At 67.4% G+C, this 54,368-nt stretch carries 60 protein-coding genes and 1 pseudogene (2 of these 61 only partly in view); 45 read left to right on the forward strand and 16 right to left on the reverse strand.

Going from position 1 to position 54,368, the window contains the following annotated elements:
- From ACSFA0_RS15850 to ACSFA0_RS15935, 18 genes and pseudogenes are all read left to right on the forward strand, one after another.
- A protein-coding gene (locus tag ACSFA0_RS15850; RefSeq protein WP_435451229.1) for a DUF3683 domain-containing protein crosses the window boundary here: on the forward strand, window positions 1–722 show its 3' portion. The gene continues 3,157 nt to the left of window position 1, outside the view; the window shows 722 of its 3,879 coding nt (coding positions 3,158–3,879); its start codon lies beyond the left edge, outside the window; its stop codon occupies window positions 720–722.
- A complete protein-coding gene (locus ACSFA0_RS15855) occupies window positions 719–1,159 on the forward strand; it encodes an HIT family protein (RefSeq protein WP_435451230.1) in 441 nt (146 codons plus the stop codon). The genes ACSFA0_RS15850 and ACSFA0_RS15855 overlap by 4 nt, the downstream gene beginning before the upstream one ends.
- Complete coding sequence (locus tag ACSFA0_RS15860) at window positions 1,159–1,581, forward strand: gamma-butyrobetaine hydroxylase family protein (protein WP_435451231.1); 423 nt, start codon at window positions 1,159–1,161, stop codon at window positions 1,579–1,581. Before ACSFA0_RS15855 ends, ACSFA0_RS15860 begins: the two co-directional genes overlap by 1 nt.
- A gap of 81 nt (window positions 1,582–1,662) precedes the next feature.
- Complete coding sequence (ubiE, locus tag ACSFA0_RS15865; protein ID WP_435451232.1) at window positions 1,663–2,394, forward strand: bifunctional demethylmenaquinone methyltransferase/2-methoxy-6-polyprenyl-1,4-benzoquinol methylase UbiE; 732 nt, start codon at window positions 1,663–1,665, stop codon at window positions 2,392–2,394.
- Window positions 2,395–2,428: 34 nt separating this feature from the next.
- Entirely contained in the window at window positions 2,429–3,457 is a 1,029-nt protein-coding gene (locus tag ACSFA0_RS15870; protein WP_435451233.1) for a Tim44 domain-containing protein, read from the forward strand.
- Window positions 3,458–3,509: 52 nt separating this feature from the next.
- On the forward strand, window positions 3,510–4,067 hold the full coding sequence (locus ACSFA0_RS15875; protein WP_435451234.1) for a hypothetical protein: 558 nt from the start codon (window positions 3,510–3,512) through the stop codon (window positions 4,065–4,067).
- Window positions 4,064–5,629, forward strand: coding sequence for a ubiquinone biosynthesis regulatory protein kinase UbiB (ubiB, locus tag ACSFA0_RS15880; protein WP_435451235.1), 1,566 nt, complete (start codon window positions 4,064–4,066; stop codon window positions 5,627–5,629). The genes ACSFA0_RS15875 and ubiB overlap by 4 nt, the downstream gene beginning before the upstream one ends.
- 45 nt (window positions 5,630–5,674) lie before the next feature.
- Window positions 5,675–7,123: a high affinity choline transporter 1 gene (locus tag ACSFA0_RS15885; RefSeq protein ID WP_435451236.1), complete on the forward strand. Its 1,449-nt coding sequence runs from the start codon at window positions 5,675–5,677 to the stop codon at window positions 7,121–7,123.
- Between the two features lie 85 nt (window positions 7,124–7,208).
- On the forward strand, window positions 7,209–7,544 hold the full coding sequence (locus ACSFA0_RS15890; protein ID WP_435451237.1) for an FmdB family zinc ribbon protein: 336 nt from the start codon (window positions 7,209–7,211) through the stop codon (window positions 7,542–7,544).
- 9 nt (window positions 7,545–7,553) lie between these two features.
- Window positions 7,554–8,177 (forward strand): DUF502 domain-containing protein, encoded by a 624-nt coding sequence (locus tag ACSFA0_RS15895; protein ID WP_435451238.1) that lies wholly within the window; start codon window positions 7,554–7,556, stop codon window positions 8,175–8,177.
- Window positions 8,178–8,206: 29 nt separating this feature from the next.
- Window positions 8,207–10,012 carry an aspartate--tRNA ligase gene (aspS, locus tag ACSFA0_RS15900; RefSeq protein ID WP_435451239.1) on the forward strand — a complete coding sequence of 602 codons (1,806 nt, stop codon included), beginning with the start codon at window positions 8,207–8,209 and terminating at the stop codon, window positions 10,010–10,012.
- Between the two features lie 7 nt (window positions 10,013–10,019).
- Window positions 10,020–10,493: a dihydroneopterin triphosphate diphosphatase gene (gene nudB, locus ACSFA0_RS15905; RefSeq protein WP_435451240.1), complete on the forward strand. Its 474-nt coding sequence runs from the start codon at window positions 10,020–10,022 to the stop codon at window positions 10,491–10,493.
- Entirely contained in the window at window positions 10,490–11,248 is a 759-nt protein-coding gene (locus ACSFA0_RS15910; protein WP_435451241.1) for an endonuclease/exonuclease/phosphatase family protein, read from the forward strand. Before nudB ends, ACSFA0_RS15910 begins: the two co-directional genes overlap by 4 nt.
- Before the next feature lie 64 nt (window positions 11,249–11,312).
- Complete coding sequence (gene folE, locus ACSFA0_RS15915) at window positions 11,313–12,044, forward strand: GTP cyclohydrolase I (RefSeq protein WP_435451242.1); 732 nt, start codon at window positions 11,313–11,315, stop codon at window positions 12,042–12,044.
- A 5-nt stretch (window positions 12,045–12,049) separates the two neighbouring features.
- Window positions 12,050–12,472, forward strand: a complete 423-nt coding sequence (locus ACSFA0_RS15920) for a BLUF domain-containing protein (protein WP_435451243.1) — start codon at window positions 12,050–12,052, stop codon at window positions 12,470–12,472.
- Window positions 12,473–12,518: 46 nt separating this feature from the next.
- A pseudogene (locus ACSFA0_RS15925) lies at window positions 12,519–13,348 on the forward strand (DUF429 domain-containing protein).
- Between the two features lie 130 nt (window positions 13,349–13,478).
- Complete coding sequence (locus ACSFA0_RS15930) at window positions 13,479–13,676, forward strand: CsbD family protein (RefSeq protein ID WP_435451244.1); 198 nt, start codon at window positions 13,479–13,481, stop codon at window positions 13,674–13,676.
- 134 nt (window positions 13,677–13,810) lie between these two features.
- Window positions 13,811–14,191: a BON domain-containing protein gene (locus ACSFA0_RS15935; protein WP_435451245.1), complete on the forward strand. Its 381-nt coding sequence runs from the start codon at window positions 13,811–13,813 to the stop codon at window positions 14,189–14,191.
- A 70-nt stretch (window positions 14,192–14,261) separates the two neighbouring features.
- Here the strand turns inward: ACSFA0_RS15935 and ACSFA0_RS15940 are convergent, their stop codons facing one another.
- From ACSFA0_RS15940 to ACSFA0_RS15950, 3 genes are all read right to left on the reverse strand, one after another.
- A complete protein-coding gene (locus ACSFA0_RS15940) occupies window positions 14,262–14,834 on the reverse strand; it encodes a ferritin-like domain-containing protein (RefSeq protein ID WP_435451246.1) in 573 nt (190 codons plus the stop codon).
- Window positions 14,835–14,959: 125 nt separating this feature from the next.
- Window positions 14,960–15,334, reverse strand: a complete 375-nt coding sequence (locus tag ACSFA0_RS15945; protein WP_435451247.1) for a hypothetical protein — start codon at window positions 15,332–15,334, stop codon at window positions 14,960–14,962.
- A gap of 160 nt (window positions 15,335–15,494) precedes the next feature.
- Window positions 15,495–16,862 carry a CHASE3 domain-containing protein gene (locus ACSFA0_RS15950; protein ID WP_435451248.1) on the reverse strand — a complete coding sequence of 456 codons (1,368 nt, stop codon included), beginning with the start codon at window positions 16,860–16,862 and terminating at the stop codon, window positions 15,495–15,497.
- A gap of 107 nt (window positions 16,863–16,969) precedes the next feature.
- Between ACSFA0_RS15950 and ACSFA0_RS15955 the strand changes: the two genes are divergently transcribed.
- Window positions 16,970–17,602, forward strand: coding sequence for a response regulator (locus tag ACSFA0_RS15955; protein ID WP_262075092.1), 633 nt, complete (start codon window positions 16,970–16,972; stop codon window positions 17,600–17,602).
- 29 nt (window positions 17,603–17,631) lie between these two features.
- Here the strand turns inward: ACSFA0_RS15955 and ACSFA0_RS15960 are convergent, their stop codons facing one another.
- On the reverse strand, window positions 17,632–18,030 hold the full coding sequence (locus ACSFA0_RS15960; protein ID WP_435451910.1) for a response regulator: 399 nt from the start codon (window positions 18,028–18,030) through the stop codon (window positions 17,632–17,634).
- A gap of 315 nt (window positions 18,031–18,345) precedes the next feature.
- Here ACSFA0_RS15960 and ACSFA0_RS15965 point away from each other — a divergent pair, with 315 nt between their 5' ends.
- Window positions 18,346–20,352 carry an AsmA family protein gene (locus tag ACSFA0_RS15965; RefSeq protein WP_435451249.1) on the forward strand — a complete coding sequence of 669 codons (2,007 nt, stop codon included), beginning with the start codon at window positions 18,346–18,348 and terminating at the stop codon, window positions 20,350–20,352.
- 22 nt (window positions 20,353–20,374) lie between these two features.
- Here ACSFA0_RS15965 and ACSFA0_RS15970 read toward each other — a convergent pair whose 3' ends face one another.
- The 3 genes from ACSFA0_RS15970 to gpmA form a co-directional block, all read right to left on the reverse strand.
- Window positions 20,375–21,136: a HesA/MoeB/ThiF family protein gene (locus tag ACSFA0_RS15970; protein ID WP_435451250.1), complete on the reverse strand. Its 762-nt coding sequence runs from the start codon at window positions 21,134–21,136 to the stop codon at window positions 20,375–20,377.
- Between the two features lie 13 nt (window positions 21,137–21,149).
- The gene (locus tag ACSFA0_RS15975) at window positions 21,150–22,592 is read right to left on the reverse strand and encodes a S41 family peptidase (RefSeq protein WP_435451251.1); all 1,443 of its coding nucleotides are present in this window, start codon (window positions 22,590–22,592) and stop codon (window positions 21,150–21,152) included.
- A 76-nt stretch (window positions 22,593–22,668) separates the two neighbouring features.
- Window positions 22,669–23,412 carry a 2,3-diphosphoglycerate-dependent phosphoglycerate mutase gene (gpmA, locus tag ACSFA0_RS15980; RefSeq protein ID WP_435451252.1) on the reverse strand — a complete coding sequence of 248 codons (744 nt, stop codon included), beginning with the start codon at window positions 23,410–23,412 and terminating at the stop codon, window positions 22,669–22,671.
- Window positions 23,413–23,507: 95 nt separating this feature from the next.
- Between gpmA and ACSFA0_RS15985 the strand changes: the two genes are divergently transcribed.
- From ACSFA0_RS15985 to ACSFA0_RS16000, 4 genes are all read left to right on the forward strand, one after another.
- Window positions 23,508–23,915 (forward strand): rhodanese-like domain-containing protein, encoded by a 408-nt coding sequence (locus tag ACSFA0_RS15985; RefSeq protein WP_435451253.1) that lies wholly within the window; start codon window positions 23,508–23,510, stop codon window positions 23,913–23,915.
- Window positions 23,916–23,948: 33 nt separating this feature from the next.
- A complete protein-coding gene (grxC, locus tag ACSFA0_RS15990; RefSeq protein WP_435451254.1) occupies window positions 23,949–24,209 on the forward strand; it encodes a glutaredoxin 3 in 261 nt (86 codons plus the stop codon).
- Between the two features lie 113 nt (window positions 24,210–24,322).
- Window positions 24,323–24,778 (forward strand): protein-export chaperone SecB, encoded by a 456-nt coding sequence (gene secB / locus ACSFA0_RS15995; protein ID WP_435451255.1) that lies wholly within the window; start codon window positions 24,323–24,325, stop codon window positions 24,776–24,778.
- A gap of 21 nt (window positions 24,779–24,799) precedes the next feature.
- The gene (locus ACSFA0_RS16000; protein WP_435451256.1) at window positions 24,800–25,798 is read left to right on the forward strand and encodes an NAD(P)H-dependent glycerol-3-phosphate dehydrogenase; all 999 of its coding nucleotides are present in this window, start codon (window positions 24,800–24,802) and stop codon (window positions 25,796–25,798) included.
- 15 nt (window positions 25,799–25,813) lie between these two features.
- On the opposite strand, the gene ACSFA0_RS16005 is transcribed toward ACSFA0_RS16000, so the two are convergent.
- The gene (locus ACSFA0_RS16005) at window positions 25,814–26,611 is read right to left on the reverse strand and encodes a segregation and condensation protein A (RefSeq protein WP_435451911.1); all 798 of its coding nucleotides are present in this window, start codon (window positions 26,609–26,611) and stop codon (window positions 25,814–25,816) included.
- A gap of 48 nt (window positions 26,612–26,659) precedes the next feature.
- Window positions 26,660–26,866 carry a DUF3460 family protein gene (locus ACSFA0_RS16010; RefSeq protein ID WP_435451257.1) on the reverse strand — a complete coding sequence of 69 codons (207 nt, stop codon included), beginning with the start codon at window positions 26,864–26,866 and terminating at the stop codon, window positions 26,660–26,662.
- Window positions 26,867–26,904: 38 nt separating this feature from the next.
- Between ACSFA0_RS16010 and ACSFA0_RS16015 the strand changes: the two genes are divergently transcribed.
- On the forward strand, window positions 26,905–27,405 hold the full coding sequence (locus tag ACSFA0_RS16015) for an outer membrane protein assembly factor BamE (RefSeq protein WP_435451258.1): 501 nt from the start codon (window positions 26,905–26,907) through the stop codon (window positions 27,403–27,405).
- Window positions 27,406–27,423: 18 nt separating this feature from the next.
- Here ACSFA0_RS16015 and metG read toward each other — a convergent pair whose 3' ends face one another.
- On the reverse strand, window positions 27,424–29,556 hold the full coding sequence (metG, locus tag ACSFA0_RS16020; RefSeq protein WP_435451259.1) for a methionine--tRNA ligase: 2,133 nt from the start codon (window positions 29,554–29,556) through the stop codon (window positions 27,424–27,426).
- Window positions 29,557–29,826: 270 nt separating this feature from the next.
- Between metG and ACSFA0_RS16025 the strand changes: the two genes are divergently transcribed.
- The 7 genes from ACSFA0_RS16025 (at window position 29,827) to fdhD (ending at window position 36,556) form a co-directional block, all read left to right on the forward strand.
- A complete protein-coding gene (locus ACSFA0_RS16025) occupies window positions 29,827–30,099 on the forward strand; it encodes a DUF2798 domain-containing protein (protein WP_435451260.1) in 273 nt (90 codons plus the stop codon).
- A 37-nt stretch (window positions 30,100–30,136) separates the two neighbouring features.
- Window positions 30,137–31,174 (forward strand): isocitrate/isopropylmalate dehydrogenase family protein, encoded by a 1,038-nt coding sequence (locus tag ACSFA0_RS16030; RefSeq protein WP_435451261.1) that lies wholly within the window; start codon window positions 30,137–30,139, stop codon window positions 31,172–31,174.
- Window positions 31,175–31,852: a YceH family protein gene (locus ACSFA0_RS16035; protein ID WP_435451262.1), complete on the forward strand. Its 678-nt coding sequence runs from the start codon at window positions 31,175–31,177 to the stop codon at window positions 31,850–31,852.
- Window positions 31,853–31,929: 77 nt separating this feature from the next.
- Complete coding sequence (gene apbC, locus ACSFA0_RS16040) at window positions 31,930–33,021, forward strand: iron-sulfur cluster carrier protein ApbC (protein ID WP_435451263.1); 1,092 nt, start codon at window positions 31,930–31,932, stop codon at window positions 33,019–33,021.
- A gap of 17 nt (window positions 33,022–33,038) precedes the next feature.
- On the forward strand, window positions 33,039–35,393 hold the full coding sequence (locus ACSFA0_RS16045) for an FdhF/YdeP family oxidoreductase (RefSeq protein ID WP_435451264.1): 2,355 nt from the start codon (window positions 33,039–33,041) through the stop codon (window positions 35,391–35,393).
- A gap of 9 nt (window positions 35,394–35,402) precedes the next feature.
- Entirely contained in the window at window positions 35,403–35,696 is a 294-nt protein-coding gene (locus ACSFA0_RS16050) for a hypothetical protein (protein ID WP_435451265.1), read from the forward strand.
- Window positions 35,693–36,556 carry a formate dehydrogenase accessory sulfurtransferase FdhD gene (gene fdhD, locus ACSFA0_RS16055; protein ID WP_435451266.1) on the forward strand — a complete coding sequence of 288 codons (864 nt, stop codon included), beginning with the start codon at window positions 35,693–35,695 and terminating at the stop codon, window positions 36,554–36,556. The genes ACSFA0_RS16050 and fdhD overlap by 4 nt, the downstream gene beginning before the upstream one ends.
- 3 nt (window positions 36,557–36,559) lie before the next feature.
- Here the strand turns inward: fdhD and ACSFA0_RS16060 are convergent, their stop codons facing one another.
- Window positions 36,560–36,958: an FHA domain-containing protein gene (locus ACSFA0_RS16060; protein WP_435451267.1), complete on the reverse strand. Its 399-nt coding sequence runs from the start codon at window positions 36,956–36,958 to the stop codon at window positions 36,560–36,562.
- Between the two features lie 207 nt (window positions 36,959–37,165).
- On the opposite strand from ACSFA0_RS16060, the gene ACSFA0_RS16065 reads away from it, so the two are divergent.
- From ACSFA0_RS16065 to ACSFA0_RS16120, 12 genes are all read left to right on the forward strand, one after another.
- Window positions 37,166–37,753, forward strand: coding sequence for a DUF3305 domain-containing protein (locus tag ACSFA0_RS16065; protein WP_435451268.1), 588 nt, complete (start codon window positions 37,166–37,168; stop codon window positions 37,751–37,753).
- Window positions 37,746–38,411: a DUF3306 domain-containing protein gene (locus ACSFA0_RS16070; RefSeq protein ID WP_435451269.1), complete on the forward strand. Its 666-nt coding sequence runs from the start codon at window positions 37,746–37,748 to the stop codon at window positions 38,409–38,411. Before ACSFA0_RS16065 ends, ACSFA0_RS16070 begins: the two co-directional genes overlap by 8 nt.
- Entirely contained in the window at window positions 38,335–40,452 is a 2,118-nt protein-coding gene (locus ACSFA0_RS16075) for a 4Fe-4S dicluster domain-containing protein (protein WP_435451270.1), read from the forward strand. Before ACSFA0_RS16070 ends, ACSFA0_RS16075 begins: the two co-directional genes overlap by 77 nt.
- Window positions 40,449–41,072 carry a TorD/DmsD family molecular chaperone gene (locus ACSFA0_RS16080; protein ID WP_435451271.1) on the forward strand — a complete coding sequence of 208 codons (624 nt, stop codon included), beginning with the start codon at window positions 40,449–40,451 and terminating at the stop codon, window positions 41,070–41,072. Before ACSFA0_RS16075 ends, ACSFA0_RS16080 begins: the two co-directional genes overlap by 4 nt.
- A 101-nt stretch (window positions 41,073–41,173) precedes the next feature.
- Complete coding sequence (locus ACSFA0_RS16085; RefSeq protein ID WP_435451272.1) at window positions 41,174–41,404, forward strand: formate dehydrogenase; 231 nt, start codon at window positions 41,174–41,176, stop codon at window positions 41,402–41,404.
- A gap of 13 nt (window positions 41,405–41,417) precedes the next feature.
- Window positions 41,418–44,411 carry a formate dehydrogenase subunit alpha gene (locus ACSFA0_RS16090; RefSeq protein ID WP_435451273.1) on the forward strand — a complete coding sequence of 998 codons (2,994 nt, stop codon included), beginning with the start codon at window positions 41,418–41,420 and terminating at the stop codon, window positions 44,409–44,411.
- 9 nt (window positions 44,412–44,420) lie between these two features.
- Window positions 44,421–45,041 (forward strand): formate dehydrogenase FDH3 subunit beta, encoded by a 621-nt coding sequence (fdh3B, locus tag ACSFA0_RS16095; protein WP_262075124.1) that lies wholly within the window; start codon window positions 44,421–44,423, stop codon window positions 45,039–45,041.
- Entirely contained in the window at window positions 45,038–45,286 is a 249-nt protein-coding gene (locus ACSFA0_RS16100; RefSeq protein WP_435451274.1) for a hypothetical protein, read from the forward strand. Before fdh3B ends, ACSFA0_RS16100 begins: the two co-directional genes overlap by 4 nt.
- Before the next feature lie 10 nt (window positions 45,287–45,296).
- Window positions 45,297–46,544 carry a formate dehydrogenase subunit gamma gene (locus ACSFA0_RS16105; protein WP_435451275.1) on the forward strand — a complete coding sequence of 416 codons (1,248 nt, stop codon included), beginning with the start codon at window positions 45,297–45,299 and terminating at the stop codon, window positions 46,542–46,544.
- Window positions 46,541–46,951, forward strand: a complete 411-nt coding sequence (locus ACSFA0_RS16110) for a hypothetical protein (protein ID WP_435451276.1) — start codon at window positions 46,541–46,543, stop codon at window positions 46,949–46,951. Before ACSFA0_RS16105 ends, ACSFA0_RS16110 begins: the two co-directional genes overlap by 4 nt.
- 78 nt (window positions 46,952–47,029) lie before the next feature.
- Complete coding sequence (locus ACSFA0_RS16115) at window positions 47,030–48,040, forward strand: aldo/keto reductase (RefSeq protein ID WP_435451277.1); 1,011 nt, start codon at window positions 47,030–47,032, stop codon at window positions 48,038–48,040.
- A gap of 490 nt (window positions 48,041–48,530) precedes the next feature.
- Window positions 48,531–49,469 (forward strand): universal stress protein, encoded by a 939-nt coding sequence (locus ACSFA0_RS16120; protein ID WP_435451278.1) that lies wholly within the window; start codon window positions 48,531–48,533, stop codon window positions 49,467–49,469.
- Between the two features lie 36 nt (window positions 49,470–49,505).
- Here ACSFA0_RS16120 and mnmH read toward each other — a convergent pair whose 3' ends face one another.
- From mnmH to ACSFA0_RS16145, 5 genes are read right to left on the reverse strand one after another with little or no spacing between them, the layout of a single operon-like run.
- Window positions 49,506–50,582, reverse strand: a complete 1,077-nt coding sequence (gene mnmH / locus ACSFA0_RS16125) for a tRNA 2-selenouridine(34) synthase MnmH (RefSeq protein WP_435451279.1) — start codon at window positions 50,580–50,582, stop codon at window positions 49,506–49,508.
- The gene (phnE, locus tag ACSFA0_RS16130; RefSeq protein ID WP_435451280.1) at window positions 50,575–51,381 is read right to left on the reverse strand and encodes a phosphonate ABC transporter, permease protein PhnE; all 807 of its coding nucleotides are present in this window, start codon (window positions 51,379–51,381) and stop codon (window positions 50,575–50,577) included. The genes mnmH and phnE overlap by 8 nt, the downstream gene beginning before the upstream one ends.
- Window positions 51,378–52,208, reverse strand: a complete 831-nt coding sequence (locus ACSFA0_RS16135) for a PhnE/PtxC family ABC transporter permease (protein ID WP_435451281.1) — start codon at window positions 52,206–52,208, stop codon at window positions 51,378–51,380. The genes phnE and ACSFA0_RS16135 overlap by 4 nt, the downstream gene beginning before the upstream one ends.
- Complete coding sequence (locus ACSFA0_RS16140; protein ID WP_435451282.1) at window positions 52,205–53,026, reverse strand: phosphonate ABC transporter ATP-binding protein; 822 nt, start codon at window positions 53,024–53,026, stop codon at window positions 52,205–52,207. Before ACSFA0_RS16140 ends, ACSFA0_RS16135 begins: the two co-directional genes overlap by 4 nt.
- Before the next feature lie 7 nt (window positions 53,027–53,033).
- On the reverse strand, window positions 53,034–53,891 hold the full coding sequence (locus ACSFA0_RS16145) for a putative selenate ABC transporter substrate-binding protein (RefSeq protein WP_435451283.1): 858 nt from the start codon (window positions 53,889–53,891) through the stop codon (window positions 53,034–53,036).
- Between the two features lie 96 nt (window positions 53,892–53,987).
- Here ACSFA0_RS16145 and selD point away from each other — a divergent pair, with 96 nt between their 5' ends.
- A protein-coding gene (selD, locus tag ACSFA0_RS16150) for a selenide, water dikinase SelD (protein ID WP_435451284.1) crosses the window boundary here: on the forward strand, window positions 53,988–54,368 show its 5' end (the start). The gene runs 687 nt beyond the window's last position; only the first 381 of its 1,068 coding nucleotides appear in the window; the start codon lies at window positions 53,988–53,990; its stop codon lies off the right edge, out of view.

Here is a 54,368-nt window from a genome sequence, read left to right on the forward strand (position 1 = left end):
ACGCCGGCGTGCAGACGGTGCTGCCGCCAGGTTATCTCTGCTGCGGCTACCCGCAGCGCGGCAGCGGCCAGTTCGACAAGGCCGAGAAGATGATCACGGACAACCGCGTGCTCTTCCACCGCGTCGCGAACACGCTGAACTACCTCGACATCAAGACCGTGGTGGTGAGCTGCGGTACCTGCTACGACCAGCTGCAGGGCTACCAGTTCGACAAGATCTTCCCCGGCTGCCGGATCATCGACATCCACGAGTACCTGCTCGAGAAGGGCATCACGCTGGGCGATGCCGGTGGTGGCGGCTACCTGTACCACGACCCGTGCCACAGCCCGATGAAGCTGCAGGACCCGATGAAGACAGTGAAGGCGCTGGTCGGCGACAACGTGCTCAAGAACGACCGCTGCTGCGGCGAATCCGGCACGCTGGGCGTGACGCGGCCCGACATCTCGACGCAGATTCGCTTCCGCAAGGAAGAGGAACTGAAAAAGGGCGAAGCCCAGCTGCGCGACAGCGGCAAGGTCGAGGCGAAGGGCAACGTGAAGATCCTCACCAGCTGCCCGAGCTGCCTGCAGGGCCTCTCCCGCTACGGCAACGACCTGAACAACGGCCTGCTCGAAGCCGACTACATCGTGGTCGAGATGGCCAACCAGATCCTCGGCGACCAGTGGCTGCCCGATTACGTGGCCGCGGCGAACAACGGCGGGATCGAGCGGGTGCTGGTTTGACCCGCGTGTCGGGCTGTGTGCTGTGCGAAGGCGCTGGCGGGCGCCTGGTGTGCGAGGCGTCCGAGTTCCGCGTGATCCATGCGGACGAGGCGGGCTTTCCCGGCTTCTACCGCGTCATCTGGCGCGACCATGCGGCGGAGTTCTCCGACCTGTCGGCGGCCGACCGCGCGACGTGCATGGAGGCCGTCACCACGGTCGAGCAATGCCTGCGCGACCATCTGGCCCCCGCCAAGATCAATCTCGCCGCGCTCGGCAACATGGTGCCGCACCTGCACTGGCACGTGATCGCGCGGTACGAATGGGACACGCATTTCCCCGCGCCGGTCTGGGCCGCTGCACAGCGAGACCGCGACGCCGACAGGGAGGCCGCGGTGCGGGCGCGACTGCCAGCCGCCGAGGCTGCGATGATCGCGGCACTCAGCAAAAGGACATCCTGATGGCAGGTCTGCAAGCCGGCGCTCCGACGCCGCAATCGATCACCGTGCACAACAAGTCGAAGGTGCTGGAAGTCGGCTTCTCCGACGGCGCGAGCTTCCGCATCCCCTTCGAGCTGATGCGCATCTATTCGCCGTCCGCCGAAGTGCAGGGCCACGGCCCAGGCCAGGAAATTCTGCAGACCGGCAAGCGCAACGTTGGCCTGCTCGAACTCGAATCGGTCGGCAACTACGCCGTGAAGCCGGTCTTCACCGATGGCCACGAGAGCGGCATCTTCTCGTGGAACCTGCTCTACGAACTCGGCCAGAAGCAGGACGAACTCTGGGCTGAGTACGAGCGCCGCCTAGTCGCTGCCGGCGTCGACCGCGACGCGCCCATGATGCCGGCCGCCCCCGCAGGCGGCCATGCCTGCGGCAGTCATTGATCGTGCCCAACGCCAAAGCCCGGCGTCCGAGCGGGGTCGTCTGCTTGATCCCGGCGCCAACGACCTAACATCTGAGAAACCATGAGCACCACCCACTTCGGATTCGAGAACGTCGACGAGAGCGAGAAGGCGCGCCGCGTGCGCGGTGTCTTCGACTCGGTCGCGACGCGCTACGACCTCATGAACGACCTCATGTCCATGGGCTTGCACCGCGCCTGGAAGGCCTACACCGTGATGGTCGCGAACGTGGGCGAAGGCTCGCGCGTGCTCGACATCGCCGGCGGCACCGGCGACCTGGCGCTGGCCTTCGCGAAGAAGGTGGGCGCCAGCGGGCAGGTCGTGCACACCGACATCAACGAAGCCATGCTGCGTACCGGTCGCGACCGCTTGCTCGACGCCGGCGTGTCGCTCCCGACGATGGTGTGCGACGCCGAGAAGCTGCCGTTCCCCGACAACCACTTCGACGTCGTCACCGTGGCCTTTGGGCTGCGCAACATGACGCACAAGGATGTGGCGCTCAAGGAAATGAACCGCGTGCTCAAGCCCCACGGCAAGCTGCTGGTGCTGGAGTTCTCGAAGGTCGCCAAGCCGCTGCAAAAGGCCTACGACCTGTATTCCTTCAAGGTGCTGCCGCGGCTGGGCAAGGCGGTGGCGGGCGACGACGCGAGCTACCGCTACCTGGCGGAGTCCATCCGGATGCACCCCGCGCAGGAAGAGCTCAAGACCCTCATGAAAGAGGGTGGTTTCGGTCATGTGGACTATCACAACATGACGGGCGGCGTGGTCGCCCTGCATGTTGGAATCAAGTGTTGAATTCGCGAAGTTCCTTCGCGCATGAGGAGATGAAATGAAGAAGTTGGGATCCCTTTTGATGGTGTGCGTGCTGACCCTGGCGAGCGTGCACGCCGAAGCCGCCCGCATCGGCGGCGGCAAGTCCTTCGGTCGCCAGTCGGGCAACGTGACCCAGCGGCAAGCCACGCCACCGGCCAATCAGGCCACGCCGGGCGCGCCTGCGCAGAATGCCAACCCGGCCGCACGCCCCGGCACGCCGGCCGCCGCTGCCGCACCGAAGCGGCCATGGGGCGCGATGCTCGGCGGCCTGGCCGCCGGCCTCGGTCTGGCCTGGCTCGCGAACTCGCTGGGCCTGGGTGCCGCCTTCGGCAACATCCTGCTGATCGCGCTGGTGGTCATGGCCGGTCTGATCGCCTGGCGCATCTTCGCCGCGCGCCGCAACAATGCGCCGCGCAGCAGCAACCAGGGCGGCTTCGCCTTCCAGGGCGCGGGTGCTTCGCCGTCCGACGCCGCCACGCCGGCGCAGTACAGTCCGGCCAAGGTCGGCAACGATGCCTCGGCGCGCCCCTGGGAAAGCAACACGGCCGCCTTCGACGCAGCGCCCGAGCGCAGCAGCGGCTCCTCCATGGCCGGCGCCGCGGGTGCTGCCGGCGGCAGCATGATCGGTTCGGCACTGAGCGGCGCGCAGTCCTGGGGCATCCCCGCAGGCTTCGACGTCGACGGTTTTCTGGCGGCAGCGAAGCGCAACTTCGTCACCCTGCAAGACGCCTGGGACCGGTCCGATATCACGCTGCTGCGTTCGATGATGACCGACTCGATGGTCGGCGAGATCCGTTCGCAACTGGCCGAGCGTGAGACCCACACCGGCGGTCAGCCGAACAAGACCGAGGTCGTGATGCTCGACGCGCAACTGCTCGGGATCGAGGAGACGCCCGACGCCTACATGGCCAGCGTCGAGTTCTCCGGGATGATCCGCGAGGACGCATCCTCCGGCCCGAGCCCTTTCCGCGAGGTTTGGAACATGACCAAGCCGATCGACGGTCGTGGCGGCTGGGTGGTCGCAGGCGTTCAGGCGCTGCAGTAAAAGCGGCGCTGTCCGGCGGCAACAAGCCGTCGGCGCCATCGATAATGGGGACATGGCCACACCATCGTCCCCTTTTTCTTTTCTCGACGGCTTGTTCGAGCGCATCGGCAGCCGAATCCAGCCGCCCGCCTGGGCAGTCCACGAGATCCAGCATCGCGCGGTTCTGTTCCTGAACCACGTGCTGCAGCAGGAGCCCGAAGCCCAGCAGCGGCTGGTGCGCCAGAAGGGCCGGGTGGTGCAGTTCGAATGGCGCTTCGTCACCATGCGGCTGGTCGCGACACCCGCGGGGCTGCTCGACCTCGCACCCGAGGGCGCGATTCCCGAACTCACGCTGATCGTGGCTGATGCGTCGCCGCTGGACATCGCGCGCAGCACCTTGCGCGGCGACAAGCCGACCGTGCGCATCGTCGGTGACGTGCAGCTGGCGGCCGAGGTCAATTGGCTGGTCGACCATGTGCGCTGGGACGTCGAGGACGACCTGGCCCGCCTGATCGGCGACGTGCCTGCTCATACGGTGGCCGGCGTTGCGCGCAAGGTCGCCGGCGCGGTGCGTCAGTTCGCATCCGGCAAGCCGGGACAACCGGGCTCCCGCGGCGCGAGCGCCGAATGAGTCGCCTGTACCGCGGCGTCTTCATCGTCTGGGTCGCGCTGCGCTACGGCCTGGACGAGCTCGTGCTCACGAGCTTCCAGAAGCCTTGGCTGCGCATCGTGGCCCGCATCGTCTCGATCGGACGCAACCTCGATGCGCCGCGCGGCCAGCGGCTGCGTGAGGCGCTGGAGCGGCTCGGCCCCATCTTCGTGAAGTTCGGTCAGGTGCTGTCGACGCGGCGCGACCTGCTGCCGCCCGACATCGCCGACGAGCTGGCCTGGCTGCAAGACCGCGTGCCGCCGTTTCCCTCCGCCATCGCGATTGCGACCATCGAACGTGCCTTCCGCCGACCGCTCGCGGACATCTTCGTGCAGTTCGACGAGACGCCAGTGGCCAGCGCGTCGATCGCGCAGGTGCACTTCGCGACCATCCGAGACCGCCAGGGCATCGTGCGCGATGTGGCCGTCAAGGTGCTGCGTCCCGGCATGCGCAGCATCATGGAGAAAGACCTGGCGCTGATGGCCATGATGGCGCGCTGGGTCGACAGCCTATCGGCCGACGGCAAGCGCCTGAAGCCCCGTGAGGTGGTGGCCGAATTCGACAAGTACCTGCACGACGAGCTCGACCTGGTGCGCGAGGCCGCCAACGCCGCGCAGCTGCGCCGCAACATGGAAAAGCTCGAGCTGGTGATGATCCCTGAGATGTTCTGGGACTTCTGCCACCCCGAGGTGATGGTGATGGAGCGCATGCATGGCGTGCCGATCGCCCAGCTCGACCGCCTGCGCGCTGCCGGCGTCGACATCCCGAAGCTGGCGCGCGACGGCGTCACCATCTTCTTCACCCAGGTGTTCCGCGACGGCTTCTTCCACGCCGACATGCACCCTGGGAACATCCAGGTCAGCCTGGCCCCGGCGACCTTCGGGCGCTACATCTCGCTGGACTTCGGCATCGTGGGCACGCTCACCGAGAGCGACAAGGAATACCTGGCGCAGAATTTCGTCGCCTTCTTCCGGCGCGACTACAAGCGCGTGGCCGAGCTGCACCTGGAGAGCGGCTGGGTGCCCGAAGGCACGCGCATCGACGAGCTCGAAGCAGCCATCCGCACGGTTTGCGAGCCGTACTTCGATCGGCCGCTGAAGGAAATCTCGCTGGGCATGGTGCTGATGCGCCTGTTCCAGACCTCGCGCCGCTTTCATGTCGAGATCCAGCCGCAGCTGGTGCTGCTGCAGAAGACGCTGCTCAACATCGAGGGGCTCGGCCGCCAGCTCGACCCCGAGCTCGACCTCTGGGCCACGGCCAAGCCTTTCCTCGAAAAGTGGATGGTCGACCAGATCGGCCCGAAGCGGCTGTTTGCGCAGTTGCGCGCCGAGGCGCCGCGCTACGCCAAACTGCTGCCGCAGTTCCCGCGCCTGCTGCATGAATTCCTGGACAACCGGCCCGCCGACCACCGGCGCGAACTGCTGGAACTTCTCGCCGCGCAGAAGCGCACCAACCGTCTGCTGCAGATCGTGATCGCGGTTGGCATAGGTTTTGTATTGGGTTTGATCGTGATGCAGGCCGTGGTCCGCATCCGTCTGTTCTGAGCCCCCACCGTCCGCTGCCGGATTGATCAACGAGGAGAGCCCGTCGTGTTGTTGACCCTGGTCATCGTCTATCTGCTTGTCACGATCGCCATCGGCCTGTACGCCGCAAAGCGCGTCAAGAACACCACCGACTTCGCGATCGCCGGGCGGCACCTGCCGCTCTTCATGATCGTCACGACCACCTTCGCCACCTGGTTCGGCTCCGAAACGGTGCTGGGCATTCCGGCGAAGTTCATCGAGGGCGGGTTGGGCAGCGTGGTCGAAGACCCCTTCGGCGCCGGCACCTGCCTGATCCTGGTGGGCCTGTTCTTCGCGGGCAAGCTCTACCGCATGACGCTGCTGACCATCAGCGACTATTACCGGGAGCGTTACGGCCGCGTGGTCGAGGTGGCCTGCTCGCTCATCATCATGCTGAGCTACCTGGGCTGGGTCTCGGCGCAGGTCACGGCGCTGGGCTTGGTGTTCAACGTGCTCTCGGGCGGCGCCATCGGTGTGTCGCTGGGCATGGTGATCGGTGTGGTGTCGATCCTGGCGTACACGCTGTTCGGCGGCATGTGGTCGGTCGCGGTCACCGACTTCATCCAGATGATCATCCTGGTCGTCGGCCTGGCCGTGATCGCCGTCTTCGCAGGCCAGATGGCTGGCGGTGCCGACAAGGTGGTGGCCTTCGCCGTCAGCAAGGACCTCTTCAGGTTCTGGCCCGAGCCCAACTACAAGGACATGGTGTTCTTCTTCGCCGCGGCCATCACCATGATGCTGGGCTCGATTCCCCAGCAGGACGTGTTCCAGCGCGTCATGTCCGCCAACAGCGTGAAGGCGGCCACGCGCGGGCCGGTGATCGGGGGCATCGCGTACATCCTGTTTGCCTTCGTCCCGATGTTCCTGGTCGCGAGCGCTCTGTTGATCATGCCGGAGCAGACCGCCGCGCTGCTCAAGGACGACCCGCAGAAGGTGCTCCCGACGCTGGTGCTCGAGAAGATGCCCTTCGTGATGCAGGTGCTGTTCTTCGGCGCGTTGCTCTCGGCCATCAAGTCGACCGCCTCGGCCACGCTGCTGGCGCCGAGCGTGACCTTCACCGAGAACATCTGGCGCCAGTTCCGGCCCGCCGGCACCGACCGTGAGAACCTGCTGACCATGCGTATCACGGTGCTGGTGTTCAGCGCGGCGGTGCTGGCCTATGCGATCCGCATGCAGGGCACGCCGATCTACGAGCTGGTGTCGGGCGCCTACCAGGTGCCGCTGGTCGGCGCCTTCGTGCCGCTGGTGTGCGGCCTGTACTGGAAGCGCGCCACGACGCAGGGCGCGATGGCGGCGGTGGTGGGGGGTATCGGCACCTGGCTGCTGTTCCTCGCCATGCCCTGGGGCGAAGCATTCCCGGCGCAGCTGGCCGGGGTGCTCGCCGCTTTCGTGGGCATGGGGGTCGGTTCGCTGGCGCCGCAGTGGGTGGCCAACACCCACACGCCGCACCGACCGCTGGCCGTCGACCCGGCCTGAAGGGTGGGGCGCCTGCAGGGCGCGACCCTATAATCGTGGGCTTTGCGAGCGGCCGCTGCGCCGCCTATTTTCCGCTCCACATCCCATGCCCATCTACGCCTACAAGTGCAGCGCCTGCGGCTTTGCCAAAGACGCGTTGCAGAAAATGTCCGACGCCCCTCTCACGGTGTGCCCGGCATGCGGGGCAAGCACTTTCCAAAAGCAGGTCACGGCCGCCGGTTTCCAGCTCAAGGGCTCGGGCTGGTACGTGACCGACTTCCGCGAGGGCGGCGGCAAGACCGCTGCCGCCCCGGCCGCGGATGCAGCCACCCCGGCCAAGCCGGCGGCGGACGGTGCGGCTGCGCCGGCGCCGGCGCCCGCTGCGGCCGCCCCGAGTCCTGCGCCGGCGCCCGCACCGGCGCCGACGACCAAGAACGACTGAGGCCGCGTCATGCACGCGCTGCGCAAATGGCTGTTGTCGGGCCTGCTGGTCATCGTGCCGCTGGTCATCACGCTGGGCGTGCTCAACTGGATCATCGGCACGCTCGACCAGACGCTCTGGCTGCTACCCGAGCACTGGCAGGTCTGGCTGACCGAGCACCGCGTGCGCGGCCTGGGTGTGCTGTTCACCCTCGCCATCCTGCTGGTAGTCGGTGCGGTCGCCAGCAACTTCGTCGGCAAGCGCCTGCTGGGCTGGGGCGACGCGGTGGTGCGGCGCATTCCGGTGGTGCGCTCGATCTATTCGAGCGTGAAGCAGGTGTCCGACACGCTGTTCTCGGAAAACGGCAACGCCTTCCGCACGGCGGTGCTGGTTCAGTGGCCGCGTGAAGGTGTCTGGACCATCGCATTCGTCACCGGCACGCCCGGCGCCGACGTGGTCGAACACCTGGGCGGCGGCGACTATCTCGGTGTCTACGTGCCGACCACGCCGAATCCCACCGGCGGCTACTTCGTGATGCTCAAGCGCAGCGACTGCATCGAACTCAAGATGAGCGTGGACGATGCGCTCAAGTACATCGTCTCGATGGGTGTGGTCGTCCCTGGCGGCCCTGCCACCCTCGCAACCTCCAAATAACGCGCCGTTCCCGGCGCCGGAATCGACTTATGGCCATGCGTTCTCACTATTGCGGTCTCGTGACCGAAGCCCTGATGGGCGAAACCGTCACCCTGTGCGGCTGGGTCAACCGGCGACGCGACCATGGCGGCGTGATCTTCATCGACGTGCGCGACCGCGAAGGCTACGTGCAGGTGGTGTGCGACCCTGACCGCGCCGCGACCTTCGCCGTCGCTGAAGGCGTGCGCAACGAGTTCTGCGTGCAGATCAAGGGCCTGGTGCGTGCGCGCCCCGAAGGCACGACCAACGACAGCCTCAAGAGCGGCAAGATCGAAGTGCTCTGCCACGAGCTGAAGGTGCTGAACCCCTCGGTCACGCCGCCTTTCCTGCTCGACGACGACAACCTGTCGGAAACCACCCGCCTCACGCACCGCGTGCTCGACCTGCGCCGCCCGGCGATGCAGCGCAACATGATGCTGCGCTACAAGGTCACGATGGAGACGCGCAAGTTCCTCGATGCCAACGGCTTCATCGACATCGAGACGCCGATGCTCGGCAAGTCGACGCCCGAAGGCGCGCGCGACTACCTGGTGCCCAGCCGTGTGCACGACGGCAGCTTCTTCGCGCTGCCGCAGTCGCCGCAGCTCTTCAAGCAGCTGCTGATGGTGGCCGGCTACGACCGCTACTACCAGATCGTCAAGTGCTTCCGCGACGAGGACCTGCGCGCCGACCGCCAGCCCGAGTTCACCCAGATCGACATCGAGACGTCCTTCCTCGCCGAGGAAGAGATCCGCGAGATGTTCGAAGGCATGGTGCGCACCATGTTCCGCAACGCCGCGGGCATCGACCTGCCGGTGTTCCCGACCATGACGTACGGCGACGCGATGTTCAAGTACGGTTCGGACAAGCCCGATCTGCGCGTGAAGCTCGAGTTCACCGAACTCACCGAGCTGATGAAGCGTGTCGAGTTCAAGGTGTTCTCGAACGCCGCGACCATGAAGGACGGCCGGGTGGTGGCCCTGCGCGTGCCGGGCGGCGGCGCCGAGGGCGGCATGTCGCGCGGCGAGATCGACGCCTACCAAGAGTTCGTCAAGATCTACGGTGCCAAGGGTCTGGCCTACATCAAGGTCAACGACGCGGCCGCCGGCCGCGACGGTCTGCAGAGCCCGATCGTCAAGAACCTCGACGACGCGACGCTGGCCGAGATCATCGCGCGCACCGGTGCGCGCAACGGCGACATCCTGTTCTTCGGCGCCGACAAGGAAAAGGTCGTCAACGACGCCATCGGCGCGCTGCGCGTGAAGATCGGCCACAGCGCCTTCGGCAAGAAGGCCGGCCTGTTCGAAGACCGCTGGGCACCGCTCTGGGTGGTGGACTTCCCGATGTTCGAGTTCGACGAGGAAGGCCAGCGTTGGTCGGCGGTGCACCATCCGTTCACCGCACCGAAGGACGGCCATGAAGACCTCATGGACACCGCGCCCGAGAAGTGCATCGCCAAGGCCTACGACATGGTGCTCAACGGCATCGAGATGGGCGGCGGATCGGTGCGTATCCACCGCGAGGAAGTGCAGAGCAAGGTGTTCCGCGCGCTCAAGATCAGCGCCGAGGACGCCCAGCTCAAGTTCGGCTTCCTGCTCGACGCGCTGCAGTACGGCGCGCCGCCGCACGGCGGTATCGCCATCGGCCTGGACCGCCTCGTGATGCTCATGACCGGTGCCGAGTCGATCCGCGACGTGATCGCCTTCCCCAAGACCCAGCGCGCGCAGGACCTGCTCACGATGGCGCCGAGCCCGGTCGACGAGAAGCAGCTGCGCGAACTGCACATCAAGCTGCGCAACACACCCCAGGCCGTCTGATGCAGCCATGACGACCAGCCCCCGGCCCTGGAAAATCCCGGAGTCGGTGTTGGTCGTGATCCACACGCCGGCCCTCGACGTGCTGCTGATCCGCCGCGCCGACGCCGAAGATTTCTGGCAGTCGGTGACGGGCAGCAAGGACACGGCCGACGAACCGATCGCCTGGACCGCTGCGCGCGAGGTGGCCGAGGAAACCGGCATCGACTGCAGGCCCGGCACCGCGCTGGCATCGCAGCTGCACGACTGGCAGTTGCATAACGTCTACGACATCTACCCGCGCTGGCGCGCGCGTTACGCGCCCGGCGTCACACGCAACACCGAGCATCTGTTCGGGCTGTGCGTGCCCGAACGCATCGTGCCGGTGCTGTCGCCGCGCGAGCACACGGCCTGGCAATGGCTGCCTTACCGCGACGCGGCGGACGCCTGCTTTTCCCCTTCCAATGCGGAAGCCATCCTGCTGCTGCCACAATTTGTCCGATGAACGCGACCGCGAACACCTTTCGGGTGGCGACCTACAACATCCACAAAGGCGTGCAGGGCATCGGGCCGGCCAGCCGGCTGGAGATCCACAACCTCGGCCACGCCATCGAGGGCCTCGACGCCGACATCGTCTGCTTGCAGGAAGTGCGCAAGATGAACCGGCAGGGCGCCTTGCGCTTCGCCCGGTGGCCCGACATGCCGCAGGCCGACTTCCTGGCACCCGAGGGCTACACCGCCGTTTACGAAACCAACGCCATCACCCGCCATGGCGAGCACGGCAATGCGCTGCTCACGCGCTGGCCGGTGGTGCGCACCACGCACCGGGACATCTCCGACCACCGCTTCGAGCAGCGCGGCCTGCTGCATGTGCAGATCGAGGTCGACGGCCGGATGGTGCATGCGATCGTGCTGCACCTGGGTCTGATCAAGGGCAGCCGGGTGCGGCAGATCGCGCAGTTGAAGGACTTCATCGACCGCGAGATACCGCCGGAAGACGCGCTGATCGTCGCCGGTGACTTCAACGACTGGGGCGCGCGCATGCGCTATGCGATGAATGCCATGGGCCTGCGCGACTCCAGCGACCTGCGCGGTCCGCCCACGCTGACCTATCCGTCGCGCCTGCCGGTCACGCAGCTCGATTTCATCTACGCACGTCAGTTGGCGCCTGCCGCTTGCACGGTCCCGCGCGGCCCGATCTGGGCACGGATGTCGGACCACCTGCCGCTGCTGACGGATTTCGCGCTCCCTCACTCATAGCGCCTCACGGCGCCAGAGTGCCCTGGGTGGCATGTGTTTCGGCCTTCGCTGGTACGATTCCCGGATGCTCAGGAAGACCGACGCCCCCCCGCCCTCCGACACCCCGGCCGATGACGAGGGTACGCCCGTGTCCGTCAAGATCCGCGAGCGCCTGAAGGCTGCGCGCAAGCGCTTCAACGCCAACGACAACATCGCGGAGTTTCTGCAGCCGGGCGAGCTCGATGCATTGCTCGACGAGGTCGAAGTCAAGATGAAGGCTGTGCTCGACAGCCTGGTCATCGACGTCGAGAACGACCACAACACCGACAACACGGCCCGCCGTGTCGCGAAGATGTATCTCAACGAGGTCTTTCGCGGTCGGTATGTACCCCCACCCTCGCTGACCGAATTCCCGAACGCGGAGCATCTGAACGAGCTGATGATCGTCGGCCCGATCACCGTGCGCAGCGCGTGCTCGCACCACTTCTGCCCGATCATCGGCAAGCTGTGGATCGGCGTGATGCCCAACGAGCACACCAACGTGATCGGCCTGTCGAAGTACGCCCGCCTCGCCGAATGGATCATGGGCCGCCCGCAGATCCAGGAAGAGGCGGTGGTGCAACTGGCCGACCTGATCCAGCAGAAGACACAGCCCGACGGCCTGGCGCTGGTCATGGAGGCCGAGCACTTCTGCATGGCCTGGCGTGGTGTGAAGGAAATGGACAGCAAGATGATCAATTCCGTCATGCGCGGCGTGTTCCTGAAAGACCCGAACCTCCGCCGCGAATTTCTTTCCCTCCTGCCGCGCAACCGCTGAACGCCATGCTCGTACGCCTCCTCTATGCCAGCCGCGCCGTCGACACCAGCAGTCCTGCGATCGATGCGATCCTGGCCCAATCGCGGGCGCACAACACGGCCTGCGGCATCACCGGCATCCTCTGTTACGGCGCGGGCATTTTCCTGCAGGCCATCGAGGGTGGGCGCAATGCGGTGAGCGAGCTCTACGGCCACATCCAGCAGGATGTTCGTCACAAGGATGTGGTGCTGCTGCATTACGAAGAGATCGACGAGCGCCGCTTCGGCGGCTGGACGATGGGGCAGGTGCAACTCACCAAAATCCACGCCGCGATCCTGCTGCGCTATTCCGAACGCCCCGAGCTCGACCCCTATGCGGTGTCCGGCAAGGTGTCGCTGGCGCTGCTCGAAGAGCTGATGGCCACCGCGGCCATCGTCGGGCGCAACTGAGCCGCGCCGCACCAGTGGCTGGCGCTGCGGCCCGCAGAGCGACCGCATGACCCCACCGCTGCTGGGCTGTGATTTCTCCAGCGCACCCACTGCGCGCAAGCCGATCGTCGTGGCCCTTGGCCACGAGCGCGGCGGACGTGTGACGCTGTCGCAACTGCTGCCCTTCACGACACTCGATGGCTGGGGCCAATGGCTGGTCGACACGCCCGCTTGGGTCGGCGGCTTCGATTTGCCCTTCGGCCTTCCGCGTGAATTGGTGCTTCAACTAGGCTGGCCGACGACTTGGCCCGAACTGATGGCGCACTACACGGCGATGAGCCGTGCGGACATCCGCACCGCCTTCGTCGCCTTCTGCGCTGCTCGCCCAGTCGGCGGGAAGTTCGCGCACCGTCACACCGACGGTCCGGCCGGCTCCAGCCCCTCGATGAAATGGGTGAACCCGCCCGTCGCCTTCATGCTGCACACGGGTGTGCCTCGCCTGCTCGCGGCCGGCGCCGTGTGCCGGGCTTGCATGCCGGTACGGGCGATGGCGCCAAGGTGGCGCTGGAGGCCTATCCTGGCCTGCTCGCGCGCGAACTCATCGGCCGACGCAGTTACAAGAGCGACACCAGCGCACGCCAGGACACGCCCCGCTGGGTCGCGCGTGCCGACCTGCTGTCGGCGCTGGAACGCGGCCAGACCCGGCTCGGGCTGCGCTTGTCGCTCACGCACGCGCAGCGCGACCAGTTGCTGGCGGACGCCCGAGGCGATTCGCTCGACGCGGTCCTTTGCCTGGTGCAGGCAGCGTGGAGCCAGGCACGGCGCGACAGCGCCGGCCCCGGCTACGGCCTGCCCGCCGACATGGACCCGCTCGAAGGCTGGATCGCGACGGCGTAGGGGGACATCGGCCTCTGCCCCCGTCCTACAGCGCCATGCGGTGCCCGCGCCCCTGTTCCATGCGTGCGCGGTCCTAGATTCGTATGAGACGGTTCGGTCGAACCGTTGCAACCCAAGCAAGGAGTTCGCAATGAACAAGGATCAAGTCGAAGGTCGTGTGGATCAAGCCAAGGGCAAGATGAAGGAAGTGGCCGGCCGTGTGACAGGCAACGAGTCGCTCGAGGCCAAGGGCGAAGCGGAGCAGGTGGGCGGCAAGGTGCAGAGCACCTACGGCGATGCGAAAGAAAAGACGAAGGACGCCCTGAAGTCGGGCGCCGACAAGCTGTGATCATGGGCGTCGGAGCAGGTGTGCCCAGAAACGCACGTCGATGGGCTTCTGCCTCGGCCCTTGCGCTCGCGATCGGTTTGGTGGGCTGTGGTGACCAGGGCGACGGTCGGACAGCTGGGCAGCAAGTCGACGCGATGGTCGCCAAGACCCAGGATGCTGCAGGGCGTGTGGCCGACAAGGCCGAAGTCCTCGCGGATCAGGCGCGCGACAAGGTCGCTGCGTCCGAACCCGCGCTGCGCGAGGGTGCTGCGAACGTGAAGGACGCGGCGCGCGAGACAGGCGCCGCGGTGGCCGGTACGGTCGACGACGTGTCGATCACGGCCAGCGTGTCGAGCAGTCTCGCGAAGGACCCCGCACTGAGTGCGACCCGTATCGACGTCGATACCAAGAATGGTGTCGTGACGTTGCAGGGGCCAGCGCCGAGCGCGGTGGCCAAGTCGCGTGCTGGCGACATCGCGAAGGCCGTCCAGGGCGTCTCGCGTGTCGACAACCGGCTGAGCGTTGCTGCCATGTAACTGGCGAGTTCCGTCTTATCCAGAGAAAACCCGGCATCGCCGGGTTTTTCTTTGTGACTGTCGGGAAGGCTCAGCGGCTGAGCCAATCCTTCAATTCGTCCGCATGCTCCTCTTCATCGGCCAGGATGTCCTCGAGCATGCGTCGGGTCGTCGGGTCCTTGTCGCCGATGAGCTCGATCATCTGGCGGTAAGTCTCGACCGCAACACGCTCGGCCACCAGATTTGCCTTGACCATGGCCTGCAGGTCTTCCGACTCGTCGTAGCTGGCGTGGCTGCGTTGGAGCAGCGTGGCAGGAGAGAAGTCAGGGTCGCCGCCCAGCTGGACGATGCGCTCGGCGATACGGTCTGCGTGGGCCGACTCCTCGTTCGCATGCACCAGAAACTCGTCGGCGATGGCCGGCGAGGACACGCCGCTGGCGGTGAAGTAGTGGCGCTTGTAACGCAGCACGCACACCAGTTCGGTGGCCAGTGCGTCGTTCAATAGTCTGACGACGTCATCGCGCCACGGACCATAGCTCGGTGTCACGGCACCGTCGTCGAGACTCTTGCGTGCGGCATCGATCGCCGCTTCGTCGAGCGTGAGTCGGCCGGTCGATTCGGAATTGCCGCCGGTCGACGCGGCGGCTGAAGCTGTTGCATTCATCGTGGCTCCTTTGAATAGGGACTGTTCTTCGGTTCGTAAAACGACACCGGACGCCAAAGCGTCCGGATGGAAAGGCACGGGTTCTCATTCGGCCCGCGTCGAGCGGAGGAAAACCCGGGTTAGGCTCAGTAGTCGTCGCGCGGGCTGCGGCGGCTGGCCAGCACGATCAGCGCGGTGATGGCGGCGCCTGCGGCCGCCGCGATAAGGACCGAGCGCATCGGTTGGTCCGCGATGTATTTCCCGGTCACGTCGGCGGCCTGCTCGAGACGACGCTGCGCGCGGGCGCTCGTGGTCGAGGCGGCGTCCAGCCCGCGCTGAACGGCCTGCTGGACGCGGGCGGCGATTTGCTCGACGGTGGGTTCGGCTTCACGGCGGAGGTCGCGAACCTTCTCGCCTGCGGCGTTCACGGCGTTTTGCGCATAGGCGCGGGTCGATTCGATGGCGTCATTGGCCGTCTTGTTAGCTTCGTCGGCGAGCTGCGATGCTGTCTTCATGTTCATTGGAAGTTCCTTTCTGAGGATGATGAAATGTGCAGGCCTGTCCATCCTAACGACGTTGCGCTCCCGCAAGGAGCGGGTAAGGAGCGGCTTGGGTCAACGATAGCGCCGGGAGCAGGGGGCCCTGTCAGCAGCGGCGGGCGAGCGTCGTAGGAGAGGAGCGTCAGCCTGCCACCGGCCGAGCGGCCGGCAGCCATGCGCCGACTGGCAGCATGATGCTCACCCGCGTCCCTTTGCCCGGGGACGAGATCACCGTCAGCTTGCCTTGCGCGGCTTCGACCCGATGGCGCATGCCGGCGAGACCATGCGTCGCGGGCCGCAGGCGTTGTGGATCGAAGCCCTTGCCGTCGTCCGTCACGTCGACCGTGACATGCGTGCCGTAGTCCTTCATGACGATCGTCGCCTCCGTCGCCTCCGCGTACTTGCCGATGTTCGTGAGGCTCTCCTGGACCATGCGGTAGACCGTGAGCTGCCGAGATTCGTCGAGCACCACCGGCTCCAGCGCCAATTCGACCTGAAGGCCCGACCGGTCAGCGAACTCGCGGCCCAGGATCTCCAGTGAGGCGACCAGCCCGAGGTTGGCGAGCGAGGAGGGGCGCAGGTCTTCGATGATGCGGCGCTTCAGGGCGATGCCGCTGTTGAGCAGCTCGGTCAGATGCTGCAGCCGTTGCGCCGCATCCGGGGCGTCGGCGAGTCGCGACTTGAGCCGTGCCACGTCCAGTTTCGCGGCCGTCAGCAGCGAGCCGAGTTCGTCGTGCAGCTCGCGGGCGAGATGGCCGCGCTCGTTCTCCCGAACTTCCTGGAGGTGGGTGGCGAGTTCGGCCAGGCTGGCGGTCCGCTCCTGCACCTCGGCTTCGAGCGCGTTGCGCTCGCGCTGCAAGGCCTCTTGCTGACGCTCGCCGACCGAGCGCAGCGCATGTGTCTGCCGCAGGTACAGGTAGAAGGCCACAAGCGCAATGACCGCGATCAGCGCGATGCCGACCCGGGCGAGGCGCAGCGATTTCGCGATCTGCGCCTGTCCACGGCGCAAAGCGGCGTCGCTCCGGTCGACGAGGGCATGGGCCTGCGTACGGATCGCATCCATTTCCTCGCGACCCACCTCGGTGGTGATGACGAACTTCCAGGCATCTTCCTTCCCGTCCTTGCGCAGGCGGACGCTCATGTCCATCTCCGCCATCTTCCGCCCCACGTGTGTGGTCAATTGCGTGAGTTGTGCAATCTCGTCGGGCCGCCCGGCATACAGACTGCGCAGAGTGCTCAGCTGTCCATCGACCTTCCGCACGGCCTGATCGTAGGGTTCGCGATATCTGGCTTCGCCTGTCAACAAATAGCCGCGCTGACCCGTTTCTGCATCGACGACGTTCAGTAGAAGTTCGTTGAGTGTCTGACGGACGTTCTGCGCATCTCGCACGTCGACCAGCGCCCGGTGCGACTGCCTGAAGCCGACTTCGTTGATGCCGATGAGCATCAACGCGGCGAGGGTGGCCAGCGCGAGACTCAAGGCCATCTTCGGAAAAGCTAACCAGCGCATGAGGGCTCCGCAAGACGCCTGACAGTCAAATTCGTGAATAATCGATGCCGTTCAGGGTTCAGCATATTGCGACGATCGAACGCGCAGGAAAACAAAGAAGGTAACAGATGATCAAGATCGGAATTGTGGATGACCACGCCATCGTGCGCTCCGGCTTGCGCCAGTTTTTCTCCGAGCACGTGGATCTGCGTGTGGTCGGCGAAGCGGGCACGGGGCGTGAAGCGATTGAACTGGTTCGCACGACCGAGCTCGATGTGTTGGTGATGGATCTGTCGATGCCCGGCCAGAGCGGCATCGACGCCCTGGCGATGATTCGCGCGAAGGCGCCGGACGTGGGTATCCTCATCCTGAGCGGCTATCCCGAAGAGCACTACGCCATGAACCTGATCCGTCAGGGCGCGAGCGGCTACCTCAACAAGGAATGCGATCCGATCGAGATCGTGAATGCCATCCGGACGGTTTCGCTGGGTCGTCGCTACATCACGCCGGCCGTCGCCGAACTGCTGGCACGCCAGCTCGACCGCAAGGACGACGCGGCGCCGCACGAGCAGTTGTCGGAGCGTGAGTTTCAGGTGTTCCTGAAGCTGGCCAAGGGCGAGACGGCCGGCGACATCGCCAAGACGCTGTCGCTGTCGGTCAAGACGGTGAGTACCTACCGCACGCGTCTGATGGAGAAGATGAACCTCTCCTCCAACAGCGACCTCACTTACTACGCGCTGAAGAACAAGCTCATCGATTGATGGGCGAGGGCGCCGGCCGAGTGCAATGCTCAGCCGGCGCTGCTCTTCGATCGGCGTTCGGCTGTCTGTGCAATGCAGAAATCGAGCAAGGCGTCGATCTCGTTGGATTTGTCGAAGACCGCATCCACGCCCAATTCGGCGCAGCGCTTGCGGATCTCCGTCGTCGCGTAGTTGCTCAGCACCACGACCTTCTGATGCGGCTGCCGTGCGGCACACGCCTGCAGCACGCCGAGGCCGCTACCTTGTTTCAGGAACAGGTCGACGATCGCCAGATCCCAATCGTCGGGATGGTCCATCAACCATTGGCGCGCTTCCCCCTCTGCCTCCGCATGGCCGATGGCCTCGATGCAGGTGAGCTCCTCCAGCGTGCCGACAAGGTTCTCGCGGATCGTGGCGTTGTCTTCGACGATGTAGGTTCTCAAGCGCATGTCCACGTCGAAGAGCGGGCTCCCATGCGTGTCCCGGGATGGTCTGCGGTGCGTGCGAAAGGCATCGTGAGAGAGTGGGCGACTGCGTGGAGGATGGTGCCGGGCGATGCGGGTTCGCCCTGTAGGTGGATTCTGACTGCATTTCGAGGCACTTCGCCGTAGGCAATCGCCCACACCTCCAGACGGGCGGCACCGACCGCCACGCACGCATTGAACGCCTAGGCTTGCGCAGCCGCGCTGACGGCATCCACTGCGCACCGCGTGGTGGCGGTACTCTGCCTCGTCAGGAAGACGCGAGCCAACAAAGGGACAGCCATGCATCACTATTTCTCTCGCGTACCGCGATGGGTCCTCATCGTCGGTACAAGCGTGGGTGCGCTCGTCCTTCTGCTGGTAGTGGTCGTTGTCTTTTTTCCTTGGAACACCCTGCGCGAACCGGTGAACCGCTATGTCAGCGAGAAAACCGGGCGCAAATTCGAGATCACTCGCCGACTCGATGTCGACCTCGGCTGGCGCAGCGCCACCGTGAAGCTCGACGGCGTCGAGTTCGCCAACCCGTCCTGGGCCCGAGACCCGCACTTGGTGAAGGCCGAGCGTGCCGAGGTCGAACTGCGCCTGTGGCCCCTGCTGCGGCAGACCGTGGTGATCCCGCGCCTCGTCCTGACGTCACCCACGGTCGGCCTCCAGATGGAAAAGGATGGACGGCGAACCTGGGCGCTCGGCAAGGACACGTCGGACGAAGGCACGGTGCCCACCATCGGGTTGGTCGAGGTGGACCGGGGCGCGATCGACTTCCTTGCCGCTCATCTGGGCGTCGATCTGCATGCCGACGTGGACTTCGACAGCACGCGCGGCGAGATGCCGCTGAGCTACCGCATCAAGGGCACCTACCAGCGCCAACCGCTGACGGCGCAGGGGCGAACCGGCAATGTGCTTCAGCTCACGCAGGCGGGTCAGCCGCCGTTCCCGTTGGAGATCGACGCAGCCGCAGGGCAGACCAAGCTCAAGGCCAAGGGCACGGTGGCGGCGCTCACCGGGCTCGACGGTATCGATGCCGATTTCGACGTGCGCGGCCAGAGCCTGGGCGATCTTTACCGTCTGCTGGGGATCGCCTTGCCTGAGACGTCCCCGTATGCGTTGAGCGGCCGTTTGCAGAAAAGCGCGGCCGTGTGGGAAGCCAAGGGCATGAAGGGCAAGCTGGGCCTGTCGGACATCGGCGGCGACATGCAGTTCGACCAGGGTCAGAAGATTCCGCGATTGGCTGGCAGCCTGCGTTCGACCGTGATGGACATGGACGACCTCGGCCCGCTGATCGGCATGGCGCCGACGGAGCGTTTGGCCAAGGCGGTGGAAGGCGTCACGCCGCCGCCCACGGTCGAGCAGACGAAGCGCGCGGGCGGCAAGGTGTTGCCGACGGCCACGCTCGACTTCGAGCGGCTGCGCGCGATGAACGCCGATGTGCGTTACACCGCCGACCGCATCCGCAATGTGCGAGAGATCCCGCTCGACAAGGGCAGCGTCCACGTCAAGCTGCAAGACGGCGTGCTGACGCTCGACCCGCTCGACCTGGGCGTGGCATCTGGCCGGCTGGCCGGTGCGATCCGGATCGATGCCACGCAGGCGCCTGCGGATATCCGTGCCTCGCTGCAGATCAAGGCGATGCAGCTCAACCGGCTGATCCCCAAGGTCGAGACCCTGCGAACCAGCTTCGGCCGGCTCGATGGGCGCATCAATCTGGCGGGCCGCGGCGATTCCGTGGCGAGTTGGCTCGGCGGCGCGTCGGGTGACGTGAGCGCCATCACCGGGCGTGGCGAGTTCAGTAATCTGCTGCTGGAATTCATGGGGCTCGACGGTGCCGAGATCATCAAGTTCCTGCTGGGCGGCGACAACAACGTGACCCTGCGCTGTGCGGCTGTCGCGTTTGACGTGAACAAGGGGGTGATGGCCGGGCGCAGTCTGGTCTTCGACACCACCGACACTGTCTTCCATGCCGAGGGGCAAGCCAGCCTGGCGAACGAGACCCTCGACTTCGTGGTGCGCCAGGAGCCCAAGGACATGAGCATCCTGTCGCTGCGCACGCCACTGGTCATCGGCGGCACCTTCGGGTCACCGTCGGGCGGCGTCGAGGCGGCGCCGCTGGCGGCGCGGGGGCTCGCGGCGCTGGCGCTGGGCGCGATCAACCCGTTGCTGGCGTTGGTCGCGACGATCGAGACCGGGCCGGGTGAAGACGCCGATTGCCAGGAAGTGCTGAAGCAGGCGCGCCAGCCGGCCTCGAAGGCCGCGACCGACGGTGCGGCCAAGGGCAAGGCCGCCAAACAGTAAAAGCCGGAGGCTCGCTGTGGCGTCACTGCCCGGACGGGCGCTGGCGGCACACCGGGCAGTCCGGGTCGCGTGCCAGCTGCAGGCTGTCGAAGCGCGTGGCGCGTCCATCGAACATCAGCAGGCGCCCGGCCATCGACGGCGAGATGCCCGCAAGCAGTTTCAACGCCTCACTCGCTTGCAACGTGCCAATGGTGCCGACCACCGGGCCGAAAGCGCCCAGCACAGCGCAGCGCGTCTCCTCGAAGTCCGCATCCGGCGGGAACACGCACGCGTAGCAGGGGGAGGCCGCATCCCGCGTGTCGTACACGCTGAGCTGCCCATCGAAGCGGATCGCGGCCCCCGCCACCAGCGGCTTGGCGTGTTCAACGCAGGCGCGATTGACCGCCTGCCGTGTGGCGAAGTTGTCCGAACAGTCGATCACCACGTCCGCAGTGGCCACCAGGGTGCCGAGCATCGCGTCGTGGGCGCGCAGCGCGTGCGTGACGATGACGATGTCCGGGTTGATCGCGTGCATCGCCTGCGCGGCGGACGCCACCTTGGGGTGCCCGACACGCACGGTGGTGTGCGCGATCTGGCGTTGAAGGTTGGTCAGGTCGACGTGGTCGTCGTCGACCAGCGTGATGTGGCCGACGCCCGCTGCCGCGAGGTAGAGGCAGACCGGCGAGCCCAGCCCGCCGACGCCGATGACCAGCGCATGCCCGGCATCGACGCGCGCCTGGCCGTCGATGCCGTATTCCTCCAGCAGGATGTGGCGCGAGTGGCGCAACAGGGCGTCGTCGTCCACGCGCGCCGACTCCTCAGTTCTCTTTCTTCTCGTCCTTGTTCTCGACGATGACCTGGGTCTTGCTGACCAGCACCGGCGCACCCTTGAGGCGGTTGAGCGCCTGCACCAGCGGGAAGTCCTTGTCGGTTCCGAACTCGGGCACCTTGCGGTCCTGCGGCGGCTTCTTGGCTTCTTCCTCGAGGCGCTTGCGGGCTTCGTCGCGGGCCTTCTCGCGTTCCGGGTCCTTGACTTCGGGGCCCTGGCCGCTGGCCAGGTGCTTTTCGAGGTCGGCCTCGCGCATGCGCAGGGCGGCGAAGGGGCTGCCTTCGGCGCTTTCGTCGACCAGCACGTTGGGCACGATGCCCTTGGCCTGGATCGAGGCGCCGCTCGGCGTGTAGTAGCGCGCCGTCGTGATCTTCAGCCCGGTGTCGGGGCCGAGCGGGCGCACGGTCTGCACCGAGCCCTTGCCGAAGGTCTGGCTGCCCATCACGGTCGCGCGCTTGTGGTCCTGCAAGGCGCCGGCGACGATCTCGCTGGCCGAGGCCGAGCCTTCGTTGACCAGCACGACCAGCGGCACCGTCTTGAGCGCCGCCGGCAGGCCGCGCAGCGGGTCGCTCCCGGCACGGCGCTGGTAGAACTCCGGCGCTGCCTTGTAGACCGACTTGCTCTCGGCCAGCTGGCCGTCGGTCGACACCACCGTCACGTTCTCGGGCAGGAAGGCCGCCGAAATGGCCACGGCCGCATCGAGCAGGCCGCCCGGGTCGTTGCGCAGGTCGAGCACCAGGCCCTTGAGGTTGGGCTCCTGCTTGTAGATCTCTTCGACCTTCTTGACGAAGTCGTCGACCGTGCGCTCCTGGAACTGCGACAGGCGGATCCAGCCGTAGCCTGGCTCCATGACCTTGCCGCGGACCGACTGCGTGCGGATTTCTTCGCGCGTGATCGTCACCGGGAAGGTGCGGTTCTCGTCCTTGCGGAAGATGGTCAGCAGCACCTTGGTGTTGGCCTCGCCGCGCATGCGCTTGACCGCGTCGTTCAGCGACAGGCCGCGCACGGCGGTGTCGTCGATCCGGGTGATCAGGTCGTTGGGCTTGAGGCCGGCGCGGAACGCGGGAGAGCCTTCGATGGGGGAGACGACCTTCACCAGGCCGTCTTCCTGCGAAATCTCGATGCCGACGCCGACGAAGCGGCCGGTCGTGCCCTCGCGGAATTCCTTGAAAGACTTCTTGTCGAAGTACTGCGAATGCGGGTCGAGCCCGGCGACCATGCCGGAGATGGCGTCGGAGATGAGCTTCTTCTCGTCGACGGGTTCGACGTAGTCGCTCTTGACCATGCCGAAGACGGCGGCCAGTTGCTGCAGTTCTTCCAGCGGCAGGGGGGCCAAGGAGCCGCGCGCGACGGTCTGCAGCGAGACGGTGGTCAGCACGCCGGCCACGGCGCCGGCTGCAACCCAGCCGGTGATTTTCAGTTTCTGGCCCATGGGGTGTCCTAGTCGGGTGTCAAGGCAATATAGCTAGCTTTGAAGCCATTCGCTTGCCGAGGTTCCTTGAAACCGATCAAGCTTTTCCCTGCGAGGCCACGGCGGCGGCCGCTTTCTCCGCCGCAGCGGCGTCGCCGAGGTAGTAGTGGCGCAGCGGCTTGAGTTCGTCGTCGAGCTCGTAGACCAGCGGAATGCCGTTCGGAATGTTCAGGCCGACTATGTTGCTGTCGGACACGCCGTCGAGGTACTTGACCAGCGCGCGAATCGAATTGCCATGCGCCGCCACCACCAGCCGGCGGCCGCTGCGGATGGCCGGCGCCATCGACTCGTTCCAGAAGGGCAGCACCCGGGCGACCGTGTCCTTCAGGCACTCGGTCAGCGGAATCTGTTCGGGCGAGAGCTTGGCGTAGCGGATGTCCGAACGTTCGCTGCGCGGGTCGTTCGCCTCCAGCGGCGGCGGTGGCGTGTCGTAGCTGCGACGCCAGACGAGGACCTGCTCGTCGCCGTACTTCTTGGCGGTCTCGGCCTTGTTCAGGCCCTGCAGGCCGCCGTAGTGGCGCTCGTTGAGGCGCCACGAGTGCACCACCGGCAGCCAGGTGCGGTCGAGTTCGTCGAGCGTATGCCAGAGCGTGCGGGTGGCGCGCTTGAGCACACTGGTGTAGGCCACGTCGAAGTCGTAGCCTTCGGCCTTGAGCAGGCGTCCTGCCTGCTTGGCCTGCTCGACGCCGGTGTCGGTCAGGTCGACGTCGGTCCAGCCGGTGAAGCGGTTTTCGAGGTTCCAGGTCGACTCGCCATGGCGGATCAGTACCAGTTTGTGCATGAGAAAAGGCCTTTGGGCGGGGGGATGGAGGGGAAGGGCAGGCGGCTGCCGGATGCGCCATTCTAAAATCCGCGGTTTGCCATTCAAGGAACACCGTGAAATTCATTGTCGACAACTGGATGCTGATCCTGATTGCGGTCAGCTCGGGCGCCATGCTGGCCTGGCCGCTGATCCGCGGCACGGGTGGCGGGTCGCTCACGGCGCAGGGCGCGGTGCAGTTGATCAACCGTGAACGCGCCGTGATGATCGACGTGCGCGACGCCGCCGAATACGCCGCGGGCCACGCCACCGGCGCACGCAACGTGCCGCTCGACCAGCTCGAGCAGAAGCTGCCCGGCACTGTCAAGAACAAGTCGGTGCCGGTGCTGCTGATGTGCGCCTCGGGTGCCCGCGCTCAGCGCGCGCTGGCGACGGCCAAAAAGCTCGGCTACGAGCAGGCCCAAGTCGTGGGCGGCGGGCTCAAATCGTGGAAAGAAGCTAACCTGCCCGTCGAGAAGGCCTGAGCATTCCGCCGGGCCGCGGGATTGGAAGTGACCATGCAAGCCGTCAAGATGTACACGACCGCCGTCTGCCCCTACTGCATTCGCGCGAAACAGATTCTCAAGAGCAAGGGTGTCGAGCAGATCGAAGAGATCCGCATCGATACCGACCCCCAGGCCCGCGCCGTCATGATGGAAACGACGCAGCGCCGCACCGTGCCGCAGATCTTCATCGGCGACACGCACGTCGGCGGCTGCGACGACCTGATCGCGCTGGACGGCCGCGGCGGCCTGATGCCGCTGCTGCAGGCGGCGTGAAAAGCGGTCTGAAGGGCCGTCATTCGCAAGGGCGATAATCGTCCGTTCATCCTCTCAGCCCGCGCCGGAACGCTTTCCGGGCGGGCGTTGTTTTGATACCCGAAAGTTCAGCCATGGCCGACCAAGATCCCGTGTTCCAGATTCAGCGCGTCTACCTCAAAGACCTGTCGCTCGAGCAGCCCAACTCGCCGGCCATCCTGCTGGAACAGGAACAGCCCACCGTCGACATCCAGCTCGGCGTGGACGCCCAGCCCGTGACCGACGGCATCTACGAAGTCACCGTGTCGGCCACCGTGCAGACCAAGGTGCAAGACCGCACCGTGTTCCTGGTCGAAGCCAAGCAGGCCGGCATCTTCGAAATCCGCAATCTGCCGGAAGACCAGATGGGTCCGATCCTCGGCATCGCCTGCCCGCAGATCGTCTACCCGTACCTGCGCGGCAACGTGGCCGACGTGATCCAGCGCGGCGGCTTCCCGCCGGTGCACCTGGCCGAGATCAACTTCCAGGCCATGTTCGAGCAGCAGCAGGCCGCAGCCGCCGGCCAGCCGTCGCCCATCACCACGCAGTAAGCGCATCGGCGCACCGCACCGATGAGGATCTGCGTGCTCGGCGCCGGTGCCTGGGGCACCGCGCTCGCTGTCAACGCAGCCGACCGGCATGCGGTCACGCTGTGGGCGCGCGATGACGTCCAGCGGGCTGCGATGGCCGCTTCGCGGCAGAACGCGCGTTATCTGCCTTCCATTGCACTGCCGGACTCGCTTCGCCTGATCGGCGGCCCGGCGCAGGCCGCCGCGCGCGATGCCGACCTGGTGATCGTCGCCACGCCGATGGCGGCCCTGCGCGAGCAACTGGGCGCATTGGTGGCGCTCACGATGCCGGTCGCCTGGCTGTGCAAGGGCGTCGAGGCCGCCGCCGGCCCCGGTACGTTCGGGCTGCTGCCGCACGAGATCCAGACCCAAGTCGCCCCCGCCATGCGTGCCGGCGTGCTCAGCGGCCCCAGCTTCGCGCAGGAAGTCGCGCATTGCCAGCCCACCGCGCTGGTGGCGGCGAGCGCGCACGCCGATGTGCGGACCGCACTGGTCGAGGCCTTCCACGGGCCGAGCCTGCGCGTCTATGCCAACGAGGACATCGTGGGCGTCGAGGTCGGTGGCGCGGTCAAGAACGTGCTCGCCATCGCCACCGGGCTGTGCGACGGCCTGTCGCTGGGCCTGAACGCCCGGGCCGCGCTCATCACGCGCGGCCTGGCGGAGATGACCCGCTTCGGCGTGGCGCTGGGCGCGCATGCCGAGACCTTCATGGGGCTGTCGGGCCTCGGTGACCTGGTGCTGACCGCCACCGGCGACCTCTCGCGCAACCGCAAGGTCGGGCTGCTGCTGGCGCAGGGCCGCACGCTGGCGCAGGCGGTGGAATCGCTCGGCCATGTGGCCGAAGGCGTCTATTGCGCCCGCAGCGTGGTGCAGCGCGCCCGGCACCTGGGCGTGGAAATGCCGATCGCCGAAGGGGTCGTTGCACTGCTGGATGGCCGCGTGCAGCCGGCCGAGGCCGTCGCCGCGCTGATGGGCCGCGACCCGGCGTCCGAAGTCGTCTGATGCAGCCGCGCCGGTTCAGACCGGCGCGTAGGCCAGCCGCACGTAGATCGGTGCAAAGGCCTCGGCCTGCGTAATCTCGACCAGCGTTTCCTTGCCCAGCTCCAGCAAGGCGATGAAGGTGACGATCAGCACCGGCACGCCGCGGCTCACGTCGAACAGCTTCTCGAACTCGACGAACTGCCGCCCCTGCAGGTGGCGCAGCACGATGCTCATGTGCTCGCGCACGCTGAGTTCTTCGCGTGAGATCTTGTGGTGCTGCACGAGCTTGGCGCGCTTCAAGATGTCGGCCCAGGCGTCGCGCAGGTCGACCACGTTCATCTCCGGGAAGCGCGGCTTGAGCGACTGCTCGATGGTGACCTGCGCCTTCCAGAAGTCGCGGCCGTAGGTCGGCATGGCGTTGATCGACGCAGCCTGCAGCTTGGTCTGCTCGTACTCGAGCAGTCGGCGGACCAGCTCGGCGCGCGGGTCTTCGGCTTCCTCGCCGTCGGCCACCTTCTTGGGCGGCAGCAGCATGCGCGACTTGATCTCGATCAGCATCGCGGCCATCAGCAGGTACTCGGCCGCCAACTCGAGGTTCGTCCGGCGCACCTGGTCGACGTAGGTCAGGTACTGGCGCGTCAGCCCGGCCATCGGGATGTCGAGGATGTTGAAGTTCTGCTTGCGGATCAGGTAGAGCAGCAGGTCCAACGGGCCTTCGAAGGCCTCGAGGAAGACCTGCAGCGCCTCGGGCGGGATGTACAGGTCGTTCGGCAGCGCGAACAGCGGCTCCCCATAGAGCCGGGCCAGCGCCACCTGGTCGACGACCTCGGGCATGGCGGCGATCGGCGGGCGGCCGTCGTCCTGCGTGGCAGCAGGCCGCACTTACTTGGCTTGGGTCTGGTAGACGTACGGCTGCTGGGGCACGCGGGCCTGGCCGTATTCGTCGAGCTGGCTGCGGTCAAGGGCCTTGTCCCAGAGCAGGGCGCGGCCGGCGCGCTGTTCCGCCTCGAGCGTGGGCTTCTTCTGCTTCAGTTCGTCGATGAACTGGGTGGCGTCGGAGGTGTAGTGGGGGCGGGCGAAGATGGACATAGACTGGACCTTTGCGGCTGATTTTACCGGGGACGGACATGACACAGGGAAACTGGCGAAAGGCGATCACCATGGGCGTGCTGGCGGCACTGCTGGCCTTGGCGGGCTGCGACAACCAGGCCATCAAGGAACTGGAGGAGGGCGTCTCCACCGAAGCCGACGTGGTCGCGCGATTCGGCCAGCCGGAGAACGTGTGGGACGCACCGGACGGCCGCGTCTTCGAATACAACCGCCAGCCGGCCGGCCAGAAGAACTACATGATCACCATCGGCCCGGACCGCAAGATGCGTGCGCTGCGCCAGGTCCTCACGCCCGCGAACTTCGCCAAGGTGCAGCCCGGCATGTCGATGGAGGACCTGCGCAAGATGCTCGGCAAGCCCGCCAAGGTCACGCCGTATCCGCTCAAGCGCGAGACCGAGTGGGACTGGCGCTGGGTGCAGCCGCCGAATTCGCCGATGGTGTTCACGGCCGTGCTGAACGACGACCTGCGCGTGCTGCGCAGCGGCTCGTCGCCTGATCGCAGCACCGAGGCGCCCTGACGCCGCGGCGGCAGTTTCTCAGCGCACCCGCATGCCGGGCACTGCACCCGGCCACGGCTCCAGCACGTGGATGCCAGGATTGGCCTTCTCGTCGGCGTGGCTGGCGGCGAGCACCATGCCTTCGCTGATGCCGAACTTCATCTTGCGCGGTGCGAGGTTGGCGACCATCACGGTCAGCTTGCCGACCAGCTGCTCGGGCTCGTAGGCCGATGCGATGCCGCTGAAGACGTTGCGCGTCTGCGCTTCGCCCACGTCGAGCGTCAGGCGCAGCAGCTTGGTCGAGCCCTCGACCGGTTCGCAGTTCACGATCTTCGCGATGCGCAGGTCGATCTTGGTGAAGTCGTCGATGCCGATGGTCGGGGCAATGGCTTCGCCCCCCGGCAGCGTGGCGTCGCTTGCGACGGGTTCGATCGCCGCTTGCGCAGCCGGGCCAGCCACTGCGGGCTGACCTGACTCAAAGAGATGGTCCAGCACCTTGGCGTCGACGCGCTGCATCAGATGCTTGTAGTCGCCGATGGTGTGGCCGGCCGGCAGTGGCGTGGCAGCGTCTTCCCAGGTCAGCGGCTCGGTGTTCAAGAAAGCCTCGACGTTGAGTGCCAGCGCGGGCAGCACCGGCTTCAGGTACAGCGTGAGCAGGCGGAAGGCCTCGATGCAGACGGTGCACACGTCGTGCAACCGCGCCTCGGCGCCCTCCTTCTTGGCGAGCTCCCAGGGCTTGTTGGCGTCGACGTACTCATTCACCTTGTCGGCCAGCGCCATCACGTCGCGCAGCGCCCGCGCCGTGTCGCGCGCTTCGTACGACGCGTTGATCGCGGCGGCCTCCGCACGCAGCCCTGCCAGCAGGGTCGCACCATCGTCCGACACCGTGCCCAGCTGCCCGCCGAAGCGCTTGCCGATGAAGCCGGCCGCGCGGCTCGCGATGTTGATGTACTTGCCGACCAGGTCGCTGTTCACGCGCGCGACGAAGTCATCGGCGTTGAAGTCGATGTCTTCGTTCTTGCCGTTGAGTTTGGCCGCGAGGTAGTAGCGTAGCCACTCGGCGTTCAGGCCCAGGCTGAGGTACTTGAGCGGGTCGAGGCCGGTGCCGCGGCTCTTGCTCATCTTCTCGCCGTTGTTCACGGTGAGAAAGCCGTGCACGCAGATCTTGTCGGGCGTCTTGCGTCCGCTGAACTTCAGCATCGCAGGCCAGAACAGCGTGTGGAAGGTGATGATGTCCTTGCCGATGAAGTGCACCTGTTCCAGGTCGGGCTGCGCCATGTACTGGGTGTAGCCGATGGCGCCGTCGCCAGCTTCCACGCAAGCCTTGTCCAACAGGTTCTTCAGCGAGGCGAGGTAGCCCACGGGCGCATCGAGCCACACGTAGAAGTACTTGCCCGGCGCATCGGGAATCTCGATGCCGAAGTACGGCGCGTCGCGGCTGATGTCCCAGTCGCCCAGGCCCTCGCTGGTGGTGCCGTCGGGGTTGGTGCGCACGCTGAACCATTCCTTCACTTTGCGCGCGACCTCGGGCTGCACATGCTGGCCGTTCTGCGTCCACTCTTCGAGAAAGCTCACGCAACGCGGGTCCGACAGCTTGAAGAAGAAGTGCTCGGAGTTCTTCAGCAGCGGCTTGGCGCCGGTCAGGGTCGAGTAGGGGTTGATCAGGTCGGTCGGTGCGTAGACCTTGCCGCACACCTCGCAGTTGTCGCCGTACTGGTCCTTGGCGTGGCAGTTGGGGCACTCGCCCTTGATGTAGCGGTCGGGCAGGAACATGTTCTTCTCGGGGTCGAAGAACTGCTCGATGGTCCGCGTCTCGATCAGGTCGTTGGCCTTCAGGTCGCGGTAGATCTGCTGCGCGAGTTCGTGGTTCTCGGGCGAATCGGTCGAGCTCCAGTTGTCGAAGGCGATGTGAAAGCCGTCGAGGTAGGGCTTGCGACCCGCGGCGATGTCGGCCACGAACTGCTGCGGCGTCTTGCCGGCCTTTTCGGCCGCGATCATGATCGGCGCGCCGTGCGCGTCGTCGGCACCGACGAAGTTCACCTCCGCGCCCGTCATTCGCTGGAACCGCACCCAGATGTCGGCCTGGATGTATTCCATGATGTGGCCGATATGGAAGTTGCCGTTGGCGTAGGGCAGGGCGGTGGTGACGAAGAGCTTGCGCGGGGCGGACATGGGGGCGCTTTCTGGCGAAGGAATCGGAGGCCGGGGGACGAGCAGCGCACGCGGACGTGGGCGGGGGAGGGATTTTAGGCGGCGGCTCGGGAGGCCATGGCAAAGGGGCGATCGGCTAACATATCGACGCAATTCAGCGCTCGCATGAATCGCCGTCAGCGTTCACGTCAAGCAACGCGCCGACCGCAGCCGGCATGACCGGGTGGCAGTCTTCCGATGCATCTGCGCTGGAAAGATGGCGCCTTGCTCGCCTGGCTCCTGGAGCTTTCAATGAACCCGTCTTCCCGTCCCCCCAAAACCTTCTTCGGCGTTCGCAAGCTTCCCGCCCGCGCCGCCAGCTGGGTCATGCCGCTGATTCTGTCCATCCTCATGACCTTCGTGGTGTCGATGATCAGCACCTTGCGCAGCGTGGGCCCGGTGCCCGAGATGCCCGGCATCTGGATGAGCGCCTGGGCGCTTTCCTGGGTCTTCGCCTTCCCCACGCTCCTGCTTGTGCTGCCGCTGGTCCGCAAGGCCACCGCGGCGCTGGTGGACATGGGCTGATTCCGCTGAACCCCTTTCACTGAAAGAGCACCCCGTGATGACTTCTGCCATTCCTGCCACCCTGATCGCCGGCGACGGCATCGGCCCCGAAATCGTCGACGCCACGCTGGCCGCCTTCGACGCCTTGAAGGTCCCGTTCGAATGGGACCGCCAGGTCGCCGGTCTCGGCGGCGTGCAGCAGGCGGGCGATCCGCTGCCGGCGGCGACGCTCGACAGCATTCGCCGCACGCGGCTCGCGCTCAAGGGCCCACTGGAGACGCCGTCGGGCGGCGGCTACCGCTCGTCGAACGTGCGGCTGCGCGAGGAGTTCCAGCTCTTCGCCAACCTGCGCCCGGCGCTCACCGTGATTCCGGGCGGGCGCTACGACAAGATCGACCTGGTGGTGGTGCGCGAGAACCTCGAAGGCCTCTACATCGGCCACGAGCACTATGTGCGCATCGACGACGACCCGCACGCCGTGGGCATGGCGACCGGCATCAACACCCGCCAGGGCTGCCACCGCCTGCTCGAGTACGCCTTCGACACCGCGATCGCCACCGGCCGCAAGAAAGTGACGCTGGTGCACAAGGCCAACATCATGAAGGTGCTGACCGGGCTGTTCCTGGAGACCGGCCTGCGGCTGTACGAAGAGCCGCGCTACAAGGGCAAGTTCGAGCTCGAGACCATGATCGTCGACGCCTGCGCGATGAAGCTGGTGCTCAACCCGTGGCAGTTCGACATGGTGGTCACGACCAATCTCTTCGGCGACATCCTGTCGGATCTGGTGGCTGGCCTGGTCGGCGGCCTGGGCATGGCGCCGGGCGCGAACATCGGCACCGACGCGGCGATCTTCGAGGCGGTGCACGGCTCGGCGCCCGACATCGCGGGCAAGGGCATCGCCAACCCGACCGCGCTGCTGCTGGCCGGCGCGCTGATGCTCGACCACTGCAAGCTGGTCGACCAGGCCACGCGCCTGCGCCGCGCCATCGACGAGACGCTCAACATCGACAAGGTGCGCACCGGCGACCTGGGCGGCACGGCCAACACGGCGGCCTTCACCAAGGCGCTGGTGGCCCGCATCGCCGGAGCGAACTGAGTGTCGGAACAGCCCGCGGCGCGGCCGCTGCCGATCCTCTCGCTCTTGGAAACCCGCGTGCTCGGTGTGCTGGTCGAGAAGCAGCGCACCGTGCCCGACAGCTACCCGCTGACGTTGAACGCCGTGCTCTCCGGCTGCAACCAGAAGACCAGCCGCAACCCGGTGCTGGAAGTGAGCGACGCGCAGGCGCAGTCCGCGATCGACAGCCTCAAGAGCTACCACCTGGTCGACGAGAGCAGCGGCGGCCGGGCGACGCGCTATGCCCACAACATGGACCGCGTGCTGCGCATCCCGTCGCAGTCGAGCATCCTGCTCACTGTGCTGATGCTGCGCGGTCCGCAGACCGCGGGCGAGCTGCGCATCGCCAGCGAGCGCATGCACAACTTCGCCGACATTTCGTCGGTCGAGGGCTTCCTGGACGAACTGGCCGAACGCCCGGCCGGCGCGCTGGTGGTCAAGCTGCCGCGCCTGCCCGGCGCGCGCGAGAGCCGCTGGGCGCACCTGCTGAGCGGCGAGCCCGCCCTCGACGACGCGCCGGTGGCCGCCGCGTCCGGTGCCGATGCCTCGCTGGGCGAGGTCGCGGCATTGAAGGCCAACGTCGCACGGCTCGAAGCCGATGTCGCCGAGCTGAAGGCGCTGGTGCTGCGCATCGCGTCGGAACTCGGCGTCGCGCCGTAGGCCCCGAGGGGCCATTGGCGATGTCGCTGCCCGGCGGGCGGATCGCCTCTTAGACTACCCCGATTCAGGAGTTGTCAATGGCAGTCACACAAGCGGCGATTCAGGACGCGCTCAAGGCGGTTCTCGATCCCAACACCGGCAAGGATTTCGTCAGCACCAAGGCGCTGAAGAACCTGCAGATCAGCGAAGGCGACGTGTCCTTCGACATCGAGCTCGGCTACCCGGCCAAGAGCCAGCACGCGGCGTTGCGCAAGGCCTTCGTGGCCGCGGCGCGCACGGTGCCGGGCGTGGACAACGTGTCGGTCAACATCACGACGCGAGTGGTCAGCCACGCGGTGCAGCGCGGCGTGCAGCTGCTGCCCAACGTGAAGAACATCGTCGCCGTGGCCTCGGGCAAGGGCGGCGTGGGCAAGAGCACCACAGCCGCCAACCTGGCGCTGGCGCTGGCGGCCGAAGGCGCCTCGGTCGGCCTGCTCGACGCCGACATCTATGGCCCCAGCCAGCCCATGATGCTGGGCATCGACCGCCGCCCCGAAAGCGACGACGGCAAGACGATGGAGCCGCTGGAGAACTACGGCGTGCAGGTGATGTCGATCGGCTTCCTGGTCGACCAGGACGAAGCGATGATCTGGCGCGGCCCGATGGCCACGCAGGCCCTGGAGCAGCTGCTGCGCCAGACCAACTGGAAAGACCTCGACTACCTGATCATCGACATGCCGCCGGGCACCGGCGACATCCAGCTCACGCTGAGCCAGCGCGTGCCGATGACTGGCGCGGTGATCGTCACCACGCCGCAGGACATCGCGCTGCTCGACGCCAAGAAGGGCATCAAGATGTTCGAGAAGGTCGGCGTGCCGATCCTGGGCATCGTCGAGAACATGGCGGTGCACGTGTGCTCCAACTGCGGCCACGTCGAGCACATCTTCGGCGCCGACGGCGGCAAGAAGATGGCGGCGCAGTACGGCATGGACTACCTCGGCGCGCTGCCGCTGGACATCAACATCCGCCTGCAGGCCGACAGCGGCAAGCCCACGGTGGTGGCCGATCCCGACGGCGAGGTCGCCGCCATCTACAAGGCGGTGGCCCGCACGGTTGCCGTGGGCATCGCCGAGAAGGCCAAGGACTTCTCGGCGAAGTTCCCGACCATCACGGTCAGCAAGGACACCTGAGCGGCAGCGAGACCGCGATGGGCGACCAGAAGATCGAGTTCTACAAGGGCCCCGCCGGTGGCTGGGGCGCTTTGCGCAGCGTGACCCAGACCTTGCTGCATCAGGACATCGCGGTCAAAGGCGCCAAGACGCTGCTGTCGGCCAACCAGCCCGACGGCTTCGACTGCCCCGGGTGCGCCTGGCCCGACCGCAACCATGCGTCGACCTTCGAGTTCTGCGAGAACGGCGTGAAGGCCGTGGCCGCGGAAGCGACCGCGCGCCGTGCCGGCCCCGAACTGTTCGCCACGCACACCGTCGCCCAGCTCGCGCAGCAGAGCGACTTCTGGCTCGAAGACCAGGGCCGCCTGACGCACCCGATGGTCTACGACGCGGCCAGCGACAAGTACCTGCCGATCGCGTGGGACGACGCCTTCGCGCTGGTCGCCCGGCACGTGAACGCGCTGCCCGACCCGAACCAGGCGATCTTCTACACCTCGGGCCGCGCCAGCAACGAGGCCGCCTTCCTGTACCAGCTGTTCGTGCGCGAGTACGGCACCAACAACTTTCCCGACTGCTCGAACATGTGTCACGAACCGAGTGGCAACGGCATGCGGCCGCAGATCGGCGTGGGCAAGGGCACGGTGACGCTCGAGGACTTCGAGAAGACCGACGCCATCTTCATCTTCGGCCAGAACCCCGGCACCAACCACCCGCGCATGCTGGGCGAGCTGCGCGCGGCCCACAAGCGCGGCGCGAAGATCGTCAGCTTCAACCCGCTGCGCGAGCGCGGCCTGGAGCGCTTTGCCGACCCGCAGGACAAGTTCGAGATGGCGACGCTCGGCTCCACCCTCATCAGCACGCACTACTTCCAGCTGCGCGTGGGCGGCGACATGGCCGTCGTCGCCGGGATGATGAAGCACTTGATCGATCGCCAGGACGCGGGCGAGTCGCTGCTCGACCTCGACTTCATCCGCGAGCACACCACCGGCTTCAGCGACGTGGCCGAAGGCCTGCGCGGCGAGACCTGGGCCGTGCTCGAAGAAGAGTCGGGCCTCTCCGAAGCGCAGATCCGGGCGGCCGCCGACATCTATGGCGCCGCGAAGAGCGCGATCTTCTGCTGGGGCATGGGCATCACGCAGCACCAGAACTCGGTGGGCACGATCCAGATGCTGGTCAACCTGCTGATGATGCGCGGCAACATCGGCCGGCCCGGTGCCGGCCCATGCCCGGTGCGCGGCCACAGCAACGTGCAGGGCGATCGCACGATGGGCATCTGGGAGAAGCCGCCGGTGGCGCTGCTCGACAAGCTGGGCGAGGTCTTCGGCTTCGAGCCGCCGCGCGCGCACGGCTGGGACACGGTCGAGTCGATCGCCGCCATGCGCGACGGCAAGGGCAAGGTCTTCTTCGCGCTGGGCGGCAACTTCGCCGCGGCCACGCCCGATACCTACGAGACCTGGAAGGCGCTTCGCCGCTGCGACCTGACGGTGCATGTCACGACCAAGCTCAACCGCAGCCACGTGGTGCACGGGCGCGAGGCGCTGATCCTGCCGTGCCTGGGTCGCACCGAGATCGACATCCAGGCCGGTGGCCCGCAGGGCGTGACGGTGGAGGACTCGATGAGCATGGTGCACATCTCCACCGGCATCAACCCGCCGGCGTCGGAACACCTGCTGTCGGAGCCAGCCATCGTGGCGCGGCTGGCGGCGGCCACCATCGGCCACAGAAGCAGCACGCCGTGGCTCTGGCTGATCGAGGACTACGCGCGCATCCGCGACAAGATCGAAGCGGTCTTCGCCGACTTCAAGGACTTCAACCTGCGCGTGGCCGTGCCCGGCGGCTTCCGCCTGCGCAACACCGCGAGCGAGCGGGTGTGGACCACGGCGACGAAGAAGGCGAACTTCGTGGCACACGCCGTGCCGCGCGACACGCCGTCGCACCGCGCCCGCGCGCGCTTCGCGGCCCAGGGCGACACGGTGGTCTTCACGCTGCTCACCACGCGCTCGCACGACCAGTACAACACCACCATCTACGGGCACGACGACCGCTACCGCGGCGTGTTCGGCCAGCGCCGCGTGGTCTTCATCCACGAAGCGGATATCCGGGCGCTTGGCATGAAGGACGGGGACTGGGTCGACATCCACACGGTGTGGGAAGACGCTGGCGACGGTGCACAAGTGCGTCGTGCCGACCGCTTCAAGCTGGTGGCGTATGACATCCCGCGCGGCAACTTGGCGGCCTACTACCCGGAGACGAATCCGCTGGTGCCGCTGGATTCGGTCGCGCTCAATGCCGGCACGCCGGCGTCGAAGTCGATTCCCGTGATCCTCACGCGGCACACCGCACCCGTCGCCGCCAAGGCCGACCACGAGTCCAGCGCCTATGCCATCGGCTAAGGTGTGGGCATGACCACCGGCATCGGCTCCGACCTCGACCCGCTCTCTCAATCCATCCTGCGCGCGCTGGCCGACGCGCCACGCGACGACGGCGTGTCGCTGCCGCGGCTGGGCAAGCAGCTGGGGCAGGGCGCGAGCGTGCTGATGCGCCAGCTCACGTTGATGGGCGACGCCACCCTTGCGGGCGTGCGCGGGCCGGGATGGGTGCGCGTGGTGCAGTTGGAAGACCGCTGGGTGGTGCACCTCGAAGCGCCCGGTCGCGCCCTTCTGGCCGCGCTGCCGCCGCAGGAGGACAGACCATGACCGTCGACACGCGCCCCGTGCTGTCGCCGCTCTTGCATCGCACGGTGCAGGTCTTCGGTGGCGCGGCCGATGCGCAAGGCACGGCCCGCCACGACGTGCTGGCGGCCGAGGTGCCGGTGGCGCTGGTCTTCAACGGCATCTCGCACGCGGTGATGATGGCGACGCCGCAGGACATCGAGGCCTTCGCGCTCGGCTTCGCGCTGAGCGAAGGCATCCTCGATGCCGCGGCCGACTGTCGCGGCATCGAGGTGAACACAGTCGCTGCCGCCGATGCCGGCCTGCCGCCGGGCGTCGACGCGATCGAGGTGCAGCTCGAGATCTCCACGCGCAGCTTCGAACGGCTCAAGGGCCGGCGCCGTAGCCTGGCGGGCCGCACCGGCTGCGGGGTCTGCGGGGTCGAGAGCTTTGCCGGTCTGGAGCTTGAGTCGGAGCCGCTGCCGCCGCACGACTGGGTGTCGCGCGTCGACCTGCAGACCGTGCTGCGCGCCATCGACGCGCTGCCGGCGTGGCAACGCCTCAACGCCGAGGCGGGCGCCATCCACGCAGCGGGCTGGGCGACGCTGGAAGGCGAATTGGTCGCGGTGCTGGAGGATGTCGGCCGCCACAACGCGCTGGACAAGCTGATCGGCACGCTGGCGCGCATGGGTCGCCTGGGTGAGCCGGGCTTCGTCGTGCTGTCGAGCCGGGGCAGCCACGAGCTGGTGCGCAAGTGCACGCGCGTCGGCATCGCCGCGCTGGCGACGATCTCGGCGCCGACCGCGATGGGCGTTCACGTGGCCGAGCTGGCCGGGCTGCGTCTGTGGGGCCTGTGCCGGGCGCCGCGAGCGGTGCTGTACGCCGACGGTCAGACGCCGGGCTGACGCTCAGGGGTGGGCGTCCCAGCCGGGCGGCGCGGGTTGGGCGGCGCCGTAAACGCTCTGGAATTCGGCGGTGAGGGAATCCAGGCCGAGGGGCGCGCTCGCCTCGTGCAGCGGCTTGTCGTTCAGAAAGCGCAGCGTGCAGTCGCCCATGGTGATGGTGTCGCCGTGCCGCAGGCGCCGCACGCGCACTCGCACGTCGTTCACGTAGGTGCCGTTGCGGCTGTTGAGGTCGTGCAGCTTCACCGTGCTGCCGTCGCGCGCGAACACCGCGTGATGGCGGCTGACGCTCTCCGCGTCGATCACGATGTTGTTGAGCGAGCCGCGCCCGACGGTGGTCTGGCCGGTGTGCAGGGGCACCAGCTTGGTCAGCCCGCGCTGGTTGATGACGATCAGTTTCGGCATGTTCTTGTCCTCGAGTCTTTTGAGCGCGGTCGCCCGATGCGGCGGGGACACCGCCACACCGCCTCTGGCACCGTCGAGCCACTGTAGGGGCGGGCCATGGAGAACCAAAGTTCGAACAGAGCGGCGGAAACCGCCCATCTCGCCGCTTTGGCCCTATGGCGCGCAGGCTTTGAGCAGTCCGTCACACATCGGCTATCGTCGTCGTCCATGTCGACTGCCGAAGAATCTTCTACGCCCGTCCAACGCCCCGCGCTGGACGTGGCCGTCATCATGCGGCGCGAACGCGTGCAGGGGCCGTCCGCCCACTGGCAACCCTGGCGCTGGATCCTCGACAGCGTGGTGCCCGACGAGCCCGCCTTCGGCACCGCACCGCGCCTGCTGCACGAACACGACGGCGCGCAGCGCTGGCTGCACCCCGGCTTCAAGGCCGAACTCTTCCGCGACGACGCCGAGGGCTACCACCTCAACGTCACGACGCCGGCCCCGTGCTGGTTCGTGCTGTGGCGCATGGAAGAAGAGCCGCACCTGGCCGATGAACCGATCCCCGTGCCGGTGGTGGTGAGCCTGAGCTACAACGAAGCCGGCCGCTGGCTCGATGCGCAGGAGACGGTCGAGCAGGTGCCGGCACCGCCCGAAGTCGTCGAGTGGGTGCGTGCCTTCGCGGCCGAGCACTACGTGATCGAGCCCAAGCGTCGCAAGCGCCCCGAGAGCTTCCGCCCGCTGACCGACCGCTTCGGCAACGCGGCCAGCGTGTCCACCGAGAAGAAGCGCGGGCGCGGTGCCGGCGATGTCTGAGGGCTTCTTCGACCGCTGGTCGCGGCGCAAGCAGCAGGCGCGCGCAGAGGAGGCCCCGGTGGTCGCCCCGGCCGAGGTGCCGCCCGATGCGGTGCCACCCGCGCACCCTGTGTCGACAGACGCACCGCTGGCCGTCGCGCCGCCCGCCGAACCCGGTGAACCGGACGCGCCGCCGCCGCCCACGCTGGCCGACACCACGGCTCTCACCATCGACTCGGACTTCAAGCCCTTCATGGCGAAGGGCGTGGCGCCCGAGGTCAAGAACGCCGCCTTCAAGAAGCTTTTCGCCGATCCGCACTTCAACGTGATGGACCGGATGGACATCTACATCGACGACTACTCGATCCCGTCGCCGCTGCCCGAGAGCGTGCTGCGCCAGATGGCGAGCGCGAAGTTTTTGAATCTGTTCGAGGAGGAGCCCGAAGCCGCCGACGCTGCTGAAACGCAGGAAGCAGCGGCGTCGCCAATGCCCGGAGAAACCCCGCAGGGCGATGCCGCACCGGCCGTGGCACAGTCCGAGCCTTCCGGGATTCCCCCCAGCCCGCAGGTTGCCGATGCGCAACCTGCCAGCCAAAAGACCGATGACCCAAACGCTGATCTGCGATTGCAACCAGACGATGCCGCTCGCGCCGAAGACGCTCGGCACCGCACTGGCTGAAACGCTGCCCCTTCATTCCGCGCTGTGCCGCCGTGAGGCGAGCGCCTTCCAGCGCGCGATCCAATCGGGCGACGACGTGATCGTCGCGTGCACGCAGGAACGCCGCCTCTTCGGCGAGCTGGCCGAGCAGACGCCCGACGCCACGTCGCCGATCCACTTCGTCAACATCCGCGAAACCGGCGGCTGGAGCCGCGATGCGAAGCAGGCGATGCCGAAGATCGCCGCGCTGCTGGCGGCCGCCGCGCTGCCCGAACCCGACCCGGTCGCAACCGTGAGCTACGCCAGCCAGGGCCGGCTGCTGATCGTCGGCCCGCTCGACCAGGCCGAGCAGGCCGCCGCGCTGGTGGCCGACACGCTGGACGTCACCATCCTCTCGCAAGGCCCCGGCGTGGCCGGCGGCATGCAGGAGCGCCGCTGGCCGGTCGTCGCCGGCCGGGTCGATGCCTTCACCGGCTGGCTCGGCGCGTTCAAGCTGCAATGGACGCGCAGCAATGCGATCGACCTCGACCTGTGCACCCGCTGCAATGCGTGCGTCACCGCCTGTCCCGAACAGGCCATCGGGCTCGACTACCAGATCAACGAGTCGAAGTGCACATCGCACCGCGACTGCGAGCGGGCCTGCACGGTGGCCGGTGCCATCCGCTTCGGCCGCGCGCCGGAGACGCTCGACGCCGCGTTCGACCTGGTGCTCGACCTCGGCGCCGCGCCGCTGGTCGACTGGCACGCGCCGCCGCAGGGCTACTTCCGCCTGCCGGGCGGGCTCGGCACGGCCGAGGCGCTGCAGACGCTGCTGCGCCTGCGCGAGATGGTGGGCGAGTTCGAGAAGCCGAAGTTCTTCGACTACAAGCAGAAGCTCTGCGCCCACAGCCGCAACGAACAGATCGGCTGCAACGCCTGCGTCGAGGTCTGCTCCGCGCATGCGATTTCGAGCGACAAGGAACGCCAGCGCATCGTCGTCAACCCCAACCTGTGCGTGGGCTGCGGCGCCTGCACCACGGTCTGCCCGACGGGTGCGCTGGGCTACACCTACCCGCGCGCGCCCGACCAGGGCCTCAAGCTGCGCACCTTGCTCGCGACCTACGCCAAGGCCGGCGGGCGCGAGCCGGCGCTGCTGCTGCACAGCCAGGAGGCCGGCCAGGCGCTGGTCGAGCAACTCGGTCGACAGGCGCAGCTCGGCCGCGCGAACGGCGTGCCGGCCCGGGTGATCCCGGTCGCGCTGTGGCATGCCGCCAGCACCGGCATCGACCTGTGGTTGAGCGCGCTCGCCTTCGGCGCGACGCAGGTCGCGGTGCTGTCGACCGGCGAGGAAGCGCCCGACTACCTGGCTGCGCTGAAGCAGCAGATGGACATAGCTGAAGCGTTGCTGCGCGGGTTGGGCTACGCCGGCACGCATTTCCAGTTGATCGAGGCGCGCACCCCAGCTGCGCTCGATGCCGCGCTGGCCGCGCTCGGCCAGACGCGGCAGCAGGTGCCGGCGCAGGCGGCCCGCTTTGCCGTGGGTGCCGACAAGCGCAGCACGCTCGAGATGACGCTCGACCATCTGATGGACGCGGCGCCCGCGCTGCAGGCACGCGGTGAGGTGGCACCGCTCGCCATCCCGCTGCCCACCGGCTCCCCCTTCGGTGCGATCACCGTCGACAAGGCCACCTGCACCCTGTGCCTGGCCTGCGTCAGCGCCTGCCCGGCCAGCGCGCTGCAGGACAACCAGAACGCGCCGCAGCTGCGCTTCATCGAGAAGAACTGCGTGCAGTGCGGCCTGTGCGAAAGCACCTGCCCGGAGAACGCGATCCAGCTCGTGCCGCGCCTGCTCGCCGCCCCCGAGCGCCGACAGCCCGTGGTGCTGAACGAGGCCCAGCCGTGGGCCTGCATCCGCTGCAGCAAGCCCTTCGGTACCGTCAAGGCCATCGAGGCGATGCTGGGCAAGCTCTCTGGCCACGCGATGTTCCAGGGCGAGGCGCTGGAACGCCTGAAGATGTGCAGCGACTGCCGGGTCATCGACCTCTACAGCGCATCGAACGAACAGAAGATCACCCCGCTATGAGCGACGCCACGCCCCCTGTTTCTTCCGCCCTCGACGAGGAGATCGCGCGCGCCGAGCTCTACGGCCTGCTCGCACGGCTCTGGTACGCCGCGCCCGACGCGGCGCTGCTCGACGCGCTGCAGGTCGCCGTCACCGAGGCGCCGGCGTCCGGCGCCTTCCTCGAAGAACCGTGGCGCGCGCTGGTCGGCGTGGCGCGCGGCATGGACGCCGCGGCGGCGCACGCCGAGTACGACGCGCTTTTCGGCGGCATGGGCAAGCCCGAGGTGTACCTCTTCGGTTCTCACTACCTCAGCGGCTTTCTCAACGACAAGCCGGTGGCGCAATTGCGCAACGACCTCGACGCACTGGGTTTGGTGCGAGAGGAGGGCATCTACGAAACCGAGGACCACGTCGCCTGCCTGTTCGAGGTGATGCGCTACCTGATCGCCGGCGACGATGTCGCGGTGGCGAACCTGACCCGGCAGCGTGCGTTTTTCGCCACGCATGTGCAGCCGTGGCTGCCGGCGCTGTGCGACGCGGTGGCGCAGCATCCGAAGGCGCGTCTCTACGCGGCCCTTGCCGGTTTCACGGGGGCATTCGTCGAGGTCGAGGCCCAGGGTTTCGAGATGCTCGACGCCTGAAATGACGCACTGGTGTGCTGGGGCTTCAGGGTCTCGACTAGTATCCAGACGTATGTAATTGAGTTCATATCTGGTTCTCGCCAGCCACTCCTGGAGTTTTCATGCAGGACAGCCAATCGAAGCAGCCCAAGCCGGGCTCGCGCCGCACCTTTTTCGTGGGTGCCGCAACCGTCGGAGCGGTCGCCGCCGTGGTGACGGCCTTGCCGCACGTCGGTGCATCGCCGGTCGCCGCACAAGAGGCCACGCCGGCCCTGCCGCCCGCCCCCGACAACGGCGGCGGCTACTCGCTGAGCGAGCACGTCAAGCGCTACTACCGCACCGCCGCGGCCTGAGGAACGCACCACCATGTTGTTGACCAAGAAGTCCTCCGGTGCCACGCGTGCCGGCCACGCTGGCGCCGCTCCTGCGGGCGCGTCGCCCTTTATCCACAGCCTGCGCCGTGGCCTGTCGAATGCGCTGCCGACGATGGACCGCCGCGCCTTCCTGCGCCGCTCGGGCCTGGGCGTCGGCGTCGGCCTCGCCGCCACCCAGCTCACGCTGATCCGCAAGGCGAACGCCGCCGATGCGAGCCGCCCGACGGCCATCGGCAAGGGCAAGATCGAAGTCAAGCGCACCATCTGCTCGCACTGCTCGGTCGGTTGCGCGGCCGACGCCGTCGTCGAGAACGGCGTCTGGGTGCGTCAGGAAGCCGTGTTCGATTCGCCCATCAACCTCGGCGCGCATTGCGCCAAGGGCGCTGCACTGCGCGAGCACGGCCACGGCGAATACCGCCTGCGCTATCCGATGAAGCTGGTCAACGGCAAGTACGAGCGCATCAGCTGGGACACCGCACTCGACGAGATCACCGCCAAGATCAAGGACCTGCGCCAGGCCAGCGGCCCGGACTCGGTCTACTGGATCGGCTCGTCCAAGCACAGCAACGAGCAGGCCTACCTGCTGCGCAAGTTCGTCAGCTTCTTCGGCAGCAACAACTGCGACCACCAGGCGCGCATCTGCCACTCAACCACGGTCGCGGGCGTGGCGAACACATGGGGCTACGGCGCCATGACCAATTCGTACAACGACATGCGCAACGCCAAGGTGGCGCTGTACATCGGCTCGAACGCCGCCGAGGCGCACCCGGTGAGCATGCTGCACCTGCTGCACGCGAAGGAAAACGGCTGCAAGGTGATCGTGGTCGACCCGCGCTACACCCGCACCGCGGCCAAGTCCGACGAATACGTGCGCATCCGCTCGGGCTCGGACATCGCCTTCCTGTTCGGCGTGCTGCACCACATCTTCAAGAACGGCTGGGAAGACAAGAAGTACATCAACGACCGCGTCTTCGGCATGGACAAGGTCCGCGAAGAAGTGCTGGCCAAGTGGACGCCGGACAAGGTTGAAGAGGCCTGCGGCGTGAAGGAAGCACAGGTCCTGAAGGTCGCGACCTGGCTCAACGAGAACCGCCCCGGCACCATCGTGTGGTGCATGGGCCAGACCCAACACACCATCGGCAACGCGATCGTGCGCGCCTCTTGCATCCTGCAACTGGCCCTGGGCAACGTCGGCAAGAGCGGCGGCGGCACCAACATCTTCCGCGGCCACGACAACGTGCAGGGCGCGACCGACGTCGGTCCCAACCCAGATTCGCTGCCCGGCTACTACGGCCTGGTCGAAGGTTCGTGGAAGCACTTTGCCAAGGCGTGGGGTGTCGACTTCGAGTGGATCAAGAAGCAGTTCGCCTCGCCCGCGATGATGAGCAAGCCGGGTATCACGCTGTCGCGCTGGATCGACGGCGTGCTCGAGAAGAACGAGCTGATCGACCAGGACTCCAACCTGCGCGGCGTCTTCTACTGGGGCCACTCGCCCAACTCGCAGACCCGTGGTCTGGAGATGAAGCGCGCGATGGACAAGCTCGACCTGCTGGTGGTGGTCGACCCGTACCCGTCGGCGACGGCGGCCATGGCCGCGATGCCTGGGCGCCCGGAAGACCAGAACCCGAACCGCGCCGTCTACCTGCTGCCGGCCTGCACCCAGTTCGAGACCAGCGGTTCGTGCACCGCGTCGAACCGCTCGCTGCAATGGCGCGAGAAGGTGATCGAGCCGCTGTGGGAGAGCCGCAGCGACCACATGATCATGCAGCAGTTCGCCGACCGTCTGGGCTTCGGCAAGGAGCTGAGCAAGAACTACAAGATGCAGAAGGTCAACGGCATGGACGAGCCGGTGCCCGACGACATCCTGCGCGAGATGAACAAGTCGGTGTGGACCATCGGCTACACCGGCCAGAGCCCCGAGCGCCTGCAGGCCCACATGCGCAACATGGGCGCCTTCGATGTGCGAACGCTCAAGGCCAAGGGCTCGGTCAAGGACTCGGTCAACGGCTACGACATCGCGGGCGACTACTTCGGCTTGCCATGGCCCTGCTGGGGCACGCCCGAATTCAAGCACCCGGGCTCGCCCAACCTGTACGACACGTCGAAACACGTGATGGACGGCGGCGGCAACTTCCGCGCGAACTTCGGCGTGGAGCGCGACGGGCAGAACCTGCTGGCCGAAGACGGCTCCTATTCCGTGGGCGCCGACATCACGACCGGCTACCCCGAGCTTGACCACCTGCTGCTGAAGAAGCTCGGCTGGTGGGACGAGCTCAACGAGACCGAGAAGAAGGAAGCCGACGGCAAGAACTGGAAGACCGACAACTCCGGCGGCATGATCCGCGTGTTCATGAAGAACCACGGCTGCCACCCGTTCGGCAACGCCAAGGCGCGTGCCGTGGTCTGGAACTTCCCCGACCCGATCCCGCAGCACCGCGAGCCGCTCTACGGCAACCGGCCGGACCTGATGGTCAAGTACCCGACGCACGACGACAAGATGGCGTTCTGGCGGCTGCCCACGCTGTACAAGACCATCCAGCAGAAGAACATCGCCGACAAGGTCGCCGACAAGTTCCCGCTGGTGCTCACGTCGGGCCGACTGGTCGAGTACGAAGGTGGCGGTGAAGAGACGCGCTCGAACCCCTGGCTGGCCGAACTGCAGCAGGAGATGTTCATCGAGATCAACCCGCAGGTGGCGGCCTCCAAGGGCATCCAGAACGGCGGCCGTGCCTGGGTCCACACGCCGACCGGCGCCAAGCTCAATGTGCAGGCCCTGGTGACCGAGCGCGTCGGGCCCGACACCGTCTTCATGCCCTTCCACTTCTCCGGCCACTGGCAAGGCGTGGACATGCTGCCCTACTACCCGGCTGGCGCACACCCTGTGGTGCGCGGCGAGGCGATCAACACCGGCACCACGTACGGCTACGACAGCGTGACGATGATGCAAGAAACGAAAACGACGATCTGCAACGTCGAGAAAGCCTAAGGACTGGCCATGGCACGAATGAAATTTGTCTGCGACGCCGAGCGTTGCATCGAGTGCAACGGCTGCGTCACGGCCTGCAAGAACGAGAACGAGGTGCCGTGGGGCGTGAACCGCCGCCGCGTGGTCACGCTCAACGACGGGGTCCCGGGCGAGAAATCGATCTCGGTGGCCTGCATGCACTGCTCCGACGCGCCCTGCATGGCCGTCTGCCCGGTGCAGTGCTTCTACCGCACCGAAGAAGGCGTGGTGCTGCACGACAAGGATGTCTGCATCGGCTGCGGTTACTGCTCGTACGCGTGCCCCTTCGGCGCGCCGCAGTTCCCGACGCAGGGCACCTTCGGCGCCCGCGGCAAGATGGACAAGTGCACCTTCTGCGCCGGCGGCCCGGAAGCCAACGGCTCCGAAGCCGAGTTCGAGAAGTACGGCCGCAATCGCCTGGCCGAAGGCAAGCTGCCGGCTTGCGCCGAGATGTGCTCGACCAAGGCGCTGCTCGCCGGCGACGGCGACGTGGTGGCCGACATCTTCCGCACCCGCGTGCTGCATCGCGGCAAGGGCGCCGAAGTGTGGGGCTGGGGCACGGCCTACGGCTCGCAGCAGGCCGGCACGCCGACCAACGGGGTGAAGCAATGAAGCGCGTTGGCATCGCGGCGATCGCGCTGACCGGCTGCGCGCTGCTCGCGGCCTGCGGCGAGAAGCCACAGACCAACGCTCAGGGCGTCAAGTACGACGCCGTCCCCTGGAGCGGCACCGGCGAACAGGCCAACACCGGCACGGTCTTCACGGCGCCCGGCTGGAAGGTCGGCGACAAGACCGCCTGGGAACAGCAGATCAAGACCCGCATGCTGGGCCAGAACGAATACAACAAAGAGAACTGAGCGAGGCCACATGAGACATGTGCTGACGACAGCTTCCCTGGTTCTGGCGATGGCGCTCGGCGCGGGCGTGGCGGCGGCGCAGCCTGCCGGTGCTTCCGTGAGCGGTACCGTCACCGAGGCGCCCGCTGCCGCGCCTGCGGCGCCTGCCACTGCATCGCCGGCACCCGCAGCCGTGCCTGCCAGCGGCGGCATTCGCAGCCAGAACATCTTCGACGTGAAGCCCGAGGCCAGCGCCGACCCCAACTACCTCAACCAGACCAACGGCGAGCGCGCCAAGGTGCAGCCCGGTAATAACGCGCCGATGTGGCGCCAGGTGGGGCAGGGGACGACCGGCTACAGCAGCCTGCCCAAGAGCGAAGCGCCCGAGGCCGGCAACCTGATCCAGCCCTTCGTGCAGTACCCCGGTTCGCGCTACACCAACGCGGGCGAGGCCTGGCGGCAGGTGCGCAACAACTGGATCATTCCGTACGGCGCGGCGCTGCTCTTCGTCACGCTGCTGGCGCTGGCGATCTTCTATTTCACGCGCGGCACCATCGGGCTGCACGGCAAGGAAACCGGCCGCAAGATCGAACGCTTCACGCCCTTCGAGCGCGCGACGCACTGGTCGAACGCCATCGCCTTCGTCACGCTCGCCATCTCCGGCATCGTGATGGCCTTCGGCAGGTTCTTCCTGCTGCCGGTGCTCGGCGGCTCGATCTTCGGCTACCTGACCTACGCGCTGAAGACCATCCACAACTTCGTCGGCCCGCTGTTCGTGGTGACGACGATCTTCATGATCGTCACCTTCATCCGCAGCAACTGGCCGACCAAGGCGGACCTGAGCTGGCTGCGCCGCGCCGGCGGCCTGTTCGGTGGCCAGGAAGTGCCGTCGCACCGCTTCAACGCTGGCGAGAAGGCGGTGTTCTGGGGTGGCGTGCTGTTCCTCGGCACCTTCGTCATCGGCTCGGGCCTGTTCCTCGACAAGCTGCTGCCGGGCTTCGTCTACACGCGTGGCGAAATGCAGATCGCGCACATGATCCACGCCGTCGCCACCCTGTGCATGACCGCGATGATCATGGGCCACATCTACATCGGCACGCTGGGCATGTCGGGCGCCTACAAGGCCATGCGCACCGGCTACGTCGACGAGACCTGGGCCAAGGAGCACCACGAACTCTGGTACGACGACATCGTGGCCGGCAAGATCCCGGCGCAGCGCTCGGCCGAGGCCCGCACGACTCCGGCGCGCAACGTGCCGGCCGAAGGAACCCCCTCATGACTTTCTCGATGAACACGTTCGCGCCTGCCGTGCTGGCTCTGGCGCTCGCTGCGCCCTCGGCCTTTGCCAAGCTGCCGACGCCCAACCCGACCCCCGAAGCCAAGGCCAAGGCCGCCGAAACGGCCGCCAAGGCGGCCTGGGCTGCCAAGGTCGACACCCTCAAGCTGTGCCAGGCACAGGACCGCGTGGCGGCCAAGTACCGCGCCAGTGCCGCCGAGGCCGGCAAGCCGGTGCCGACGCCGGTCGGCACACCGTCGTGTGTCGACCCGGGCCCCTTCGCCTACGTGCCGGCGGTCGATCCGAAGCCGATCGAAGCCGCGGGTGCCCATTCGCCCGCGACCACGGCCACCGCGCCGCCCAACACCAACCAGAAGGCCTCGGAGGCCATCCCTACCGACAAGAAGTGAGGGCGCTGCGCAAGGCGCGCGCAGGGGCGGGGTGGATTGCCTAAACTGGCCGCCCACCGTCACCCGAAGGGCCTTCGCATGAGCATCCCCACCACCCGCCTCGGCCGCACCGGCCTCACCGTGTCGCGTCTGGCGCTCGGCACCATGACCTTCGGCCTGCAGACCGAAGAGTCGGTCTCGCACGCCATCCTCGACAAGGCCACCGACGGCGGCATCAACTTCCTCGACATCGCCGACGTGTACCCGCTCGGCGGCGGGCTCGACACGGCCGGGCGCACCGAGGAGATCGTCGGCCGCTGGCTGAAGGCCCAGGGCGCGAGCCGCCGCGGCGACTTCATCGTCGCCACCAAGGCGGTGGGCAAGATGGGCCCGAACGCCTGGGACCAGGGCGCTTCGCGCAAGCACCTGCTGAGCGCCATCGACGCGTCGCTCAAGCGGCTGCAGCTCGACCATGTCGACCTCTACCAGCTGCACAGCGACGACCGCGAGACGCCGCTCGACGAAGCCATCGAGGCGATGGACACCATCGTCAAGTCGGGCCGCGCACGCTACATCGGCGTGTCGAACTTCCTGGCCTACCGCCTGGCGCGCGCGCTGGGCCGCGCCGACTTTTTGCGGCTCACGCGCTTCGTGTCGGTGCAGCCGCGCTACAGCCTGCTGTTCCGCGAGATCGAGCGCGAGTTGCTGCCGCTGTGCGGTGAAGAGGGCCTGGGCGTGATTCCGTACAACCCGCTGGCCGGCGGCCTGCTGACCGGCAAGTACAAGCCGGGCGCCAAGCCCGAGGAGAACACCCGCTTCACGCTCGGCACCGCCGGCGCGATGTACCAGGATCGCTACTGGAACGACCGCAGCTTCGACACCGTGCAGCGCCTGCACGCGGTGGCCGACGAAGCCGGCGTGCCGCTGGCGACGCTGGCCGTCGCCTGGGTCATGGCCAACCCTTTGATCACCGCCCCGCTGCTGGGCGCCAGCCGGCCCGACCAACTCGACGCCACGCTGGCGGCGGCCGAGTACAAGCTCGACCCGGCGTTGAAGACCAAGCTCGACGAGCTCACCGCCGAGTTCCGCAAGGGCGACGCACCGCGCTGAGCGCGCGCTGCGCGACGCCGCTCCTCCCTCCGCAAGGCTCGAGCCGATCGAGCCCGCGAGGGGCCATCGTTGGGCCACGCTCTCGTGGCTGATTCAATCTGGCAAGAGGCATGAGGCTATAGGTCGCACAACGGGCATGGCGGCGCGCCGTTGCCTACACTCTTTCCATGACCACCGCCCTCGTTTGCACCCACGCTGCCTTGGCCGCACTGCTTCGCGCAGCGACCTATGCGCGCGCGGCCGCAAAGATGCGGCGTCGTCAGCTGACGCCCGCACATTCCTAAGCCCGGCGGTCGCTCTCTCACCCTTCAGCGCAACCATCCACCGCCGGGCACAAGCCTCGCGCGTCAGCGGACGTCCGACCTAGCGGCGTTCGCATCGATGGGGTGCTGCCATGCATGCAGTTGTTCGCGACGAGCCAACGCTCGCGGAGCCTGATCACGCCCCTCTCGGCAAGCTGGCAGTGCACCCGTACGAAGCAGGATTTCTCATGACCCCTCGTTCCATTCTTGCCGTGACCGACTTCTCGATCCACGGAGACATGGCGCTGGACCGTGCGGCGCTGTTGAGCGCCGAACACGGTGCCGTGCTCACGCTGGTCTGTCTGGCCTACCCGGGAGACGCGCCACCGGCGGACGCGGCGACTCGGCTCGCCCACCATGCGCTGCAGCTTTCGCAGATCCACCGCATCAATGCCCGTGCCGCGAGCCGCTTGGCCCATGCGGTCGAGGACCTCCTGCCGGAGGTGAACGCCGCCGACCTGGTCGTGTGGGGCACCGCACCGGTGAGGAGCCTCGGTTCGTTCTTCCTCGGCCAACCGGTGGAAGCGCTGATGCGCAGCGCGCGGCGGCCTGTTCTTGTTGCGCGCCGCAACGCCAGGCATTCGTACCGCAGCCTGCTGGTCGCTGTCGACTTCTCCGAGGCCTCACGTGCCCTCGTAGACGTGGGCTTCTCGTTGAGCAAGACGGCGTCGGTCGAGCTGTTCCATGCGGTCAGCACCGCCAACGAAGGAAAGCTCCGGTACGCCGAAGTCTCGGATCGCGCCATCAAGGCCTACCGTGACCAATGCAGGCGCTACGCGCAGGACCGGATGTTCTGGCTCACCGACTCCTACGATGCGAGGCGCAACCGGGTGCAGTCGGCCATCGCGCACGGCGACCCCGCCAGGCAGACGCTGGTGCAGCAGCAGCGCAACGGCACGGAGCTCATCGTCGTGGGCAAGCACCCCGCCTCGACCTTTTCGGACCTGCTGTTCGGGAGCGTGGCCGCCCGCATCCTGGACTTCTCGGCCACGGACGACCTGCGTGCCGACGTGCTGATCATTCCGCATGACTGGCAACCTGCGTCGAGCACATCCGCGGCCCGTCGGCTGCAGACCGAGCGCGCACCGGTGTCGGCGCGCAGCACGTTGGAATGGCACGCGCGCTGACCGCGGCCTCTGTCGTGCGGTGCCTGGCGGCAGCCGTCAACCCTGCGCCTGCAAGGCCCGAATCGCCTGCGCCACCGCATCGATCCCTTCGGCCGTCAGGTCCGCCGCCGCCACGCGGTCACGCTCCAGCCAGGCCGCGAAGTGGCGCGCCTGCGAGCGCTCGTAGTGTGGGTCGTAGTGCAGCGCCATCAGCTCGGCGAACAGCGGCGGCAGGTCGCCGGCCTCGGCCCAGGCCTGCCAGCGCTGCACGGTTTCCTTCCCCTGCATTTCCTTGAGCCGGCCCAGCGTTTCGGCCAGCGCGTGGCGGTCGTCGGCGAGGTAGGCGTAGTCGCGCAGCAGGAAGGCAAGCCGCGCTTCGGGCGTCGCCTCGACCTCGATGCAGTGCGCCGCGCGCATGCGCGTCACCAGCGGCACCGGCAGCGCGATGCGGCCGATGCGCGCGCTCTCGCCTTCGATGTACAGCGGGCGTGAGAGATCCAGGCCTTCGAGTGCGGTCGCGATGAGCGTCTCGAAGCCCTTCTGCGACGGCTGCGGCACGCCGGGCAGGGCGCCCAGCAGCGAGCCCTTGTGGCTGGCGAAATGCTCCAGGTCGAGCACCTGTTCGCCGCGCGCCGCCAGGGCTTCGAGCACGCGCGTCTTGGCGCTGCCCGTGGCGCCGCAGATCACCTTCAGCTGCAGCCGCGGCACCACCGTCTCGATGATCTCCAGCACGTGATGGCGGAAGGCCTTGTAGCCGCTCGCGAGCTGGCGCGCGTCCCAGCCGACCAGGCGCATCCAGTTGACCATCGAGCCGCTGCGCAGGCCGCCGCGCCAGCAATAGACCATCGGCCGCCAGTCGGCCGGCTTGTCGGCCCACTGTTCGCGCAGGTGGCGCGCGAGGTTGGCCGCGACCATCGCACCGCCCACGCGGCGGGCCTCGAAGGCGCCGGTCTGTTTGTAGATGGTGCCGACGATGCGGCGCTCCTCGTCGTCGAGCACCGGGCAGTTGACGGCGCCCGGGATGTGGTCGAGCGCGAACTCGGCCGGCGAGCGCGCGTCGATGATCGTGTCGAAGTCGTGCCGGTCGGTGACGCGGGTCGGCTGGCGGCGATGGTTGTTGTTGTCTTCAGGCATAGGCAGGCCCCAGTGTGCGCCGCAACCGGCCGCTGGCGACGTCGACCAGCGCGACCAGTGCGAACATGGCGATCAGCACCGTCATGGCCTGCGGCTGCTGAAAGATCGACAGGTGAAAGTACAGCAGCTGGCCCAGCCCGCCGCCACCGACGAAGCCCAGCACTGCGGCCATGCGGATGTTCATTTCCCAACGGTAGAGCGTGTAGGCCAGCCACTGCGGCAGCACCAGCGGCAGGCTGCCGTAGGCAAAGGCCGCGACCGCGCCGGAACCGCTGTGCCGCAGCGCCTGCTCGGGCTCACGCGGCGCGTTCTCCAGGCTTTCGACGAACAGCCGGCCCAGCACGCCCGTGGTGTGCAGCGCCAAGGCCAGCGCACCCGCGAAGGGGCCGATGCCCGCGGCCAGCACCATCAGCGCGGCCCAGACCAGCTCGGGCACGCTGCGCAGCAGGTTCAGCACGAAGCGCGACGCCTGCCGCGCCACGGCACCGCCACGGCCCGACGCGGGCAGCGCCAGCACCGCGCCGGCCGCTGCGGCCAGCAGCGAGCCGAGCGCGGAGACGGCCAGCGTCTGCAGCGCGCCCCACGCGGTCTTGGTGACGAAGCCGGCCGACAGGTCGGGCGGGAAGAACTCCGCGACGAAGGTGCCCATGAAGCCCAGCGACTCGCGCGTGAACAGCGCACGGTAGTCGATGGCGAGGTAGGCGAAGCTCGCGAACACGGCCGCCAGCACGCCGCCGAGCACGGCCCAGCAGCGCAGGCAGGGCGGCGGTGCGGCGGGCAACGCGCGGACCGTGCTCATGCCAGCAGCCTCCGCAGCGCATTGCTCAGCGCATCCGCCAGCAGCACCAGCGCCAGGAACACCAGCAGGATGCTGCTCGCCTCGCCGCCGTTGAGCATCTTCATCGACTGGTCCATCAACTGGCCCAGCCCGCCGGCGCCGACGAAGCCCATCACCACCGAGGCGCGCACCGCGCATTCCCAGCGGTACACGGTGTACGAGACGAGCTCCTGCGCACAGTTGGGCAGCAGCCCGTAGCAGAGCGCGGCGAGCCGGCTGCTGCCCGCCTCGATCAGAGCGCGCGAAGGGCGGGTGTCGGTCGACTCCAGCACCTCGGCGTACACCTTGCCCAGCATGCCGCCGTAGGTGATGGCCAGCGCCAGCACGCCCGCAGCCGGGCCGAGGCCCAGCGCCCGCACGAAGATCAGCGCCCACACGATCTCGGGGATGGCGCGCAGCACCATCAACACGCCGCGCCCCGCCTGCCGCACCACGCCCGCCCGCACGCGGCCCGGCCCCGGGCCGATGCGCGACACGGACAGCGCGCGTGTGGTGATGAAGGCCAGCGGCGCGCCGATGACGAAGGCCAGCGCCGTGCCGGCCGTGGCCATGGCCAGCGTCTCGAGCGTGGCCTTGAGCAGCATCGCGAGGAATTCGGGTGCGGTTTCGGGCGGCAGAAAGGCGCCGAGAAAGCCGCCGATGACCTGCAGGTTGCCCGATGCGAACAGCGCGGCCGGGTTGAACTCGGCCAGCTTCAGCATTGGCCAGGAGATGACCAGCGCCGCCAGAAACCCGACGAGGCGGCGCCGCGCGGCCGGGTCGTGCAACGGGGCGGTCGTGGCGGTCACAGGCAGTCCGGCCGCGGCACCACCGCCGCGGCGGCGCGCACGGGCAAGGCATCCGCCACGCCCTGCATCGGCAGCGCGCCTTCGCTCGCGTACAGCGCGGTCAGCATCTGCGGCGTGACGTCGCCCACGGGCGCGTCGAACATCACCTGCCCGTCGCGCATGCCGACGATGCGCGGAAACCACCGCAGCGCCAAATCGACCGCATGCAGCGAGGCCACCAGCGTCGCGCCGGTCGATTCGCTCTGCGCCACCAACTGCTGCAGCGTGGCGTCGGCCAGCGTCGGGTCGAGCGCCGACACCGGCTCGTCGGCCAGCAGCAGACGCGGCCGCTGGTACAGCGCGCGCGCAATGCCCACGCGCTGCAGCTGCCCGCCCGAGAGGCGGTCGCAGCGGTCGAACAGGCGGTCTTCCATCGCGACGCGCGACAGCGCCTCGTGCGCGCCCGCGATGTCCGACGGATGCAGCAGCGACGACAGCGCCCGCAGCGCCGACCATTCGCCCAGCCGCCCCGAGAGCACGGCCGTCACCACGCGCAGACGCGGCGCGATCGGCGGGGTCTGGTGCACCGTGCCGATCTGCGCGCGCAGCCTGCGAAGCGCAGGGCCGGCGAGCTGCCACGGCGCCACGTCGAGCAGCGTGGCCGTGCCCTCGCTCGGCCGCAGCGCGGCGCCGAGCACGCGCAGCAGCGTCGTTTTGCCCGCGCCCGACGGCCCGATGACCGCGAGCCGTTCGCCCACGCGCGCTGCCAGCGTCACGCCCTGCAGCGCACGGTGCCCGTTGGGGTGCACCAGGCCGACGGCGGCCAGCGAGAAACTCATCCGCGGATTACTTGATGAGGCCGGCCGACTTGCCCGCCGTCTCGATGCCGTCGTAGTTCGACGACTTCGTCGGGATGAACTTGCTCGCGCGTTGCAGCGCCATGATCTCCTTGTCCGCCGGGTTGGCCGGGTCGAGCTTCAGGAAGGCGTCGGTCAGCTTCTTCTGCAGGGCCGCGTCCATGCCGGGGCGCACCGTCCAGTTGTAGTCGTAGTACGTCGGCGTGGTCGCCAGCACGCGCACCTTGGCGGCGTTGGGGTTCTTCGACTCGACCAGCTTGTCCCACACCGACGCATTGAGCACGCCGGCTTCGGCGCGCGATGCGGCCACGAAGGCCACGGTGGCATCGTGCGCGCCCGAGAACGCGACCGTCTTGAAGTCCTTCTCGGGGTTGATGCCGGCCTGCATCAGGAAATAGCGCGGCATCAGGCTGCCCGAGGTGGACGAGGGTGCGCCGAAGGCGAAGGTCTTGCCCTTCAGGTCGGCCAGCGTCTTGGCCGTGCTGTCGATCGGCACGATGAACTTGCTGGTGAACACCTCGTCCTCGGCTCGCTGCACGATCGGCACCGCGCCGCCGTTGGTGCGGATGCGCGCCTGTACGTAGGTGAAGCCGCCCAGCCAGGCCAGGTCGATCTTGTTCGTCGCCAGGCCTTCGACCACCGCGGCGTAGTCGGTCACGGGCGTGAACTGCACGTCCATGCCGGTTTCCTTCTTCAGGTAGTCGCCCAGCGGCGCGAACTTGCGCTGCAGCTCGGTCGGCGCCTCGTCGGGGATGGCCGACACGCGCAGCACCTTGCCCTGTGCGGAAGCACCGAGCGCGGCGAAGGAAAGGGACAACGCAAGCGTCAGTCGGAGGATCGTTTTCATGGGGGTGTGCCTCGGAGGCATGCGGACAAGGAAAGGGCGCCATTGTAGAAACCGGCGCCACGACGCGATGACGCGATGACTTCGATAATCCACCCCATGAACCCCACGCCCATGAATCCGCTCGCGCCGCTGCGCCTCACCAGTTTTTCGCACGGCGGCGGCTGCGGCTGCAAGATCGCGCCCGGCGTGCTGTCGGAGATTCTCAAGAACAGCGGCGGTGGCTTCCTCCCGCCCGAGCTGCTGGTCGGCATCGAGACCGCCGACGACGCGGCCGTCTACCAACTCAACGAGGGCCAGGCGCTCATCGCCACCACCGACTTCTTCATGCCGATCGTGGACGACCCCTACGAGTTCGGCCGCATCGCCGCCACCAACGCCATCAGCGACGTCTACGCCATGGGCGGCAAGCCCATCATGGCGCTGGCCCTGGTCGCGATGCCCATCAACCAATTACCGATCGAAGTCATCGGCGACATC

Origin of the sequence: Variovorax restrictus (assembly GCF_051216715.1) — a bacterium.
In the GTDB taxonomy this organism is placed as follows: Bacteria; Pseudomonadota; Gammaproteobacteria; order Burkholderiales; family Burkholderiaceae_C; genus Variovorax.

Coding starts and splice junctions, on each gene's coding strand:
- ACSFA0_RS16110 (WP_435451276.1), top strand. CDS start 46,541: ATGACTTTCTCGATGAACACGTTCGCGCCTGCCGTGCTGGCTCTGGCG.
- gpmA (WP_435451252.1), bottom strand. CDS start 23,412: ATGCACAAACTGGTACTGATCCGCCATGGCGAGTCGACCTGGAACCTC.
- fdhD (WP_435451266.1), top strand. CDS start 35,693: ATGACCGTCGACACGCGCCCCGTGCTGTCGCCGCTCTTGCATCGCACG.
- ACSFA0_RS16115 (WP_435451277.1), top strand. CDS start 47,030: ATGAGCATCCCCACCACCCGCCTCGGCCGCACCGGCCTCACCGTGTCG.
- ACSFA0_RS16105 (WP_435451275.1), top strand. CDS start 45,297: ATGAGACATGTGCTGACGACAGCTTCCCTGGTTCTGGCGATGGCGCTC.
- ACSFA0_RS15910 (WP_435451241.1), top strand. CDS start 10,490: ATGAACGCGACCGCGAACACCTTTCGGGTGGCGACCTACAACATCCAC.
- ACSFA0_RS16090 (WP_435451273.1), top strand. CDS start 41,418: ATGTTGTTGACCAAGAAGTCCTCCGGTGCCACGCGTGCCGGCCACGCT.
- grxC (WP_435451254.1), top strand. CDS start 23,949: ATGCAAGCCGTCAAGATGTACACGACCGCCGTCTGCCCCTACTGCATT.
- ACSFA0_RS15945 (WP_435451247.1), bottom strand. CDS start 15,334: ATGAACATGAAGACAGCATCGCAGCTCGCCGACGAAGCTAACAAGACG.
- ACSFA0_RS15930 (WP_435451244.1), top strand. CDS start 13,479: ATGAACAAGGATCAAGTCGAAGGTCGTGTGGATCAAGCCAAGGGCAAG.
- ACSFA0_RS16010 (WP_435451257.1), bottom strand. CDS start 26,866: ATGTCCATCTTCGCCCGCCCCCACTACACCTCCGACGCCACCCAGTTC.
- folE (WP_435451242.1), top strand. CDS start 11,313: ATGCTCAGGAAGACCGACGCCCCCCCGCCCTCCGACACCCCGGCCGAT.
- ACSFA0_RS16065 (WP_435451268.1), top strand. CDS start 37,166: ATGTCGACTGCCGAAGAATCTTCTACGCCCGTCCAACGCCCCGCGCTG.
- ACSFA0_RS15935 (WP_435451245.1), top strand. CDS start 13,811: ATGGTCGCCAAGACCCAGGATGCTGCAGGGCGTGTGGCCGACAAGGCC.
- ACSFA0_RS16075 (WP_435451270.1), top strand. CDS start 38,335: ATGACCCAAACGCTGATCTGCGATTGCAACCAGACGATGCCGCTCGCG.
- secB (WP_435451255.1), top strand. CDS start 24,323: ATGGCCGACCAAGATCCCGTGTTCCAGATTCAGCGCGTCTACCTCAAA.
- ACSFA0_RS15860 (WP_435451231.1), top strand. CDS start 1,159: ATGGCAGGTCTGCAAGCCGGCGCTCCGACGCCGCAATCGATCACCGTG.
- apbC (WP_435451263.1), top strand. CDS start 31,930: ATGGCAGTCACACAAGCGGCGATTCAGGACGCGCTCAAGGCGGTTCTC.
- ACSFA0_RS16060 (WP_435451267.1), bottom strand. CDS start 36,958: ATGCCGAAACTGATCGTCATCAACCAGCGCGGGCTGACCAAGCTGGTG.
- ACSFA0_RS15950 (WP_435451248.1), bottom strand. CDS start 16,862: ATGCGCTGGTTAGCTTTTCCGAAGATGGCCTTGAGTCTCGCGCTGGCC.
- mnmH (WP_435451279.1), bottom strand. CDS start 50,582: ATGCCTGAAGACAACAACAACCATCGCCGCCAGCCGACCCGCGTCACC.
- ACSFA0_RS16015 (WP_435451258.1), top strand. CDS start 26,905: ATGACACAGGGAAACTGGCGAAAGGCGATCACCATGGGCGTGCTGGCG.
- ACSFA0_RS15965 (WP_435451249.1), top strand. CDS start 18,346: ATGCATCACTATTTCTCTCGCGTACCGCGATGGGTCCTCATCGTCGGT.
- ACSFA0_RS16005 (WP_435451911.1), bottom strand. CDS start 26,611: ATGCCCGAGGTCGTCGACCAGGTGGCGCTGGCCCGGCTCTATGGGGAG.
- ACSFA0_RS16045 (WP_435451264.1), top strand. CDS start 33,039: ATGGGCGACCAGAAGATCGAGTTCTACAAGGGCCCCGCCGGTGGCTGG.
- ACSFA0_RS15955 (WP_262075092.1), top strand. CDS start 16,970: ATGATCAAGATCGGAATTGTGGATGACCACGCCATCGTGCGCTCCGGC.
- ACSFA0_RS16050 (WP_435451265.1), top strand. CDS start 35,403: ATGACCACCGGCATCGGCTCCGACCTCGACCCGCTCTCTCAATCCATC.
- fdh3B (WP_262075124.1), top strand. CDS start 44,421: ATGGCACGAATGAAATTTGTCTGCGACGCCGAGCGTTGCATCGAGTGC.
- ACSFA0_RS15960 (WP_435451910.1), bottom strand. CDS start 18,030: ATGCGCTTGAGAACCTACATCGTCGAAGACAACGCCACGATCCGCGAG.
- nudB (WP_435451240.1), top strand. CDS start 10,020: ATGACGACCAGCCCCCGGCCCTGGAAAATCCCGGAGTCGGTGTTGGTC.
- ACSFA0_RS16000 (WP_435451256.1), top strand. CDS start 24,800: ATGAGGATCTGCGTGCTCGGCGCCGGTGCCTGGGGCACCGCGCTCGCT.
- ACSFA0_RS15875 (WP_435451234.1), top strand. CDS start 3,510: ATGGCCACACCATCGTCCCCTTTTTCTTTTCTCGACGGCTTGTTCGAG.
- ACSFA0_RS15920 (WP_435451243.1), top strand. CDS start 12,050: ATGCTCGTACGCCTCCTCTATGCCAGCCGCGCCGTCGACACCAGCAGT.
- ACSFA0_RS16085 (WP_435451272.1), top strand. CDS start 41,174: ATGCAGGACAGCCAATCGAAGCAGCCCAAGCCGGGCTCGCGCCGCACC.
- ACSFA0_RS16080 (WP_435451271.1), top strand. CDS start 40,449: ATGAGCGACGCCACGCCCCCTGTTTCTTCCGCCCTCGACGAGGAGATC.
- ACSFA0_RS15890 (WP_435451237.1), top strand. CDS start 7,209: ATGCCCATCTACGCCTACAAGTGCAGCGCCTGCGGCTTTGCCAAAGAC.
- ubiE (WP_435451232.1), top strand. CDS start 1,663: ATGAGCACCACCCACTTCGGATTCGAGAACGTCGACGAGAGCGAGAAG.
- ACSFA0_RS16140 (WP_435451282.1), bottom strand. CDS start 53,026: ATGAGTTTCTCGCTGGCCGCCGTCGGCCTGGTGCACCCCAACGGGCAC.
- metG (WP_435451259.1), bottom strand. CDS start 29,556: ATGTCCGCCCCGCGCAAGCTCTTCGTCACCACCGCCCTGCCCTACGCC.
- ACSFA0_RS16070 (WP_435451269.1), top strand. CDS start 37,746: ATGTCTGAGGGCTTCTTCGACCGCTGGTCGCGGCGCAAGCAGCAGGCG.
- ACSFA0_RS16030 (WP_435451261.1), top strand. CDS start 30,137: ATGACTTCTGCCATTCCTGCCACCCTGATCGCCGGCGACGGCATCGGC.
- ACSFA0_RS16120 (WP_435451278.1), top strand. CDS start 48,531: ATGACCCCTCGTTCCATTCTTGCCGTGACCGACTTCTCGATCCACGGA.
- ubiB (WP_435451235.1), top strand. CDS start 4,064: ATGAGTCGCCTGTACCGCGGCGTCTTCATCGTCTGGGTCGCGCTGCGC.
- ACSFA0_RS16100 (WP_435451274.1), top strand. CDS start 45,038: ATGAAGCGCGTTGGCATCGCGGCGATCGCGCTGACCGGCTGCGCGCTG.
- ACSFA0_RS16145 (WP_435451283.1), bottom strand. CDS start 53,891: ATGAAAACGATCCTCCGACTGACGCTTGCGTTGTCCCTTTCCTTCGCC.
- ACSFA0_RS15940 (WP_435451246.1), bottom strand. CDS start 14,834: ATGAATGCAACAGCTTCAGCCGCCGCGTCGACCGGCGGCAATTCCGAA.
- ACSFA0_RS16025 (WP_435451260.1), top strand. CDS start 29,827: ATGAACCCGTCTTCCCGTCCCCCCAAAACCTTCTTCGGCGTTCGCAAG.
- aspS (WP_435451239.1), top strand. CDS start 8,207: ATGGCCATGCGTTCTCACTATTGCGGTCTCGTGACCGAAGCCCTGATG.
- phnE (WP_435451280.1), bottom strand. CDS start 51,381: ATGAGCACGGTCCGCGCGTTGCCCGCCGCACCGCCGCCCTGCCTGCGC.
- ACSFA0_RS15895 (WP_435451238.1), top strand. CDS start 7,554: ATGCACGCGCTGCGCAAATGGCTGTTGTCGGGCCTGCTGGTCATCGTG.
- ACSFA0_RS15975 (WP_435451251.1), bottom strand. CDS start 22,592: ATGGGCCAGAAACTGAAAATCACCGGCTGGGTTGCAGCCGGCGCCGTG.
- ACSFA0_RS15870 (WP_435451233.1), top strand. CDS start 2,429: ATGAAGAAGTTGGGATCCCTTTTGATGGTGTGCGTGCTGACCCTGGCG.